The following is a 57,671-nucleotide window of genomic DNA, read 5'->3' as shown; positions in this document are numbered from 1 at the left end:
TGCAGACGATGACACGCTGCGCGTTGCACACGCCCGCCGTCGTCTCCAGCCGGCCGCCTTCCACATGGCGCACCAGCGTGCCGAAGTGGAAGCGCACGCCTTGCGTAGCCAGCCATGCGGCCAGCGCGGGAATTGCCTCGCGCGAATAGAGCTGCACGTCATCAAAACCCTGCAGCGCCGCACGGTGGCGCGTGAAGCGGCCGTCGTAAAGATCGGCCAGTTCAGCGCCGCGCAGCAGCTTGACGTTGTAGCCAAAGGCGGGTGCCCGCGCGGCCATGAACTCGTCCAGCACGGCTTCTTCCGCGCTGTTGCGGGCGAACAGCAACGCGCCCTTGGCACGCGCAAAGATGCCAGCCTTGTCAGCCCATTCCAGATACAGCGCGCGGCTCTCACGCGCGAGGTCGAGCATGATGCCGGGTGGCTGGCCGGTCACCAGCATCTGCCCAAAATTGCGGATGGAGGCACCGACGGCCGCCTCGCTGCGCTCGAACACCGTCACGCGCAGGCCGCGCTTGATGGCGGCCGCAGCGTGCGCCAAGCCCAAAATGCCAGCCCCGACGATAGCAACGTCGGTGCTGGCATCCAGGCCCCCTTGAGTTACGGGAGCTTCCATCGCTTACTTCTTCTCCGACTTGCCGTCGTAGCGCTTGGTCCACTCGGCAAGGATACGGTCGCGGTTGGCGCTGGCCCACGTGAAGTCATTCTTGATCAGGCGCTTCTCGTAGTCGGCCGGCAGCAGCGGATCTGGCTTGGAGAAACCCGGCGTGGCGACCACGGCGAAGTTCTTCTCGTACAGCGCCATCGCAGCGGGGCTTGCCGAGAAATCAGCCAGCTTCTTGGCGGCGTCCAGGTTCTTGGTGCCCTTCATGATGCCGGTGGCTTCCACATCCCAGCCCAGGCCTTCGGACGGCAGCACGATATCGATCGGGGCGCCTTCCTTCTTCGACTTCACAGCACGGTATTCGAACGCGATGCCGATCGGGAATTCACCCGAGGCAGCCATCTTGCAAGGCTTGGAGCCCGAGTGCGTGTACTGGCCGATGTTCTGGTGCAGGGCGTCCATGTAGGCCCAGCCCTTCTGCTCGCCCAGCATCTGCAGCCATGCGCTCACGTCCAGGTAACCCGTGCCCGACGAGGCCGGGTTCGGCATGACGATCTTGCCGGCGTAAACCGGCTTGGTCAGGTCGGCCCACGAAGTCGGTTTCGGCAGGTGCTGCTTTTCCGCTTCCACGGTGTTGAAGCAGATGGCGGCGCCCCATGCGTCCATGCCCACCCAGGCCGGCGGGTTGGCCTTGTCGCGGTATGTGGCACCGATCTTCGACAGGTCGGCAGGTGCGTACGGCGTCAGCATGCCTTCCTTGTCCAGGATGGCCAGGCTCGATGCAGCCAGCCCCCACACCACGTCGGCGCGCGGGTTGTTCTTCTCGGCCAGCAACTTGGCGGTGACGACGCCGGTGGAGTCGCGCACCCACTTGATCTCGATGTCCGGATTGGCCTTCTCAAAGGCGTCCTGGTACGCCTTCACTTGGTCAGCTTCCAGCGCCGTGTACACGGTCAGCGTGGTCTTGGCATAGGCTGACGTGGCCAGTGCCATCGCGGCGGCGGCAGCCAGGAGGGAAAGACGTGCGGTCATGATTTCCTCGGTATGGTGTGATGCAGGGGATGGGACAACAAGCGCAAACGCGTTCAAACACATTGCGGCCGTTCACCGCGCGCCAGGCGGCGGTTGATGTCGGCAACGACTTCGGGCAGATCGGCAATCGTGTCGATCTCGTAATGCGGGCGGCAGGCGGCAAAACCGGCCGAGATGGCCACGCGGTGGCGGGCGCGCTCATCCACGGATAGCGCGATGTATTGCTCATAAGGCAAGCCCAGCGCGTTGCCGGACATCAGCAGCGCCACCGTCCACATGCCAGCGCGACGGCCTTCTTCGATGCCGGGCACGGTGTCGTCCACCTTCACGCAGGCGGCCACATCGCCAATCGCCAGATCAACCACGCAGCGCAGAGCCTGTGCAGGCCAGGGGCGCGCGCGTGGCACTTCATCGCAAGCCACCACGCAGTCGGGCGTGTAGCCGGCCTTGGCGGCCAGGTCGACCACGCGGTCCATCACCACACGCGGATAGCCCGAGCACGTGCCGATCCTCAGACCCGCTTCGCGCAGCGCGGCGATGGTTTCCAGCGCGCCCGGAATCAGCGCGGAATGCGCACCCACCTTCTCGATCTGCAGCGGCATGAAGCGGTTGTAGATGGCGGTCACGTCGTCATCGCTGGGCATGCGGCCATGCGCGAGCGAGAAGCGCGCGGCAATCGCACCGTCGTTGCACAGCGTGCGGATGTGGTCCCACTTGCCCAGGCCCATCGGGCCGCGTGCTTCATCCAACGTGATGGCCACGCCAAACTCGGCAAACGCTTCCACGAAGATCTGCGTGGGTGCGAACGAACCGAAATCGACCACGGTGCCGGCCCAGTCCAGCACGGCGGCTTCCAGGCGCAGCGGCGTGGCGCGGGCAGCGCTGGGCTGGCGGGTCGAGATTGGGGAGGAATCACCCATTTCCATTTCCTTATCTGCTACGAATTCAATGAGCGGCTGTGCGCCACGCCTGTGTGCGGCGCACGATGCCGCGCGTGGCGAGTTCCAGCAGCAGCGACACCACGATCGATGTGACCAGGATCAGCGTGGACATGGCAGCGGCCGGGCCAATGTCGCCAGCGTCATCCATGTTCAGCACGGCCACGGAGGCCAGCACGGTGTCGGGGCTATACAGGAAGATCACGGCCGACACGGTGGTCATGGCCGAGACGAACAGGTAGCGCGCACAGGCCAGCACGGCGGGCAGGCACATCGGCAGCGTCACGCGCCAGTACGTGCGCAGCGCCGACACCTTGAGCGAGGCCGAAACCGCCTCGAACACCGGATCGAGCTGTCCAAGCGCCGCCACCGACGTGAGGTGCGCGGCCGTGGCGCAGTGCATGATCGTGCAGAGCACCATCAGCGCCATGCCGCCGTACAGGCCGTTCAGCGGATTGGCCGGGTGGTTGAAGAAGAACACGTAGCCGAGACCCAGCACGAGGCCGGGCACCGCCATCGGCAGCAGCACGGCAAAGCGGATGGCCGGATGCAGCCAGGCAGTGGCCCGCGTGGTGCGCGTCTTCTCGACCAGCCACGCGCCGGTGAAGATGAGCGCGGTGCCGAACACCGTCGTCAACGCGGCCAGCTTCAGGCTGTTGCGATAGGCCAGCCAGCCGCCGCCGTCCATGTTGTCGAAGTCGTAGTTGCGCAGCGACAGCTCAAGGTTGTACGGCCACAACTTGACCAGCGATGCGCCCACTGCGGTGGCCAGCATCAGCAGAATCCAGCCGACCACCAGCACGGTCAGCAGCAAGTAGAGACCGTCGCGCACGCGGTCCGGCTGCGGGTGATACGGCTGCGCACGGCTGGCGAGCGCGGCATGCTGGCGGCGCTGTACGAGGCGCTCTACCGCAAAGGTCAGCAGCGCAGGCAACAGAAGCATCAACCCGATGACGGCGCCGCGCGCAAACTGCTGCTGGCCCACGACGGCCTTATAGGCTTCCACCGCCAGCACCTGATAGCTGCCGCCCACCACCGTCGGCACGCCAAAGTCGGTGGCGACCAGCGTGAAGACCAGCGCGAAGGCGCCAAACAGACCATAACGTGCACCTGGCAGCGTGACCGTGCGGAACGTGCGCCACGGGCCCGCGCCCATCGCACGCGCGGCGTCATACAAGCGCCCATCTGCCAGCGTGAGCGTGGCCAGCAGCAGCATCAGCGCATACGGAAAGGTGTAGAACGCCTCGCCCAGCACGATGCCCCAGAAGCCGTAGATGTTGCTGCCGTTCAGCCAGGCCTTGAACAGTCCCTGGTTGCCGAACAGGTAGACCAGCGCAATGCCCGGCAGCAGCGACGGTGCAAACAGCGGCAGCATCGCCACCGTGCGCAGCGTGCCGCGCAACGGCATGCGCGTACGCTGCACAGCGTAGGCAAAGGCAAAGGCCAGCGGCACGACGATGGCGGCCACGGCGCTCGACACGGCCAGGGTGCGGCCCACCATATCGAGAAAGTTAGGCCCCTGCACGACGTGGGCGACCAGCGCCAAACCGTGCTCGTCAGTGCTGCGCGCGCTGGCGACCAGGCCCGTAGCCTGCAGCAACATCATCGCCGTGGGCAGCAGCAGGCCGAGCGTCAGCAGGAGCAGCCAGACGAGCTTCATGCCAGTCAGCACCGGTGCATCGGTGCGCCACACCGGCTTGCGCGCGCTGTCTGCTTGCGGGGTGGCCGTGACCACGTCGGCCTCGGGCGGGAGCATCGACATCGCCACCTCAGGCATAGACACGCAGGCCATCGCGCTCGAGCGCGATCCACAGTTTGCTTTCGCCCAAACCCGAGCGCAGCGCACTCGATGCCACCTCGGCAACGATGGGCGCATCAGTCAGGCCGTCGATGGACAGTGTCACGCGCGTGCGGCTGCCCAGATAAATTTGATCGACCACACTGGCGAGATGCCGATTCGGTGCGTCGTCGTCCGGATGGAGCGTCACGGCTTCCGGGCGGCAGAACAGGCGGCCAGTACCGGATGCGGTGTCCTCAAAGGCCGGATCCAGCAGCAGCGGCTGACCAGCCAGCGTGGGCGAGCCGTCCTCCGTGCGCTCCAGCGGCAGCCAGTTGGCCTGCCCCACAAACCCGGCGACGAAGCCGGTGGCCGGGTGCGTGTAGATCTCTGCCGGCGAGCCCGTCTGCTCGATGCGACCGTTGGACATGACAGCGATGCGGTCGGCCATCGTCATGGCCTCGTCCTGATCGTGCGTGACCATCAACGTGGTCACATTCAGCCTGCGCTGCAGGCGGCGCAGTTCGATGCGCAGGTGTTCGCGCACCTGCGCGTCCAGCGCTGACATCGGCTCGTCGAGCAGCAGCAGCGACGGTGCAGGCGCCAGCGCACGGGCCAGCGCCACACGCTGCTGCTGGCCACCCGAGAGTTGCGACGGGTACTTCGCCTCGCTGCTGGCCAGGCCCACCAACGAGAGCATTTCCGACACGCGCGTCTGCATGTGGGCGCGGTTGCCGTTGGTCGCCTCCAGGCCGTAGGCGACGTTCTGGGCGACCGTCAGGTTGGGGAACAGCGCGTAAGACTGGAAGACGATGCCGTAGTCGCGCTCGCGCGGCGGCAGGTTGGAGATATCTCGGCCACCGGAAACGATCCGGCCGGCATCCTGCGCCTCCAGCCCGGCAATGATGCGCAGCAGGGTCGTCTTGCCGCAGCCCGAGGGCCCAAGCAGGCAGACGAACTCGCCCTGCGCCACATCCAGCGATACGCCATCGAGCGCGGTGAACGCTCCAAAGCGGCGCGTGACCTGCCGCACAGAAAGAAACGGCGTGACGTTACCCTGGGTTGGGTCGGAAGCAGGCTGGGGCATCGGTGGTGGCAGTAGCAAAAACGCTCGCCACTGTAGCCAGCCGACATGTACCCCGTGTGGCAGTTACCCCAAAAACGCCAATGCGCGCATTTCCGGATTTTGTATGGGTGAATAACACGCTTACGGAGCCGGCGGCCGGACTTCGGCCAGGAATGCAGCGATCAGCCGGGCTTCCTTACGGTCCTGCAGGCAGTAGAGGTATTCGCTCAACTCCGGCGCCCCGCCCTCGAACGGCAGCACGCGCAAGTCGGGGTGGCTCGGCACCTCCTGGCGGGCGATCACGCTCACGCCCAGGTTGCGCATGATGGCCTCGCGAATGGACTCCCGGCTGCTGATCTCCACGGTGGAGGCCGCCGTCACACCAGCCTGCACCATCATCGTTTCGGTCACCGCCCGGGTGGTGGAGCCCACCTCACGCACCAGCAGCCGGCATTGCGACAACACCGTCACCGGCACGCATGTCTGCGCGGCCAGCGGGTGGCTGCGATGCACCACCAGCACCAGCGGATCACGCGCCAGCTCGATGCGCAGGAAGCGTGCGTCGTCCACGCGCTGCGATGATGCCGCCACGTCCACCCGGTACTCCTGCAGCGCGTCGAGCATCTGCACCGAGTTGCCGGCCTCGATGCTCACGTCGATGCCGGGGTGGCTGCGGCAGAAGCGATCAACGATGTCGAGGATGTAATACGGCGCCGTGGCACCGATGCGCAGGTGCCCGGTGCCCATATCACCGGAATTGCGCAGGAAGAAGTCGATCTCGGTTTCCTGGCGCACAAGCTGATCGACCAGCGGCATCAGCCGCACGCCCGCGTCCGACAGCGACAACCGCCGCCCGCCGCGGTAGAACAACTCCACGCTGTAAGCCTCTTCCAGCGCGCGGATCTGTGAAGTCACGGTCGGCTGCGACAGGCCAAGCTGCTTGGCGGCCAGCGTGATGCTGCCCAGGCGGGCCACCATGAAGAACGATTTGAGCTGCGCGACGAGCATCGGCGGGGGATGGATTCAGCGCGCCAGATGGCGAAATCGGCGCAATGGGTCGATAGGCGGCCCATTCTAGCGGACCGCCACGCCGCGCAAATGCCACCGGGCGCACTCCACCGTTTTCCACTTCTACAACCTGGGGCTACGACTTTCTCAACCTTTCCGACAAGGTACGCGTGGCGGCACCCCCACATCGGGGGGGAATTGGGGCCTGCTGACTTGCTATCGCCACGGATCGAATCCGCCACATCGACTTGAGAATCCATCCGCGCGCCGCAGTCACGAGCTGACAGCGCGCAGGCATTCAGATTTGGAGAGATGCGGATGGAAGGCAGCAGAAATGGCGGGGGTGGTACGAAGCAGTGGACCATCCAGACAAGGGTCGCGGCGGCAGGCACGCTAGCTGCCTGCGGCGGAGGTGGCAGCAGCAACAGCGGCAGTTCGGGGACCACACCGACCACCACGTAAAGCAACCCTGCCAGCATCAACTTGGCCGCCGCCTGCAGCGGCGCCAACTGCGGCGCGTTGGGCAACACCTACGCCGGCTCCGGCGTGGGCGTATGGCAAGTCACCAACACGGGCGGCACAGCCGATGCCCTCAGTCTCGCTCACCACCCAAGGCCTGCCGGGCATGAGCGGCACATCGGTGTCCAAGACCTCGGCCAACACCGCAGCCGCCAAAGATGTCAATGCTGTGTTCGACCGCAGCCTCTCCGATTTCAACGCCCACGCGCTGGACGGCTACGCTACCGGCGCGGGCCCGCTCAGGACGCAGGGGGCTTCCAACGACACGGTGCTACGTCCGCAGCCCGTCACCAGCGTCGGGGCCCAGCGCACCTGGAATCATCAGCAGCCGGACGGCACGGCCGTCGTCATCTCGGCCACACTGCGCCAGCAGGTCACCGCCCAGGATGGCCGGATCATCAACCTGTGGGGCGAAGATTCTGAATACGGCACCAGCAAGATTTCCGACAGCATCATCGGCACGCTGATCAACAAGTTCGCCTCGGGCGGCCAGTCGGTCTACACGCTGCTCTTGTGGGCTGACCAGGAATCGTCATGCCCCCCTCGTTGCGCAAAGCAATTACCTCCGCCAGCCGCCCCGTGATGCAGGAAAACGTGCGGGACGGGCGTCACCGCTGGCGGCCGTCCGGTATCAGCCCGGTGCTTTCTCGAGCACGATCTCCACACGCCGGTTCAACGCACGACCTGCCGCAGTGCGGTTGTCCCCTAAGGCGTCCTTGGCCCCGCGACCAAGGATCGACAACCGGCCCGGCGCGACACCCCGCTCCTGCAGATAGCGCCCAACCGCCATGGCGCGGGCCGTCGACAAGGCAGGATTCGACTCGATGCGATCCCGAGGTCCGGGCGCATTGTCCGTATGCCCAATGACTGTCACCTTGCCGATCACCTCGGTGAGTACCGTGGCGAGCTGGTCCAACTGGCGCGCCAGTCGCGGTGTGATGTCCGCCCGGCCGGAGGCAAACCCCTGATCGCTGCTGAAAACCAGGTAGACCCGGCCCTCTCTCGCGCTGATGCCAATCGACCCCGCCTCCGCGGCAAGCACACGCGAGAGGCGATCCTCCAACGATTCTTGTCGCCGCGTCACTTGCGCAGAAAGCGAATCTACTCGGCTCGCCAGTGCCTGATTGTCCTGATGCTGGCGATAGACCATCAACGCCAAACCAAGCGCAAGCGCCGTCACGAGCAGCGCCACAGTCGCAACAAGGGGCAGCCAGGACCGCCTCGGTCGCTCTTCACTAACAAGCAGCACTTGGGGTGTCGCCCTGTCAAACACAGTCGGCCACTCCGGCGCCCTACGCTCCTCTGTGAGGCGTAGATTGGTCGCGGGGCGGTGCCGAACCAGGAGTTGCGCATCCGGCAGCTGCATGCCCAGTTCGTCCCGCAAGCCGCGCTTGGTCAATTGGCCGATCACTTCCAACGCGTTGGCGCTCGCGTTGGGCGTTCGCAGAAGGATCTCGATCCAGGCGCGGCAGTGCTGACCGCAGCTGTTCTCGTTGTAAAACTCCGCAAGCAGTCCATGCTGAAGCCAGAGACCGCGCAAGCTGTCCGCTCGCCCGCGCACACGGCTCCCCGCCTGATCCAGGGCCGCACAGAAGCAGTAATGCACGGCTTCCACGCTGTCAGCCTTGAGCGCGGCCGCCTGGCAGGCCGCCTTGAAACCTACCAGCCTCGCGCGCACCTCCGATTTGAGTACATCCAGTCGGGCCGCCGATTCCAACGCGGGCGACAACTCGTCAAGCAACCACAACAGCGGCTGGGCGAGCCGGAGCAGGTGGTTCCTGGACTGAGCATTGCGATCCAGCATCACTCCGACCTCCCCGGGCACTGAAAGCCCTGCAGGAGCCCCGTAGTCCACGGATTGGGCAGGCTGCCCGTATTGATATCGAGCTTGGCCTTACGCCCATCGAAGTCGTACTCGGCTACAAAGTGGCTGGCAGAAGCCGAACTGGCGAGTTTGCCCTTGGCAATGACGCGCATCATCGCCCACGGGCCATTGGCAATGAGCGTAGAAGTCTCGGCCCGGACGCGCGGGTTGGCCGTGATCTCTGCCCCCTGCCCGCCGCGCGGCCCCGGCCACGTGACCTTGAGCGGAATGACGGGGCCGTGGACGTATCGCAGGCTCTGGCCGTCGAAATCCATATTCAGTTCGACGATCTCTGGGTCGAGCTCCACCACCTTCAGGTTCACGTTCCAGGCCATGTTCCTGGCGCCCGGATCACGGAAGAAGACTTCGCGAATTTGCTTGGCGCGTTGGAACGGAATGAGACTCGGCCCGGCCACCGGTGGCACATCGGGAGCACTCAGCTTGTACCGCCACGGGGCGATGGTCGTGTCGACGTGAGGCGCCAGGACTTTCTGAAAGAAATCATCCAGCACACCGCCCGCAGCGAAGACCCTCGCAAAATCCTGAATATCCACGTCCTGCATGGATGTTGGCGTGAAGGGATACCTGCCATCGATGGCGTTGCGGCAGCTCTCGCCGATGACGGCATTCATCTGAGCGATGAGGATGTCCCCAATGCCTTTGTTGACGTCTCGCGTGCCCTGCACCACCAGATCGACCAGCACATCCTTGAACGGCGCAGGCAGCTTGGCCGCTTCCATGCGCAGTTGGGCGCCAGCGTCTGCCGGCGGAGGAAGGTTGCGCGTCTCCAAGGCGTTGCTGGCGACCACGAGCGTGGTGTAGTAGGCGTTGACCATGCCGGCGATGGCATCCAGGCGCGGCTTGTGACTCCCTGCTTGCTCGTTGGTTTTGGGGGCAGCCACGTCGGCTTGCCCTGTGACGACTTCCCGCAGGGCTGCAAAGCGGTTATCGACCAACTCGCGCTCCTGCCGCACTTCAGCGCGGGCAGCGAATCCGCTGAACTTGTCGGATTTTTTGTCCAGGACGGCCAACGCCTTGTCCGCCAGCGATTTGTCTTCCTGCTCTATCGCGTGGCTAAGTGTCGTTTCCCGGACAACGACGCGCCCCAGGCGCGCGAGCGGCGAATCCGGAGCGGCAAAGTTGCGCAAGACTTCAAGGTCGAAGGCGAGGTTGTTGCCCGTCAGCGCCCGAATGTCTGCCAGGAATTCTGACCAGCGCTGCGCATACTCTGTCAGGTAGAGGCGTCGGATTTCCCGGGTTAGCGGGTCATCGCCTGTCAGCTTTCCAGCCGTGCTCTCAAGCGTTTTTTTTTGAGCGCTGGTGCCTGCACGGCCCATGACCCAGGCGTCGACCGCCTGCGCCTTGATGACAAACTCCGGCAGGCGGGCGTTGAACAGGTTGTGGTAGCCGGCATAGGTAAACAGACCCGGAATACCGCGCTCGATTGGCTCCCCGCTTGCGCGGGAAAAGACCGTACCGGCCTGCGGCCCGATAGCGCGCACGAGTGAGAAGTCCGCCGGCGCCTCATCCATCATTGCGGCCTTGGCCCGGTCGTACAGGCGTTCTGTCGAAGTATTTCCGTCCAGAAAATCCCGTGCCGACCGGATCAAAGCCTCGTTCTTGGCATAGGGCGACTGGATCGCTCGGCTGCCATCGAGCAGGTTGTTGAGATGCTCGATCACGGCCACTCGACCACCAAATGCATCCGCGCCGCCCCCAGTTGCCCAGTCGCTCTGGACCCAGCTTCGGACGTCGTACGCATCGAACTGATCCAGTTCGTACAGCATCAGGTAGACACGCAGGGTGTTGTAGGTGAGCTTGGCATCCTTGTTGGCGATGGCGGTGGATAACACCGCTTCCACACGGCGCACAAGATATGGCACCAACAGGTTGTCCTGAAGCTTGACATGCGTGGCGGTTGCCTCAGCCAGCACGGGCGGTGCGGCATACAGCCCATAGCGCCAGTTCAGCGGCGGGGCTATCAGGTTCAGGCCGGTGAATGCCGGCAAGTCATAAGCGGCTGCCAGTAGGTCAGGCACGCCATCGGGCTCCGGTCTCTTGTAGAAGCCCGTGACCTTCGTGGCCAGCGCATTGGCCTTTTCCACCACCACGCTCACATAGTTGGTGTTGTGTCCAAAGCTCGTGTATAGCCCGGCAACCAGCCACAGGAACAGTATCAGTACCAGCGCGTGGACGATCAGCCGGAACAGGCGGAATCGGAATTCCCAGCGCAGGTTCGGGCGAACCAGGTGTGACTCCGGGAAAATTCCCCGCTTGAAAAGGTCTGGCAGGAAATAGCTGTCCGCGCCTGCCGTGCTGCCTGTCGCTTCGTCCGCGCCTGTTGCGATGGCATCCAGCACATGAGACAGCGCCGAATGGTCGGCAGCAGCAACCAACTCGCCCGTCTGCGCAGCACTGGTGAAGTACACACCGCGCAGCATGGCCGTGTACTGCGTGTTGTCGTATCGAGAGTCCGCAAAGATCTGCTCGAGCAGATCCGCCAATGGGGTCGCCAGCCCATCGAACTCTTCAACCAGGCCAAACAGCGCCATACGCCGGCCCGTGTCGAACTCCTCGTTAAACCGGTCCGTATCCCCCGCGGTCAGGCGCTTCGCCAGCGCAGCCATCTCAGCGAGGCACAGCGCGCTGATGGCAGGAGCTGACTGGCTACGTCTTGCTTTCGAATCGACCGGCAGGCTGAAGCCCCACGATTGCGCACGCCCTTCGCTACCCAGATACTGGAAATACTGCGTGAAACCGCTGAGCAGATCGAGCTTGGTAACCACGACATAGATCGGGAACTGAACGCCAAGCTCCTGCCGCAACTCGGCGAGGCGAGTACGAATCTTCAGTGCATCATTGGCACGCTCCTGCGGAGTCTGCCGGACCAAATCGGCAACGCTCACTGAAACGACCGCCCCGTTGATGGGCGCCCGGCCCCGATACTTGCGCAGCAGGCCAAGGAATTTCTCCCACTCGGCATGCACGACCTCGGCCTTTTGTTCCTGGCTGGTGTAGTTGCCGGCGGTATCGATCAGCACCGCCTCATTGGTGAATTGCCACGCCGGTACTTTCCGCTCTCCGTTTTCGAGCGGAGTCGCTGCCGCTCCCTCGGCCAAGGGAAAGCGCAAACCGGCGTTGCTCAGTGCGCTGGTCTTGCCTGCACCGGCAACGCCCAGCGTGAGATACCACGGCAACTCATACAGATAGCGCCGCCCTTCAAAGAGCCGGGCGAGGCCACTACTGGTGCGAAGCGTCTTCAGTTGGCGCATCGCGGCATCCACACTCGCCGTCAACGTCTTGGTATCGGCTTCCACCACGGCTTCTTCTCGCTTGCTGCCAGCGTTCATCACCCAGTTTCGGAATCCGTCATCTGACCGAATTCGATGCCAAGTCAGGTACACCAGATAGCCGATCGACACAAGAACGATGCCGGCAATCAACAGAATGCGAGGGGTCGTCTCTTGCAGCGGATGATGGCCGCCAAATGCCAGCAGCGGCCCGGCATGCCAGATCAGCAGGCACAACGCGGTGGCAGCGACAAAGAACAGCGGCAGCCCACGCACCACGAAAAAATACAGCGCCAGCAGCAGCAAGATGACTGCGATGCGCGTGCCAACGCCCGCCAGCGGCACCATGCCATCAAAGCTCAGCAGGGGGCCAATCCACCAGATGGCGGCGCAAACCAGGAGAATCGCCAGCAAAGCCAGACCTTGCCGGGAAAAAATGGCCGCGCCTAGTCGTTTCAGAAGTTCCATACCCAAATTCTCAAGACTGCGAGACAACGATCTCGACCCGGCGATTCTTCGCCCTGCCGTCCGCCGTCGTGTTATCTGCCACCGGCGCCGTATCTCCCTTGCCTACCGCTTCCAACCGCCCCTTGGCGACACCTTGGGTGGTGAGGTATTCGGCAACGTGCACGGCGCGCTCTTCGGAGAGCACCTGGTTCGACGGGAATTTGGCCGTGCGGATGGGAACGTTGTCGCTGTGGCCCGTTACGGTCACCTTACCGGGCACCCTCGCGATCTCGGCTGCCACCTTGTCCAGCAACGGCAGCACCTTGGCGTTGACGCTGGCCTGCCCGCCGGCAAACATGTCGTCGCCGCGGAATATCACCGCGCTGTGGTTGGCGCCTTCCTGCACCTTCACTTCACCACGTGCGATTGCACCCTTGAGCAACTCCGCCAGTCGAAGCGCCTTGGGCGGAGGTGGTGGCGTAATCTGACCGATCGCGTGAATCTGCTGTTCCAACTCATGTGTGCGCAGCGATAGTTGGTACTTGTACCAAGCGAACAGACCAAACACGGCTAGGCCCAGCACAGTTGCGCTCATCCAGATGGGAACGGTGCGAATGACCGAGAACTTGCCCGCCGGCGCCACATACAGGTTCGGGGAAAGCTCCCTGGGCACCGGGCCACGCTGCTGGCGAATCAAGGTGTGAAGGCGCTGTCGGATCGCGAGATGCTGCCGGTCGCCATCCGTGATGTTGCCGTAACGGCCCAGGAAGCCTAGCGAGAGCAGGTAGTAGATCACCTCGATCACATCGATGTGCTCAGCCGGACTGTTCACCAACCGGCCCAGCACGTGGAAGACTTTTTCACCGCCCTTGTTCTCGCCGTGCAGTTGGATGAGCAGGCTGTTCGCAGCCCAGTCGTTCTTACCCCACGGCGTGCGCTGCGCGGCCTCGTCCAACGCCGTGCACAAACCATAGCGCGTGGCCAGGATGTGTTCGGAGCGAATGCCCGCACGCTCGCAGACCGCCTGGAAGTCGTGCAACTCCTGCACCAGTACCCTCTTCAGCAATGCCGCCTGGTCAACACGCAATTCGCGGGGCATGTCGGCCAGCACGCGCAGCAAGGGACGGGCAGCAGACAGCAGCGGATTGATCTGCTGCATCGCCTTCTCGACGCGTTGCTCAATTGGCTTGCGTTTCGCACGCAGTGGTTCGTTGGCGGCCTGCGTGGCGGTTTCATGTGCCTTGCCTGGGCTCTGTGCAACCTCCGGCTCTTGAGCAGCGGAACGGGTCACTTCTGTGGTCGCTGGATCGCTCATTGGCGCACTCCCCACAGCTCAAGTCGCAACTCAGGGAACTGCCCTGCCACATGCAGGGCAAGGCCGCCGTACCGGAGGACTTGTTCCCAGAGCGGATGGTCCTGCGACAACTCGAAATACACCTGGCCAGCACTGAACGGAATCTGGCGCGGCGGCACGGGCATCGCCTGCAGCGGTAGGCCGGGCAGGTGCGAGCGGATCAGTTCCGCCAATCGCTCGGCCGGACCAACCTTGGCTTGCGCCGGGAACTGCTGCTGCAGCACGTCGGCCGGCAAGTGCGCGCCCACCGCCAACACGAAGGTGCCAAAGCGCGCGAACTCCGACGGTTCCAGCACCGCCAGTCGCACGCCGTTGGGCTGGGCGCGCAACTCGATGCGCTGAGCGCTGCGCTCCAGCACCACGTTCAGCAGGAAACGCAGGTCGTCCACGACGGGCTTGATGCAGGTATGAGGCTCGTCGTGCCGGTACGCAGCGTATTCCGCCGGGCGGCGGGTTGCCGTGCGTACGAAGGTGGACAGCTCACCGGCGAAAGCTGTCAGTTCCACATAGAGCGCCTCGGGCGAGGCCGCCTTGGCTTGGAGCATGTGCGCGAACACGGGCTCGAAGCGATTGAACAGTTGCAGGATGAGGTATTCCGAGATTTCTGCGGCATCGCCTCCGCGCGTGCTGGACGCCGTCAGGCGCTCAGCCATGGCGCTGGCGCGCAAGCGCAGCAGCCCATGAACTTCACCCAACCAGGTCTGCAACAAGGCGCTGGCGGCGTAGACGTTGACCGGGGGGATCAGCGCCGGGTCCAGGCGTGCGCTGCCGTCCGCATTGATTTCCGTGACCTTGGCCAGCGGCATGCCGAGCCAGGACTCTGTAAGTTCCTTCTCGGGCAGCAGGCGCAAGCGCAGATCGCTCAGTTGAACCAGCTTGGGACCCTGCCCGATCGAATTGGCGTCAAGCAACTCTTGCTCGAAGCTGCGATAGCGAGCCAGCGAATCCTGGGCGTCTTCCTCGAAGGTGGTTTCTTCCGCATTCGGTGTACGAATGGGAGCGGCCAGATAGATGGTTTGATTCAGGTGCTCATGGCGCAGCGCAAGAGGCGCGGGCAACTTGGCGTGCGCCGGCGCCTCGAACGGCGTGCCGTCCTGGAAAATGCCGGCGGCGCCGGACACGACCAGCTTGCCCAACGCCAACGCCTCGGCATCAATCGAGAAATCATGAAAGCCCCAAAAAAATGGGCTCAATGCAGCGGCACGCTTGTGAGCGAAATGCTCCAGATAGCGCTCCTGCTGCTGGAAGAGCTGCGGGCGCAAAAACAGCCCTTCGCTCCAGACGACTTTGTTGTACCAGCTCATTGCATCAATCAGGTTTGGATACGGTAATGGCCTGCTGGTCCAGAACGACCTGCAGCTTGATCTTGCGTGCGGGAATCACGCTGCGATACCACGCCGCCTCGGGCGCGGGCGGCAGCTTGTAGACGCTGCGCCAGGTGGCCTTGCCGAGCTCGCGGTAGCCAACCAGGAAGCCAAGCGCCTGCGTGTCTGGGTTGAGCTTGCGTTCGATGTCTTGAAACTCCCCCGGGCGCAAGATGAACTCGTCACGCGCCAGCAAGTCCTGCATCAGCAGCGTGCGGTCCGACGATTCGAGCGAGTAGTAATCGGCTTGCTCGAATGCGTTGGAAGTCTTGAGTTCGTAGAGGCGGACCAGGACCGGAGATGCCCTGCCCTTGACGTCAGGGTTGAGGGTGTCTCCTGCCTGGATGGACAGGTTGAGTTTCATTTGCTCGGGCTGAGCGGGGGCAGTGGAGCACGCGGCCAGCGCAAACGACAGCACCCATGGCATCAGAAAGCGGACGATCATGCTTTGCCTGGCTGGCTGCCGATCAAGACGCAGCCACATTCGGTGATGTCGCCTGCGCGAGCCATGGGGATGCCACCTACCTTCGCTGGACCGGACACCTGCACGATGCGGTTGATGCCGTGCTTCGGGCAGTTGACGAAGTCGCCCAGGCGGGCGATGGGTCGGCCTCGGATTTTGCTTGTGGGCGAGCCGGTGGTGACCACTGCGCCGTGCGTGCCGATGTCGCCTACGGTGATGATGTTCGCGGACATAGTTGCGCTTACTCCTCGCCACATCGCTTAATCATCTTCATGCCGGGCAGTGCGGCCGGCGCATCAAAGAATGCAGAGAGACTCTCTTCGCTTACCGGCACATTGATTTGTCCGATCAAGCTTCGGCAGCCGTCTTCATCTGGTGCGCTGCGCTTATCGATACACGAGCCCAATGCCAAAGAGAGTTCATTGCGCTTTGCGGCGTCAATCTTGAGCGAGTCGTACATGGCATTGACATCAGAGCGCAGGGCGGGATAAGTCTGAGCACAGCCCTCGGCGATAGCACCCATGTAGGCTGCCCCGATCACCATAGACATTTGAGCTTGCACGGCAGACATTTCCCCCAACTGCCTTGCCTGCATAGCCGTAATGTCGGCTGTGGCTTGTGTGGCGAAGAGACACGTTGCGGCAACAATGGGGATTGTTGCGAATCGAGTTGGTGCTTTCATTGTTGATTTCTCACTGTCTTCAATTTCTTACTTTCCGCTGGTTGGCTGGCCAAACCACGGCCAATACGCCCGCCCCTCGCCTCGCGCACGCATCCAGTAGCTGACCGGTGGTTTCGGTTGCCAACCCGGCGGCGGGCCGATCAGCACGGCCCAGGAGTCGGTCGCGTCGGCCACGCTGGTGACGACGGCGCTCTTGCCGCTTTGATTGGCATAGGCCGCTGCGAATGCGGTATTGACCGCAAAGCTAGCCGCACGCGCCGGGCCGTCCATGTGTTCAGAGACGCTATAGACGTTGCCGATCTGGTCCAGATCGGGCCATTGCTGGTGAATAGCTGAACGCAGTGGCCCCAACAGACGGTTGATGTTGTCGGTGTGCTTGTGCACATCGTGGTAAATCCGCTCAACCGGGTGGTCTTGCGGGGCTTGGGCTTGCACGGCTTCCATGAGGCCGCTCCAAGCGCCGCCTGGGTTGGCGGACTTGGCGTCTATAGCGCCCTTGTGCTGATGCGGGGTGTAGATGGAGGCCAGCGGCGTGTAGCCCCAGTCAGCACTTGGGTGGCCGAGGATGAGGAGCGCGGTGTTCTCGTTGGTTTGTCCGCCCAGAGGGTAATGCGGCGCATCCGCGTTCCACACCCACACCAGTTTGGTGGGATTCTCGGCCAGAAATTTGAGGGCCTCTTGCAAATCGTAGAAACCCACGGTTTCATCGCCAGCCTTGACTACGACCGTCGGCAGCTTGCCGGTGGGATTGAACATCATGTCTTTGGCTTGCGCCTCTTCGGCAACCACGTCGAACACCAACCGCCGCGTGGCAAGCAAGGACAGCGTGGGCTCGCCGATGATCATTTCCTGCGTGGCGCGAGTGCCGCGCACGGTCTTGCCCTCCCTGTCCTTGTGCAGCCGGTACCAATAGTCACGCATGCGCTCTTCGGCGTGCGCGGCGTCGTAGGCGAGGATGCTGGGGGCTGGCACGCCCATGGCCGCCTGCTCACTTAGCATGGACTTATCGCCGCTACTTTGGTTGTCATTGGTGATATCCGTCGGCGTGCCGATCCACTCGCGCGGCATCCCAAAGAACACCACCGAATCCATGTAGTCCGGCCGGTCGGTGCCCATGCGGATGGAGTAGAAGTAATTCGGATCAATGGGGTAGCTGTTGAAGGTATGCAGTGGGCCCTCGAGCAGATCGCGCAAGCCCGGCCAGTAATCTTGGTACTTGCTCCTCGGGATAGCAGGCAACGGCTTGTTGCGAGGCCATGGCGCAACACTGGTCACTACCTCTCCCACCGAGTCCCCCACCTTGAAGCGCGCCGCCTCGTTGTCATCGGTATTGGGCTCCGCCAGCCCTTGTGCCCACAGCAGGCTCCATTGGGTGGGATAACTGCGCCGCATCAGCGGGTTGAGCCATTGCACGCCGAGGAGCACGGCGGCGGGAGCTTGGGCTGGATTGGCCGCATCGGCCTGAGCGGCCTGGGCAGGCTGGACTTGCATGCGCGGCCAGGCTACGGGCTTGCGGGAATAGCGGTACTCGTCGGAAGACATGGACACTCCAGATTGGCAGGCGGTGAGCAGCAAGCAGGCAGCGCCCATGCATACGCGTGTGCGCGCGCTCAAAGAATGCGGGTTGGGCATGGCGGCTCCTCACGCGTAGTGTGGGCCTGCGCCCTTGGGCGCATGGTGGGCATCGAACAGCCCGGTGTTGCGCTCGTCAGGGATATGGATCGCGGTGACGGCGCCTTTGCTGGCATCAAACTTATCGTTGTTTGCCAACGGGCTCTTCTCATACTTGGCGCTGACGTAGTACTCAAACTCCTGATCCTTGTCAGCCTTTCTGCCCTGCGGGTAGTAGTCCGCCCCCACCATTTCACCCTGGTTGTTCTTTTCGCCCTTCTCCGGCTTGCACCATCGCCAATCCGCCATCCTGCGGAACTGGTTCATCAAGTTTTCGTTGAACCAGCACACGCCCACGTCCACGTCGTAGGCCAGCACGTGCTCGGCGTGCGCCGGGTTGGTGAGGATGGTGGAGTGGTTGGTAGCTTGCTGGTCGTCACCCGCCTTAATCAGCTTCTGCCGGCTCTGTTGCTCATACGCGCTAAACGTGACGCTGCGCGCTTGCGACTGCCCTTGCTCGCTTAACAGGCCAATGTCGGCTTCGCCAAAAGGAACATTGGTATTGAGGGTGCCCTGCTTGTCATACAGCTTGCGTCGTGCGAGTTGGCGCAGGCCGGCGTTCTGGTCGTAGCGCATGGAGGCTTCGCTGCTGGCGTTGCCCCGGCCGGTTTCGCGCTGGGTGGCGTATGGGTCGTGCTGTCCTTCGGGCACGCCGCGCTTTGGGTTGAGGGCGTCTCTAGCGGACTCGGTGCGCCGGTTGAAGGGGCCGTTGACGCGGGTGCCGTCGGTGTGGCGAGTCTCTTCCGGACGCAATTCGGTGCTGCCGCTGGGCAGGTAGAGCGCGCGCGGTTCGATCCCGCCGCTGGGCACGGCGGGGGCGTTGACGAGCACACGCCAACCGGTGTCAGGGTTGGCGTTGACCTTGAGGGCGTCGGTAAAGGGGCTGGCAAGCCATATTCCGCCTTGCACTACACCACCAACGACGGTAAAACCGGTTTTGCCGAGTAGGCTGGCGCGGTCGTCGCTCAAGGTTTTGCCAAACATGACGCTCATGTTTTCCGAAGGTGGATCCCAGAACGGGGGCTTGGAATTCTCGGGCGCGTAGCGGCCGGTTGTATCGTCCCAGCCGCTGTTGGTGTGGGCGGGGGTGGCGCCGATGGTGTGTTCCCAGTAGTCGTAGAACTCGCCCGGTTGGGCACCGACTTTGAAGGGCACGCCCGGTTTAGTCTGAGCCCAGACGCGCTGGTACAGGATGCTCTGGGCGTGGGTGCTCTCGATGTCGCTCTTGTCCAGGCCCAGCCAGCCCATGCCTTGAACGGTGGAGACAGAAACCACGCGGTCGTGCGGGCAGCAGTAGAGGAAGACGCGCCCGCGGGTGTCCCGCGCTTGGCAGTCTTGCTTGGCGGTGCAAGCGGTATCACCGTTCCTCGGGCGGCTGTTGTGGCTGTGCTGTGTCACGTAGTCGTTGTTGTAATGCCAGGCCTGGGGCTGGAAGTGGCGCACGATGTCAAAGAAGTTCTTCAGGCCGGCGATGCGGGCCTCAAGGGTGACGCGGCCCAAGCCGGTCGTGCTGTTGCGCTGGGTGAAGTTGTCCACCCGGCTGCCGCGCAGGCTGTAGGGGGCGTTGGCGAGGATGTAGGTGTCGGCCACGCCCAGACCTAAGGTGCCACTTTTCGGGTTACCGCCAAACTCTGTGTGATGCGCGCCGAAGTAGGCGGAGGTCAGGCCCACCATGTTGCCCTGGCTATGGCAGACGACGGTGATGGGACAGTCTTTTCCGTAGCACTCGCGATGAACCTCGCGGATGCGGGCAACGAGTTTGGCCAGGCGCCATGCGGCAAAGGCTTGGTAATGGCGGGCGGGGGCGTTGTAGATTTGCCGGTCGCTTGTTTGGAGATCGTTGAGCTTGAGGAAGCCCCCCAGGAATTCTGCATGGGTGCCTTTGTCGAACAGGTCGGGCAAGGCAGAGCAACCGTTGACGAACGGGCCACCTCCCCAGGCGTTGTGTTCGTCCAGCAGGATGTCACCGCCCACGGCGCCAAGTTCAGCGGCGCTGGCCTTGTAGCCCCAGCGGAAGCGGATGATGGGGCTGCATCCGCTGCCTGCGATGACGAAGTTGTGGGCTTTGATGTCATCCTTAATGTAGCCGTCGTCAGTCAGCTCGTTCTGGTAGCGCATGGGCTTGAGTTGGCCGCTGCCCTTGATGCAATGAAGCTGATCGTCGTTGCGTTGCAGACGGGTGTTGAGGCCTTTGCACAGGCCTTCTTCAGCGTCGTCGAACCATTCGCCGGTGGAGTTGACGCCGTGCACGAAGATGATGACGCCGGGCAGTGGCAAGGGAGCTCCTACGTCGAGGCGCGGCTTGCCGGGCAGGCACAGGGCTTCGGCGTGTGGGCTGTCCAGGCGACGGGCGGTGACGCGGGTCTCGGAGAGGGTGTGTTCGGCGGTGGTCATGTCGTCCTGTTTCATCTCTTGGCTGGCGTTGACACTTCGTAGGCTGGTTCTGGGCAACCACCACTCAGGGGAGGATGGTGTGTAGATACCCTTCCCGTGTGAAGTCCTTCAACACGGTTTCAGCCAAACCCTGCTCCTCGGGCGATTTCGGTGCTTCCAAGTATTGGGCCCGATAGCGCGGCGCCTTCAGCGACGAGGCCATCGAAGCAGCAACGACGCAGTTCAGATTGCTTTCGCAAAGAGCGCCATTGACCTCATATGCCCGCACGACGTTGGCATAACAGTCCAACTGTGGTTGTTTGCTCTCGCGCTCGCTCAACATGCAGTGCATTAGCGATAGTTCTGGCACGTTGCCTCGAATCTCAATCGCCGCGTCGAGGTCGATCAGCGCGCCTGCGTAGTCCCCGCGACCTGCGCGCTCACTCGCTTGTTGCGCTAGCAAGAAGGCCCGCTTCGGCTCCCTGGCCGACGATTGCTTAACCTTGGCGACAGGTTCATTCGGCTGCGCCGAGACTTGTTCGACGTGCTGTGGAACCGGCTGTGTATCTACCCCGCTAGCTCGACAGCCGAGAAGCCCCCAACCGACCAGAGTCAGAGAAAGCAACCGAGCTCGATTTCTAGACATTGATGACTCCGCTTTTGCCAGTGCCACGAACAACTTGAATCGGTATGACGATTGACCCACGAGATGGGGCAGGTACGGCATGACCTTCGTCGCCTTTATAGAGGTACCCCCCGCTGATAAGCAGTTCGATTTCCACGGAGGGATCGGCCCGTGGCAACTTCAGAACGGCCGTGCCAATGGGGACAAAGGTGTCTTTAGGCCAAAAGCCCGATTCGTTACTCATGCTCAACGGCGTACCCGGCCCCTCGTTGCCATTGATGCGAAGCGACGCCAAGGCAAAGAATTGCGCCTTGCCAATCCTTCCGGCGCTGGTGTAGCCCATAGCGTTCAGCCAGATCGACTCTCCCGAAGCGTCCCCCTTCACTACGAGATTTCCCTTGATATTGAACGCGCCATTCACGCCAACACCCTCTACAAACAAGTAGGCTGCTTGGTTGATTTGATAGGTGGGCTGTGCAAACTGATACTGGTACTCGCCGCCACTCTGATCCCCGCCGCTCCCGGTCATCAAAGCCGTCCGGGTCATCACCGGTCCCTGGCTGGACGGCTGTGACTGACCGAATGTGACAGACAGAGCGTCCGTCACCTGTGATTCGTACAGGTCGATTTCGCCCAGCGCATTGGTGACGCCCTTGAGCACGCTGCCGTCTGACTTGACGATTTCATAGGGTCTGCTGGCAACGGGTTGCTTGTCCGCCGGACGAATCAACCGGAACCTGCGCCCTACATCCCCCGAATCAAACTGCGGCAACGCCCCATCAATCCCCTGCGCCCCTGGCACATCAAAGTTGTCGGTATGCAGATGCACCCGCGTCGGCCCAAAGATCTCGACCGCCCCATCGGCAATACGGATACCCGCATTGCCACTCATCAGCGTGATGCCCGTCTTGGCGTTTTGCAGGATGGTGCCGTCCGTAGCGGTGATGACCACGTCTTGCTTGGCATTAGCTGTGATGCTCTTCTGCTGGGCTTGCAAGACGAGTTGCCCCTGGTGGGCGATGCCCTTCCACGCGCCGCTGTGGGCGAACAGGCTGATGCCGGTGCCGGCGTTGACGAGGTATTGCTGCCCCGCTGTGACTTGCTGGTTCAGTTTCGAGATAGTGTCGATGTGCTGCCCGGCATAGCTAGTCTGGCTTTTGAGGGTGGCGAAGGCCATGCCAGCCGGTGCGTACGCGCCGATGATGGGCTGCCCGCCCTGCCCGGAAGCATCCTTGTGGTTGTTGGCACCGGCATCCCACTCCCGAATAGCCTTGGCTAGATCGGCTTGCGGGTCGGTATCGGCCTTGAGCGCTTCATGCTGGCTGCTGTAGTCGCCGAGCGACTTGGCGGCTTCCAGCGCGGTTTTCATGCAGCCGGTGAACTCTTGGCGGTCGAGGTGGCCGCCAACTGCCGCAATTTGTCCCTCGGTGGTAAAGAACAGGCCTTTGGCACCGCGCAAGGTGCCCTGCCCGTCAGTGCGCAGGTCGAAGCCTTCTCCTCGGGCGTCCTTGCGGCCGGGGTTGCCGGGCACGCCCGTAAGGTAGCCAAGGTTGAGCTGGCTCGTCTGGTGGTCGGACGACAACTGAGCCTGAATCTGCCCCTGCGTGTCGTCCATCAGCAGATGGTTGCGCCGTCGGCCGAAGAGCTCCTTGCTGGCGACGCCAGATAGGGCGTGCTGGCTGGGCAGCGCCCAGGGTGGCAGGTTGAGCTGGTTGGGCACCCGCCCGATGATGATGGGGCAGTTTGGATCGCCATTGAGGTAGTCGACCAGCACTTCCTGCCCGATGCGCGGGATGTGCATGCCCCCAAACTGGTTGCCCGACCAGTTGCTGGCAACGCGCACCCAGGGCGATGAATTCTCGTCGTACCGGCCGTAGCGGTCCCACTCGAACTGGACCTTGACGCAGCCGAAATCATTGCACCAGACCTCTTGATTCTTGGGTCCGGTCACAACGGCGCGTTGGATGCCGCGCACGCGCGGCTTATGAGCGGTGCGTGCAGGGCGAAAGACTTCGTCGATGGGCTGGGCTTCGAAGGTGGCGCGGCAGGCGTAGCGTTGGGTACTGCCGGTCTGCACGTCAACGTCTTCGAGCTGAAGCTCGGCACTGATGACGAGAAACTCGCGGTTCAGCGCATCGTTGTCGTGGTTGGCAATCTGGTAGGTGCTGCCAGCGGCGATACCGCGCAGCGCGCCGGCACCACGCACGCGGCAGCCTTTGGCGCGCCACTCTTCCATGCGAATTCGCGCGCGTTGGTTTCCAACGTCGCGGCTAACGTAGGTGCCCGGGTTGTATTCAAAGTAGTCGAACTCGGCGTGGCGCGTGTTACGCGGCAAGCTGTCGTCGACGGTGAGATCGGCTTTTGGCTGGCGTGGATCGTAGTCTTTGAGCGTCACGCGACCGGTGCGCAGGCGTTTGATGAGTTCGAAACGCGTGAGGTGTTCCTGGTCGACCTTGAAGCCGTGCGGGTAAATCGGCAGGGTGTGATACGCCTCGCTGGGAAACTTGCGCCAGGCACCGGATTCGCTCACCAGCACGAGCCGGTGGTGCCCGCCGTCATGCTCGAAGAAGTAGGTGATGCCCCATTCTTCGGTCAGGCGCTGGATGAAATGAGCATCGGTCTCACCATGCTGCACTTCCCATTCGAGCTTGGGATAAGCGCTGACATCCAGGCGCATGTCGACGCTGAAGATGTAGTCCGAGAGCACTTCATCGAGGATCTCGATGACGGTCCTGTTCTGGAAGGGACGGTGGTCAGCGGTTCGGGTGGCGAGCCATAGCCATGGGCGCAGGGTGTAACGGTACAGGCGGTTGTCTGAGATGCCGCCGATCTGCTCAACGCTGGAGATGATGCCCGTGATCTGGCGCTCGCCAGCGCCAATACCGCCGAGCAGGTCGGTGCCCATGCCGTCGAGCTCAATGGTGAGCGTCATCTCCTGGCCGATAGCAGCATCCAGATCGGCTTCGAGCATGGCTTGCTCGGCCGCTGGAGAGACTGCCCGCAGGTCCACTGTGTAGGTGAACAGTTCGCTCAGGGCTTCGCGGCCGGAGACGCGCACGAATTCCAACTGCGGCTGCCCCAGCAACGCGGGGATCGCCTCGCTAGTGGCTTTGACCGTGCGGGAACTACCACCCAGATTGGAAACTCGCTCTACCGCGCCCATCTCTCTGCTCCTTGTGAATGACGTGCCGCCACCGCGTTAGCGTGGGCCATTTGCTCCTGCGGCTCAGATCACTTGATATGTGGCTCAGAGGGGCTCTACTCCATCACCAACACGAAGCACTGCCCCTCCAACATCTCGTTACCTGATAGCCGCCGCAGTCGCAGCGCCCGCAATACCTAGCGGCACGAGCGGAATCGCAAGGAGGGTCAGGACCCCGTCGGCGGCAACTGTCAGAGGGGTGAGCAGCACCAGCGCAGCCTTGCCTCCGGTAGGCAACTCCTCGCGGATGTTCACGCTGTATGACTGGTTGAACTTCTTGGCGAGGGCTGAAGGCATCACGAAGCCCTTGGCGCTATATCTCTTTCCGCTCAACTTGAACGACTGCGTCATACGTCCACTAGACTCTTTCGCGAAACCAAACGACTGCGCTAGTCGTTGATCTTCATCGTTGGCGCTCGCGGGCAGAAGCAACGTGAAATTGCCGGTCATATCCGACTCAGGCGTGACATTGAACTGCCCCATCTTGGCCTGCACTTTCGGATGCAGGGGCGAGTCCAGGACCTCGACCAAACGAGGCGGGGTATCGATGATGTAGTGGTACTCCGATCCCAATACGACAATCTTCGAACCATTGCTCGCCACGAGAATCTGGCTCACGTTTTCGGTGTAGCTCTTGTATTCCTTCTGCGATATCTCGGAATACAAGGACTTGGTGACAGGTGCGCACGCATTCAGCGCCAACAGCGGCAACACGGTTGCCGCCAGAAATACCCTGCGTTTCATCTCTATGAATCTCCTCATGCATTGGTGAAAGCGCTACCCATCCGGCTGTTGATGCTGCCGGATGGGTACTGCTCATCAAGCTTCCTTATTGCCCTTGATGTCGTAGCCGGCAGTCACAGCGCCGCCGCTGCCGCCATGAGCGTTCTGCACCACGTACTCCTGCTTGATCTTGGCGAACGACAGCGCCACCTTTTCGCGCATGCGCACTTCGTCACTGACGGACCCGCGCGGAGACACCTTGGTCACAATCACGTCGCTCATGGTCAGCTTCAGGTATTCGAGCGGGTTGCCACCGGCCTTGCGCACCACCAGCACGGCCTGGTCGATGTGCTTGCCGGTCAGGCAATACTTCATGAGGTTGGGCGAGGCGCGATCGATGTAATGCTCGAAGCTCAGATCGGTCACGGTCGCCTTGCCAGCGCCACCGCCGCTGCCAGCGTGCATGGTCGATTGCTGCTCGATGCTCCAGTCCCACGCCAGGACTTCCACTTCGTTCTTGTGCGACGAGTCTTGCGATTCGCCATCGATGCCGTTGATCTTCAGGAAGATGTCCTGTGCCATTGCAAAGCTCCTTCTTTAGACAGGTACTGCTTTGGTCTAGATTGGGTTGGTTTTGCCTTAAGCGGCTTCCTTGATGGACGGAAGACGTGCCACCAGGCGAAGCGACACCGTCAGGCCCTCAAGCTGGAAGTGCGGGCGCAGAAAGAACTTGGCGCTGTAGTAGCCGGGGTTACCTTCCACTTCCTCGACGACGACTTCGGCAGCCGCCAGCGGACGGCGTGCCTTGGTCTCTTGCGAGGAGTTGGCCGGATCGGCATCCACGTAGTTCATGATCCATTCGTTCAGCCAGCGCTGCATGTCTTCGCGCTCCTTGAACGCGCCGATCTTGTCGCGCACGATGCATTTCAGGTAGTGCGCGAAGCGCGAGCAGGCGAACAGGTATGGCAGGCGTGCCGACAGGTTGGCGTTCGCCGTGGCATCCGCGTCGTAGTACTCGGCAGGCTTTTGCAGCGATTGCGCGCCGATGAACGCGGCGTAATTGGTGTTCTTGCGATGCACCAACGATATGAAGCCGTTCTTCGACAGCTCGGCCTCACGGCGGTCCGAGATGGCGATCTCGGTCGGGCACTTCATGTCGATACCGCCGTCGTCGGTCGGGAAAGTGTGGCACGGCAGGTCCTCGACCACGCCGCCGCTCTCCACGCCGCGGATCAACGTGCACCAGCCATACAGCTTGAACGAGCGATTGATGTTGACGGCCATCGCGTAGGCCGCGTTGCTCCACACGTACTTGCGGTGGTCCGCGCCGTCTGTGTCCTCTTCAAAGTCGAAGGCATCGACTGGGTTGGTCTTGATGCCGTATGGCAAGCGAGACAGGAAGCGCGGCATAGCCAGGCCCACGTAGCGTGCATCTTCGGAGTTGCGCAACGCGTTCCACGGTGCGTACTCCAGGTTCTGGAAAATCTTGGAAAGATCGCGCGGGTTAGCCAGTTCTTGCCACGAATCCATCTGCATCACAGACGGCGATGCCCCAGCAATGAATGGTGCGTGCGCGGCGGCGGAAATCTTCGCCAGCGAACTCAGCAACTCGACATCGGGCGGGGTGTGATCGAAGTAGTAGTCCGCCACCAGGCAGCCATAGGGTTCGCCGCCCAATTGGCCGTACTCCTCTTCATAGATGCGCTTGAAAAACGGGCTTTGATCCCAGCCGATACCCTTGTAGCGGCGGAGTGTTCGGCGCAAGTCCTCCTTGGACACATCCATCACGCGAATGCGCAACTTTTCGTCCGTCTCAGTGTTCGAGACCAGGTGATGCAGGCCACGCCATGCGGATTCCAGTTTCTGGAAATCCTCGTGGTGCAGGATCAGGTTGATCTGCTCGGAGAGCTTCTTGTCGATGGCGCCGATGATGGCCTCGATACTCTTGTAGGCATCGTCACTCATCGTGAACGCGCTGACGAGCGCCTGCTCCGCTAGCGTGCGAACGGCCAGGTCAACGGCTTCGCGAGCCTGGTCGGTTTTGGGGGAGAACTCGCGGTTGATCAGCGCGGCAAAGTCAGAGTGGTCAGCCGTTGCAGCGGTCTGGTGTTTCTGTTGTTGTGCGGAAGCCATGGATTGCTCGCTCGATAGTGGAATTCAGGAAGGCAGGAAGCCGCGCGATTCAGGAGTCAGCCGACTCGGCATCAGCCGGAACGGCCGGAGCGCCTTCTGGCTTCGGCGCCTTGGCCAGCGCCTGCAGAAGTGCCGGGTCTTGCAGCAGTTGGTTGATCAACGATTCGGCACCCGATTTACCGTCCATATAGGTTTGCAGGTTGGCCAGTTGCGTGCGGGCTTCGAGCAGTTGCTTGAGCGCGTCAACCTTGCCGGCAACGGCAGCGGGCGAAAAGTCTTCGATGCTCTCGAACGTCATGTCGACCATCAGTTGGCCTTCGCCGGTCAGGGTGTTGGACACGGCAAACGCCACACGAGGCTTCATGGCCTTCATGCGTTCATCGAAGTTGTCTAGATCAATTTCGAGGAACTTGCGGTCGGCCACCGCCGGCAGAGGCTCGGCCGGCTTGCCCGACAGATCGGCCAGCACGCCCATCACGAAGGGCAACTCGACGCGCTTCTCCGAGCCATAGACCTCGACGTCGTACTCGATCTGCACACGCGGTGCGCGATTGCGAGCGATAAATTTTTGCGAACTGTTCACAATGGACATGGATCTCCCCAGTGGGTTTTGCGTGAAAGAGCCGCTCGGCGTCAGGCCGATTCGGCTTCGAGAATCGCCGGCCCAACGGTGCGGCCGGGAAGGTATTCAGCGTGGTAGGCCAGCGCGGATGCACCTTCGCCATCTGCCGTGAGGTCGATCGCAAGCAGTTGGCGCTTTTCGGCCAGTGCCGCCAGCCAGAGCTTTGCGAGTTGAGGCTGGATGACCTGCTCGATAAAGCTGATGAGTTGACGGGCGCCGGTTTCTCCAACAGGGCACCGCTTGACGATGTGAGACACCACGGCCTCGCTGTAAGTGAGTGTGATGTCGTGCTGTTCGCGCATGCGTGCAACCACACGGTCCAGATGCAGGCGCACGATGCGCCCCAGGTTGTCCGATGCGAGCGGGAAGTACGGCACCACCACAAGCCGGCCCAGGAACGCAGCCGGGAAAACCTTTCGCAGCTCAGGCATCAACGCGTCGCGCAATGCCGCCGGTTCGGGCAGTAGCTCCGGGTCTTCGCACAGGCCTGACAGCAAATCGGAGCCGGCGTTGCTGGTCAGCAGCAGGATGGTGTTCTTGAAGTCGATGTGGCGACCTTCCCCATCTTCCATGTAGCCCTTGTCGAAGACTTGGTAGAAGACTTCGTGCACGTCCGGGTGGGCTTTTTCCACCTCGTCGAGCAACACGACGCTGTAGGGGCGACGGCGTACGGCTTCCGTCAGCACGCCGCCTTCGCCGTATCCAACGTAGCCGGGTGGCGCGCCTTTGAGGGTGGAGACGGTATGCGCCTCCTGGAATTCGGAAAGGTTCACGGTGATGAGGTTCTGCTCGCCGCCGTAAAGCGCGTCGGCCAATGCCAACGCCGTTTCGGTCTTGCCAACGCCGGAGGGGCCCACCAGCAGAAACACACCTACCGGCTTGTTAGGGTCGGTTAGGTGCGCACGGGCTGTCTGGATGCGTTCGCCCAATTGCGCGAGAGCGTGATCCTGGCCAATCACGCGGGCGCCTAGCGCTTGCGGAAGCGCCATCACCGTCGCCACCTCGTCGGCAATCATGCGGGTCACAGGGATGCCCGTCCAATCCGCAACAATGGCGGCGACGACAGCCTCGTCCACTTCGATATAGACCAGTGGCGCCCCCCCTTGAGCCGCGTACAACGCCGCTTCCAGATCGGCCAATGCTGCCCTGATCTGGTCAGACTCGCCCCCAGCCGAGCGTTCTGCCATAGCCTGCCGATGATCAAGAATGCCCGCGGCGAGTGCCCGCTCCTGCTGCCAGCGCGCCTCGGCTTGAGCGAGTTCGGCCTCGATCTCCCGAATCACACTGCCTAAGTTCGCAATGCGCGAGCGATTCTCCTTTCCGAAAGTCGCCTCCTTCGCCAGCAGCGCCGCCTCGGCCTCGGCAGCCGCCAAGCGTTGCCGCAGAAGCTCGACGGCGGCAGGTGCCGCATGCAGCGACAGTGCGACGCGCGCGCAAGCCGTATCGAGCAGGCTGATGGCCTTGTCTGGCAGTTGCCGCGAGGGAAAGTAACGATGCGAGAGCTTGACCGCAGCGCGCACAGCCTCGTCCCGGATCAGCACCTTGTGATGGGCTTCGAAAGTCCCGACGAGACCACGCACCATGGCGACTGCGTTGGCTTCCAGAGGCTCCATGACCTGCAAGACCTGGAAGCGCCGTGTGAGCGCCGGGTCTTTTTCGATATGGCGCTTGTATTCGCTCCAAGTGGTGGCGCCGATCATGCGCAGCGCGCCACGAGCCAGCGCTGGCTTGAGCAGATTGGCGACATCGCCCGTCCCTGCCTGCCCACCCGCGCCAACAAGGGTATGCACCTCGTCCACGAATAGGATCACCGGCTTGGGAGATTTGGTGGCTTCTTCCAACACACTCTTGAGGCGCGCTTCGAGCTCGCCTTTCATGCTGGCACCCGCCAGCAACGCTCCAACATCCAGGCTCAGCAGGCGAATCTGGCTCAGACTGGGCGGCACCTCACCGGAGGCGATAGCCTGTGCCAAGCCTTCGACCAACGCGGTCTTGCCGACACCAGCCTCGCCGGTGATCAGAGGATTGTTCTGACGGCGGCGCAGCAGGATGTCCGCCATCGTGCGGATTTCATGCTCGCGTCCGATGACCGGGTCTAGGCGGCCTGCCCGCGCCTCCTCGGTCAAGTCACGGCAGTACTGCCCCAACACGCTCTTGCTGGAACCGACCGGCGGCATCGCTAGGCTTGCCTCGCCCGGAACCGCAGGCGCAAGCCCGCTACCGTCGTACGTAGCTTCCGCGCTTTCGGGGGACTGAGCGACCAGCGCCGGAATGCTCTCGATCAGATCATCCGTACGAATCTTTGCAAACTGAGCGGAGATACCAAGCAGCGTGTGGCGAAGCCCATGCGTCTTGAGCAGCGCGGTCAGCAGGTAGGCGCCACGTACACGGTTATCTGCAAACGCGAGCGTGGCATAGACCCAGCCACGTTCGACCGCCGATTCGATCTGGAAGGAGAAGTCGCTGATCGAGCTGGCGCCCGCTGGCAACGCCGACAGCGCACGCGTGAGATCGGCCTCCAGCGCCTGGAAATCCGCGCCGACGTGCCGCAACACACGCTGCAGATCGCCGTCTGGAGCTTGGAGCAACTGATGCAACCAGTGCACCAGTTCCACATATGGATTACCTCGCAGCTTGCAGAAAGCGGTGGCGCTTTCGATTGCTTTGAAAAGGGTCGGGTTAAGTCGGCCAAACAGGGCCTGACGGGAAATATCCATTCAACAATTTTTATTAAAATAGGCTATCGCCTGATTTGAATTCTGGAATTCAGCGCTCCCCACTTTTTAGGGTATTCGCAAACTCACAATCATAGCAACCAAATATTTCCAACAGAATCCTCAACAATATTTATCAATTTGAATAGGAGAAAAGAAATTTCACAAATTTCCGCTGTTCCTCCGCCTAAAACCTATCGAGTTGCCCATCAACACTATTTTTTACAACAAACCCAACATAAAATTACACCCAGTAGAAAAAAGCAATTTTCAAACCCTTGCCTTTTCAGAAATTAACATTAATCAAACATAAAGATATTAATTATGCTTAATTCAGATTTTCAAATAAATCAATAACAGCAGATAGGCGATTTTCCATCGACACCGATTACGACTATCATCGCCGCCGGTTTGTCAAATGGGCATAGGCTGTGGAAATCATTGGCGACCGGCAGCCACAACTGCCGAAGGGCGGCATCCTGGACGATCTGGTACCGACCGGCGACACCCGGAATGGAACGCAAGACGCGGGCGATCTATTCTCAGCGCTGCGGCACGGCCGCAGTGGCGCGTCGTTCATTTCTGTACTCGGTGCGCCAGTCGAGCCCGTGGATGCGTTGGTGCAGCTCAGCTACGAGGCGGCGGCCGTGCTGCGCAACCCCGCGCTGGCGAACGCCTGTGCACACTTGGGACCGCCAAGAGGCGATACGGCAGCAGATATCGCTGCAGGGAACACGCAGGATCGTGGGCTGGCGGGCACGCCACCGGAGAACGAGAGCCTGCTCGACATGTTGGCCAGCCCGGCGCACATCGACCGCCTGATTGGCTCGCTTGAACCTCCTGACACTCAGCAGCTCTTCGCTCCGCCATCGACACCAGACGTTCTGCGGCTTTTTGCTGGCGATATCGTAGTTCCCGAGCGGCGCGGCATTACGGCTGCGTTGACTCGCCGGGAGCATCACCTTGTCTCGATGGACAGCGCATATCAACCGGCTCAGGCTCAATCTGAAGAATCGGATGCACATGACGACTGACACCCTGCCCTTGAATCAACGATCGGCGCCCAGACTCTCGGCCGCGCTACAGCACAGCGGGTCGATGGCTCAGGCGCTGCAAACTGCGAAAGTCCGCGTACGCCAGCAACCAGCTGCGTTCGGTGAGCGTTGGCAGTTGTTCCAATGGCTGTGCGTGACAGGCGACTGGCTGCGGGCACTCAAGCAATTGCAGGTGGCGACCCAATTGGCAGCAAATTTTGTGCAGACAGCACACGTCTACCGTGACTTGATCCGGTCGGAACTGTTTCGTGTCGAGGTTCTCAACGGGAAGCGCAAACCGGGCTCACTTCTTCCTTCACCCGGTTGGATCACCGCACTTGGCGATGCGCTCGCGCTGGCCGATGTGGGTGACATTGCTGGAGCAGACCATCGACGACAGGAAGCTCTGTCCGAAATGCCAGACTCTCATGGCACCATCGATGGCACGTCGTTTCATTGGATCACGGACAGCGACACCCGCTACGGCCCCACCTGCGAGATCGTGTCAGGTGGTCGTTATGCCTGGCTGCCGTTTTCTCAGATGCGTACACTGGAGATGGGCCCGGTAGCTGGCTTGCTCGATCTGGTCTGGCGCTCAGCGACAGTCACTCTGAAGGACGGCACGATATGCCGTGGCTTCCTGCCGGTGCGGTACCCGGGCTCCGAGCATGGCAGCGATGCAACCCGGTTGGCGCGCAAAACCCATTGGACCGAGATCGGTCAGACCAGCGTCATTGCTCTTGGTCAGAAGACATGGATGACGAATGCCGGCGACACCGGGCTACTGGATGTGTCGACTCTGACCATGGGCAACGCACATGAGTGAGCGTCGCACGCCCCGGCGCCCTAATACACAGTTGCTGCCGACACTCTTTGACCGGCTGCGCGATGATGCGCCACTGCGCCAGACGGAAAGTCCGTCAGAGTATGTCGTCACGCGAGCACAGATGCGCGAGATCCTCCAGCGCGATCTGACTTACCTTCTCAACACCACCAATCGCGAAGATGAGATCGACCGGAGCCGATACCCGGCTGCCGCCGGGTCCTCCATCAACTACGGAGTGCCACCAGTGGCCGGCACCTATCTGTCCGCACACAAGTGGAACGATATTGTCAAGATCGTGCGGCGAGCCATCTTGGATTTCGAGCCACGACTCATTCCTGGCTCGCTGAAAGTCGACCCATTGCGCAAGGAAGACGCTCCCATACGCTACAACACGCTGGTCTTCGAGATTAGTGGGCTGATCCATATGGATCCGTATCCGATGGCATTCACCGCTCAGAGTTCGCTTGACCTGGAAACCGGTCGGATGAACATCCGCTCCATCCACGCCAACTGACTGACACCATGGACCCGCAACTGCTGGACTACTACAACCGCGAGCTCGTCTACATGCGAGAGCTTGCGGGGGAATTCGCCACGCAGCATCCCAAGGTGGCGAGGCGCTTGGGAATGCACGGCATCGAGGTCGCTGACCCCTACGTTGAACGTCTGATTGAGGCTTTCTGCTTTCTATCCGCACGTACGCAGATCAAGCTGGACGCCGAATTTCCGCGCTTCACCCAGCGCTTGCTGGAAGTCGTCTACCCGAACTACGTTGCCCCAACCCCCGCCATTGCGGTGGCGCAGTTTCACCCAAGCCATCAGGAAGGGGACCTCATGCGGGGGGTGGAGGTGCCACGCGGCACGATGCTGCTCGCGCGAACACCTGCCGGTGAGTCCACCGAGTGCGAATTCCGCACAACCCAAGCGCTTTCCCTTTGGCCGCTGGAGATTGCTGAAGCCCGCCTCACGGGTATTCCTCCCGATATCCGGGGGCTGGAGCGTTACGTACCGGCGCATGTGAACATCCAGGGCGCACTGCGGCTCCGTCTGCGACTCAACGGTGAGGCTACTTTTTCCCAATTGAGCGGCCTGGACGCCCTCCCGATTCATCTGAGCGGCGGCGACCAGATTGCGTCTCACCTGTTCGAGCTGCTGCACAGCGCCGGCTGTGCGTTGCTGATCGGCAGGCCTGGCGAGATGTACGAACGCCCGCATGCTGTTACGAACAATGCGATCAGCCATGTCGGCATGGCCCCCGATGAAAGCGCGCTACCGCTCGCCTGGAACAAGTTCCATGGACACAATCTGGTGCATGAGTACTTTGCGTGCCCGCAGCGCTTCTACTTCTTTGGGCTCAACGGACTGGCGCCAGGGTTGGGCAAGATCGATGGCCGCGAAGCGGAGATCGTCATCCTTCTGTCAAAGCCACCCAAGACACTCGGCAGCCAAGTTGATGCCGGCCAGTTCGCGCTGTTCTGCTCACCGGTCATCAACCTCTTTCCAATGCGCACGGATCGGATGGAAATCCATCCGGGGCGCACGGAATTTCACTTGGTCGCCGATCGCCGCCGCCCACTCGACTACGAGGTCTTCTCGGCCCAGAAGCTGTCCGGACAAGCGCACGAGCACAGCGCACCGATCGACTTCCGCCCTCTCTTTTCCACGCTCAATAGCGACGAGGGCAATCATGGCCGGTACTTCTCGATGCGGCGGGAACGCCGACTCATTTCCGACCAGGCACGCAGATACGGAACGCGAACGGCGTACATCGGAACAGAAGTTTTCGTCTCGTTGGTAGACCAGAACGAAGCACCGTACCCGAACGACCTGCGGTATCTCTCGGTTGACGCGCTGGTTACCAATCGGGACTTGCCCAATCTGGTGCCGCGCAATGGATTCAGTGACCTACGTTCACCAGATTCCATTCCGGTTGCTGGCATCGGGTTGATTCGGCCGCCGTCGGCGCCGCGGGCGCCGTTTGCCGAGGGCGAAACCGCCTGGCGACTGGTCCGTCAGCTCGGCTTCAATTACCTGTCGCTGACAGACCTCGACCACCGCGAGGGCGGCCAGGGGCTGCGCGACATGTTACGTCTCTTTGTCGCCAGCGACGACATCGCCCAGCAGCGTCAGATTGCAAGCCTGATCGGCTCCAAAACTCATCCAGTCACACGCCGATTACCAGGCAGCGGCCCAATCATTTACGGCCGCGGCATTCAGTGTCAGTTGACGGTGGACGAGGCGGGATTCTCCGGGATCAGCCCCTATCTCTTCGGCGTCGTGTTAGAGCATTTCCTGGCCCGGCATGTATCGGTAAACGCCTTTACGGAAACTGAGTTGGATTCGATTCAGCGTGGGCACATTCACCGTTGGCCTGTTCGCGTGGGTACTCGGAGCGCGGTGTAATCATGTACCGAGGCATCGACGACAACGCACCTCCATCGGCTGACCCGATCGCCCCCGAAACGAGTCAGTACGCAGACCAAGCGCCATGGAAGCTGAGTTTCCTGGGATTGCTTCGGCAGCTTGCCGCGCATCGCCCGGATCTGCCGTCAATCGGGAAAGCAAGCAAGCCACATGATGAGCATTTTCGGATTGGCCAGCTTGCTTCGCTCGCTTTTGCTCCGCGAGAGATCGCGCGACTTCAGCAAGCGCAGGGCAAGCTCAAGATCCAGTTGTTCGGACTCGGCATGTTGGGGCCGAACGGAGCATTGCCAATTCACTTCACGGAGATCATTCGCGAACGCACCGAGGCACACCGCGACAGCACGACGGCAGATTTCCTTGATCTGTTTCACCATCGTGCACTCACGCAGTTTTATCAAGCCTGGGCGCATGCACAATCGGCCGCGGGGCTGGATCGGCCTGATGCAGAGGTGTTCTCCCGGTACATCGGGTGGTTGGCCGCATCCGAAGCCGGCGAGATTGGGAATTGCGCCTTGCCCTCGCATGCCCGGCTCGCCGCCAGCGCGCACCACGTGCGTGAATCGCGCAACCCAGATGGGATCGCAACAACACTCGCACACTTCTTCGGGGTGCCTGTACGTCTTGAAGAATTCGTTCTGCATTGGATTGCGATTGACCCCGCCGAGCACTCTCATCTCGGGCATCCGCGGGCACCCAGCGTGATGGGGCACGGCGCCATGCTGGGTGAGATGGTGCCGGACCGGCAGCACAAGTTCCGTCTCGTCATCGGGCCGCTCGAACTGCAGCAGTATTTGAACTTCACACCCAATGGGCGAGACTTACCGGTCCTCGTCGAGTGGGTTCGCTCGTTCGTTGGTTTCGAGTTTGAGTGGGAAGTCGAACTACAAGTCATTCCGGACTCCGCACCGCCGGCTGTGCTCGGCTCGACCGAACGCTTGGGCTGGTCAACGTGGCTTGGCGAACCCAACCGCAACCGTGCCATCACCGGCATGGTGTTCACGCCAGAGCAGTGCGCGAAGCACTCAGCCTCTCAGCGCTAGGCGCGGTCATTCTTGCGGAGCGAGGACATCGGTGTCCGGCCAGCGACTGCTACCTACCATCAAGCTCCTATGAAAACAAAATCCAAGGGCGTGCAAACAAATCACCCTGCCCTCATCTTCCCTGAGTTGCTGGAGCCGGTCTCCAAAGAGCGCCCCTGCGGGGACGACCTCGAGTATGACCCCGAATTCGTCGTGCTACAGGCGAAGGCAGCCCCCAAACTGGGCGCGCAGTATGGCGATTTCATCAGTGCACCGGAAGCGATCAACTGGAGCGACCTGGAACGCGATTGCCGCCGGCTGCTGCTCCGTACGCGCGACATCCGCATCCTGGTGCTGCTGTTGCGGTGCAGGGTCCGGCTGGACCATGCCGTTGGCATGCGTGATGGTCTGATGCTACTCGCGCAACTGCTGGCGAAATGGCCGGAGGCCATTCATCCACAACTCATGGTGGACGGCGAGCCGGACCCCGTTTTACGCGCCAATGCACTGGCCGCCCTGGTGGACACACAGGGGCTGATGCAAGACGTGCGAGATTTGGCGATTGCCACCAGCAGTACTTTGCGCCTGCAAGTGCGTGACGTGGAGCGATCTCTGGGGACGCCACGGCCCGCAGACGCCTTGACGCCAGAATCCGTAAGGCAGCAGTTGGAGGATCTACGCCGGCAGCAAAGCCCAACATTGGTGGCGCTTGACGAGGCCTTGAGCTTTGCATCGTCGATCGACATATGGGCCCGGCGGCGGCTTCCGAACGATCACCCGGATTTGGCGCCGTTACTCAAGCTGCTGAGCCTTGTAACCGGGACGTCCCCCGCAACAACGGTTCAGGAGACTGCGGTACCTGACGCGCCACCGTTGTCCCCCGTGCATATGAAGAGTGAGGTTAGTGCAAACAGGCTTGAAATGGATGGTCACGCGCTACAGGCACCTTCTGCCAACACTCGACCTACCGCCCCGACGAATCGGGATGCCGTCCTCGCCACCATCCGCACCGCGCGGACATGGTTTGAGACACACGAACCGAGCAGCCCCGTGGCGCTCCTACTCAAACAAGCTGAGCGGCTGACCGGTAGGCGCTTTGATGAAATCTTCCAGGCGATTCCTTCTGATCTTGTAGAACGCTGGGCTCGAGAAGATTGATACTGCGGTGCCAAGACATCGGCTACCTCATGACAGATCCTGTGACACCCGTTACCCCGTGCTTCATTCATCAGGATCGGCTGCTGCAACCACGGGCATAGCAAGAAGTTACGGAACGCCGCAATTCAGGCCCACGAAATTCTTCGACGAACAAAAAAAAAGCGCCGCGGGCATTCAACCTGCGGCGCCATGCCAAGCCACTACGGCGAAAACAACCCGCCGCAGCTCGACAGCACGTTTACATCTTTACGGTGTCGGCCACTTCCTTGAAGTCCTGGATCTGATCGAAGTTCATGTACTTGTAGATCTTGTCGCCATTGGCGTTGATCACGCCGATGTCAGCCATGTACTCGTCCTTGCTCGGGATCTTGCCCAGACGCGAGCAGATCGCCGCCAGTTCCGCCGAGCCGAGGTACACGTTCGTGTTCTTGCCGAGACGGTTCGGGAAGTTACGCGTGGAGGTCGACATGACCGTCGCGCCCTCGCGCACCTGTGCCTGGTTGCCCATGCACAGCGAGCAGCCCGGCATTTCGGTGCGGGCACCGGCCGTGCCGAACACGCCGTAGTGGCCTTCTTCGGTCAGTTGTTTCTGATCCATCTTGGTCGGCGGGGCCACCCACAGCTTGACCGGAATGTCGCGCTTGCCTTCCAGCAGCTTCGACGCGGCACGGAAGTGGCCGATGTTGGTCATGCACGAGCCGATGAACACTTCATCAATCTTGGCACCGGCCACGTCGGACAGCGTCTTCACGTCGTCCGGGTCGTTCGGGCAGGCAACAATTGGCTCGTGGATGTCGGCCAAGTCGATCTCGATGACGGCCGCGTACTCGGCGTCGGCATCCGGCGACAGCAGTTGCGGGTCGGCCAGCCACTGCTCCATGGCCTTGATGCGGCGCTGCAGGCTGCGCGCATCCTGGTAGCCCTCGGCAATCATCCACTTCAGCAGCGTGATGTTGCTGTTGAGGTATTCGATGATCGGTTCCTTGTTCAGGTGCACCGTGCAACCGGCAGCCGAACGCTCAGCCGACGCATCCGACAGCTCGAACGCTTGCTCGACCTTCAGGTCAGGCAGGCCTTCGATTTCGAGGATGCGGCCCGAGAAGATGTTCTTCTTGCCTTGCTTGGCGACCGTCAGCATGCCTTGCTTGATTGCATACAGCGGAATCGCGTTGACCAGGTCACGCAACGTCACGCCCGGCTGCATCTTGCCCTTGAAGCGGACGAGCACCGATTCCGGCATGTCCAGCGGCATCGTGCCGGTGGCGGCCGCGAAGGCCACCAGACCCGAGCCTGCGGGGAAGCTGATACCGATCGGGAAACGCGTGTGCGAGTCGCCGCCGGTGCCAACGGTGTCGGGCAGCAGCATGCGGTTCAGCCACGAGTGGATCACGCCATCGCCCGGGCGCAGCGCGATGCCGCCTCGCGTGCTGATGAAGTTCGGCAGCGTCTGGTGCGTCTTCACGTCCACCGGCTTCGGATACGCAGCGGTGTGGCAGAACGACTGCATCACCAGGTCGGCCGAGAAGCCGAGGCACGCCAGATCCTTCAGTTCGTCGCGGGTCATCGGGCCCGTGGTGTCCTGCGAGCCCACCGACGTCATCTTCGGTTCGCAGTACGTGCCCGGGCGGATGCCCTGGCCTTCCGGCAGGCCGCACGCGCGGCCGACCATCTTCTGCGCGAGCGAGAAGCCCTTGCCGCTGTCGGCCGGCTGATGCGGCAGGCGGAACAGCGTCGACGGTGCGAGGCCCAGCGCTTCACGCGCCTTGGCGGTCAGGCCGCGGCCGATGATCAGCGGAATGCGGCCGCCGGCGCGCACTTCGTCGAACAGCACGTCGGACTTGACCTGGAATTCGGCGATCACGGCGCCGTTCTTCAGCGCCTTGCCTTCGTACGGGCGCAGTTCGACCACGTCGCCCATTTCCATCTGCGACACGTCGAGTTCGATCGGCAGCGCGCCGGCATCTTCCATCGTGTTGTAGAAGATCGGGGCGATCTTGCCGCCGAGGCACACGCCGCCGAAGCGCTTGTTCGGAACGTACGGAATGTCTTCGCCGGTGAACCACAGCACCGAGTTGGTGGCCGACTTGCGCGAGGAGCCGGTGCCGACCACGTCGCCCACGTAGGCGACCAGGTGACCCTTTTCCTTCAGCGATTCAATGAACTTGACCGGGCCACGCTTGCCGTCTTCTTCCGGCGTGATGCCGGGGCGTGCGTTCTTCAGCATCGCCAGCGCGTGCATCGGGATGTCCGGGCGCGTGGTGGCGTCCGGTGCCGGCGACAGGTCGTCGGTGTTGGTTTCGCCCGTCACCTTGAAGACGGTGATGGTCAGGCTTTGCGGCACTTCCGGACGGCTCGTGAACCATTCGGCGTCGGCCCAGCTCTGCAGCACGGCCTTCGCATGCGCGTTGCCCTTGTCGGCGAGTTCCTTCACGTCATGGAACTGGTCGAACATCAGCAGGGTTTTCTTCAGCGCGTCGGCAGCCACGGCAGCCACGGCGTCATCGGACAGCAGCTCGATCAGCGGCTGGATGTTGTAGCCGCCCAGCATCGTGCCGAGCAGTTCGGTGGCGCGCTCGCGCGAGATCAGCGGGCAGGCGGTCTGGCCCTTGGCCACGGCGGCCAGGAAGCCGGCCTTCACGCGGGCGGCCTCGTCCACACCGGCGGGCACGCGGTGGGTGATCAGGTCGAGCAACGTCTGCTCTTCGCCGGCGGGCGGGTTCGTCAGCAGTTCGACCAGTTCGGCGGTCTGTTGAGCCGTCAGCGGCAGCGGGGGAATACCGAGCGCGGCGCGGGCGGCCACGTGAGCACGAAAGTTTTCAAGCATGGGAGACCTGCTGAGATTACGTTACAGGGGAAGGCTTTTTTGGCACCCCGAGGCTGTTCCGGGCGCTGCTGGGTCGCGATTCTAATCGCAATACCCCACAAGGTCAAATGTCTTATATCTTATATAAGAGTCAAAGATAAGCAACCCGTCCAGGCCGGACCAGCGTTACCCCAACGATGGCCCTGCAGTGGTGCAGCTTGCCTCTCCGCCAAACGAATTCCTTGCTGAACCACCACCCCTCGGACGAGATGGCCTTCTTGTTGTATGCAAACTCACGCGGCCTGCTCCCCTCCTGCCAGGGTTCAGGACGATGCTGCATAATTTCGAACGAATTTCGACCAGGTTCTGAACACCCCGCGCCTCTATGCCGTATGTCGTCACCGAATCCTGCATCCAATGCAAATACACCGACTGTGTGGCCGTCTGCCCCATGGACTGCTTCCATGCAGGCCCCAACTTTCTGGTGATTGATCCTGATGAATGCATCGACTGCTCGATCTGCGTGCCGGAGTGCCCGGTCGGCGCGATCTATCCCATAGCGGAGGTGCCGGCGGATCAGCAGGAATTCATCGCCTTGAACGCGCAGCTCTCGCACCGCACAGACTGGCCACGCCTCACGAAAGTGCAGGCGCCGTTGGCCGATCACGCCCATTGGGCGGAGGTGAAGCACAAGCGCGATGCGCTGATCATTGCGACCGAATAAGGCCGCAATACACTATTGTTCGACCGCCACCGTCTACCCACGCCAACCATGGCGATAGGCTGCTGCGGACTCAACCTTCGACTCTCTACCCATGACTGAACGCATCCTGCTCAACATCGAAGCCGGCGTAGCTGAAGTCCGGCTCAACCGGCCGGACAAGATGAACGCCATCGACCCGGCCATGTTCGAGGCTCTGGTCTCAACCGGTGAACGCCTGATGAATCAGGCGGACCTACGTGCGGTAGTGCTGTCCGGCGAGGGACGCGCATTCTGTGCCGGGCTGGACATGGGCAGCATGGCGAGCCTGGGCATGAGCACCCCTGACGCAGACACGAGTGGCGGCCGGTTGGCCAAGCGCACGCATGGATCGGCCAATCTGCCGCAGTACGCCTGCACGGTATGGCGCGACCTGCCGGTGCCGGTGCTGGCCGCAGTGCATGGCGTCGCCTATGGTGGCGGGTTGCAGATTGCACTGGGCGCGGACGTGCGTTACGTGACCGCCGACACGCGCCTGTCCGTCATGGAAATCAAATGGGGCCTGGTGCCGGACATGGGCGGCATGCTGCTCACGCGTGGTCTAGTGCGCCCTGACCAACTGCGCGAACTGATCTACAGCGGGCGCGTTATCAACGGCGAGGAAGCCTGCGCGCTGGGACTGGCAACCCACGTGGTTGAAGATCCGCGCGTGGCGGCGCTGGCTGCCGCACGTGAGATCGCTCAAAAGAGCCCGGACGCGATCCGCGCCGCCAAGCGGCTGATGCGCGCGACGGAAGACGGCGATGCAGCCGCCATTCTGCTGGCCGAATCCATCGAGCAAGACCGCCTGATCGGTGGCGCCAACCAGCGCGAGGCGGTGCGTGCTGCGATGGAGAATCGCGCGCCGGTGTTCAAGCCTGCCGCGGAGCGCGCGGACACGTAAGCCGAAGCGGTGACCTCAAGCGGCCGCGTGCTTGCCACCGAGTGCCGCTCGCATGGCGCGCGAGCGGCTGACCACCTCGTCGCGCAGCGAAGCACGCAGGCCCATGGCAAACGCCGTCTCAGCCACCAGGAACAGCGGGCCGATCACCAAGCCCACCAGGTCATCGACGAAGGCCGGCTTGCGCCCCTCGTAATAGTGGCCGACAAACTGGATGATCCAGCCGATCACAAACAGGCCGATGCCCGCCGACAGCCACGCCACCATCGAATGCGCGGCCACATGGTTGCCCGCCCACACGCACAAGCCAATCAGCATAAACATCACCACACCAAACGCCACGTCCAGGCGCAGGTAGAACACCGTCACGGCTGCCAGCAGAAGCAGCGCGGGCGTCACGGCCACGCCTGCCAGATCTGCCAGCACTGGCCGAGAAAGCAGGATCGCCACCGCCAGCACGATCGCCGGAATGCCGACAAAATGCGTGGCGATATTGCGGCCATCCTGGTGATAGGCCGCGTAATTGGCAAGATGGTCTGACAGGGTGCGCATGATGGTCTCCGGTTTTTGTGCGTTTGCAGCATAGACGCTGCAATTGCCCCCTCGTTATGATCATTTCATCTTAGTCAGCGGATTGAACGGCACTCTGTCACGTAGCCGACAAATTCGCCCCTTCCGAAGCACCTTTCAATGGCCGGCTCCCTCATGGACCGCTCAGCTTTCCCTCGCACGCAACCGGATGCCTCGTCGTACCGCGAGCGCCTGCATGCCAGCAGTTGGTTCGGCGCGCTGGAACCGACCATGCAGGATGCGCTGATCGGTATCGCCGCCGTGCACCGCCTGGGTGCCGGAGATATGCTGTTCCGACGTGGCGACGCGCCCGACGGCCTGTATTGCGTGCTGGAAGGAACGATCTGTATCGGCGCCACCAGCGCAGATGGGCGCGAGGCCTTGCTGGCGGTGCTGGAGCCGGTCAACTGGTTTGGCGAGATCGGCGTATTCGACCGCCAGCCGCGCACCCACGACGCCCGTGCCGACGGCAACACCACGCTGCTCCACATGCCGCAGGCCGCGCTGATCGCCCTGCTGCACACCACGCCGGCGCTGCTGCATGCCTTCGCGCTGCTCCTGACGCACAAGCTGCGCCTGACCTTTACCGTGCTGGAGGAAATCGCCCTGCTGCCCGCCCCCGTGCGCGTGGCCCGGCGCCTGCTCTTGATGGCCGACGGCTACGGCGATCTGCGCCTGGGCAGCCGCCGCGTGCTGCGTGTGCCGCAGGAGCAACTTGCCCAACTGCTCGCGCTATCTCGCCAGACCGTCAACCAGGTCCTGAAAGATCTCCAGGCGCGCGGCATCCTGAAGGTGGCCTATGGGGAAATCGAACTGTTGGACTTTCCCGGCCTGCATGCACTGGCGCATGCGCTTGCTCGGGGGTGAACCTTCAGCCAATACCCCTACATGCGGTGAGATAGGAGGAATCCTATAATGTGTTCCCACTCGCACATTCGCCCTTCGCATGGTGCGGAGTCGGCGATGCGAGTGTCCTTCAACGGAAGAGAAACATCATGCCCCGCCAGACCCCCATCGAGCGCTATCGCAACATCGGCATCTCGGCACACATCGACGCCGGCAAAACCACCACGACCGAGCGCATCCTGTTCTACACCGGGGTCAATCACAAAATTGGCGAGGTGCATGACGGCGCTGCCACCATGGATTGGATGGCGCAGGAGCAGGAGCGCGGCATCACGATCACGTCGGCGGCCACGCACTGCATGTGGCGCGGCATGGCCGGCAACTACCCCGAGCACCGCATCAACATCATCGACACCCCGGGCCACGTCGATTTCACCATCGAGGTGGAGCGCTCCATGCGCGTGCTGGATGGTGCCTGCATGGTGTACGACTCTGTGGGCGGCGTGCAGCCGCAATCGGAAACCGTCTGGCGCCAAGCCAACAAGTACAAGGTGCCGCGCATTGCGTTCGTCAACAAGATGGACCGCATCGGTGCGGATTTCTTCCGTGTCGAGCGCCAGATGCGCGAGCGCCTGAAGGGCAACCCGGTGCCGATCCAGATTCCCGTCGGCGCGGAAGACGGTTTCCGCGGCGTGGTCGACCTCGTCAAGATGAAAGAGATCTTGTGGGACGATGCCTCGCAGGGCGTGAAGTTCGAATACACCGACATTGACCCGGCGCTGCTGCCCATTGCGCAGGAATGGCGTGACAAGATGGTGGAAGCTGCGGCGGAAGCGGATGAAGAACTGCTCAACAAATACCTCGGCGGCGAAGAGCTGACAGAGGAAGAGATCAAGCGCGCCCTGCGCAAACGCACCATTGCGGGCGAAATCCAGCCGATGCTGTGCGGCTCTGCCTTCAAGAACAAGGGCGTGCAGGCCATGCTCGACGCGGTGGTCGATTACCTGCCCTCGCCGGTGGACATTCCCTCCATTCAGGGCCATGGCGAGAAAGACGAACCGCTGGAGCGCCACGCGAACGACAGCGAGCCGTTCTCCGCGCTCGCCTTCAAGATCATGACCGACCCGTTTGTCGGCCAACTTGCGTTCTTCCGTGTGTATTCCGGCAAGATCAACTCAGGCGACACGGTCTACAACTCGGTCAAGCAGAAGAAGGAGCGCCTGGGCCGTATCCTGCAGATGCACGCCAACCAGCGCGAAGAGATCAAGGAAGTGCTGGCCGGCGACATCGCCGCCGCCGTGGGCCTGAAGGACGTGACGACCGGTGAGACGCTGTGCGACCCCGAGCACGTCATCGTGCTCGAGCGCATGGAATTCCCCGAGCCCGTGATCAGCCAGGCCGTAGAGCCCAAGACCAAGGGCGACCAGGAAAAGATGGGCATTGCGCTGAACCGCCTGGCGCAGGAGGACCCGTCGTTCCGCGTGAAGACCGATGAGGAATCCGGTCAGACCATCATCTCGGGCATGGGCGAGCTTCACCTGGAAATCCTGGTCGACCGCATGAAGCGCGAGTTTGGCGTGGAAGCCACGGTCGGCAAGCCGCAGGTGGCTTACCGCGAGACCATCACCAAGACCGCTGAAGATGTGGAAGGCAAGTTCGTCAAGCAGTCGGGCGGACGCGGCCAGTATGGCCATGCGGTCATCACGCTGGAACATAACCCGGGCAAGGGCTATGAGTTCGTCGACGAAATCAAGGGCGGCGTGATCCCGCGCGAATTCATCCCGGCGGTGGACAAGGGTATCCGCGATACGCTCAACACCGGCGTGCTGGCCGGCTATCCGGTGGTGGACGTAAAGGTGCGCCTGACGTTCGGCTCGTACCACGACGTGGATTCGAACGAGAACGCGTTCCGCATGGCTGGCTCGATGGCCTTCAAGGATGCCATGCGCAAGGCCGGCCCCGTGTTGCTGGAGCCGATGATGGCCGTGGAAGTGGAAACGCCCGAAGACTACATGGGCAACGTGATCGGCGATCTGTCTTCACGGCGCGGCATGGTACAGGGCACGGAGGACATTCCGGGCGGCGGCGGCAAGGTTGTGCACGCCGAAGTGCCGCTGGCGGAGATGTTCGGCTACTCCACCAACCTGCGTTCGCTCAGCCAAGGCCGCGCCACGTACACGATGGAGTTCAAGCACTACGCCGAAGCGCCGCGCAACGTGTCGGAAGCGGTGATGGCGGCCAAGAAGACCTGATGCACCGCTGACCGGCATCACTGACCTGCCCTGCTGCGGCCGCCTTTGCGCGGCCGCAGTGTTTTGTGCTTATGCAGAAGGCAGGTTCTCGACGCAGAAATCGATGAACGCATGCACCTTGGCCGGCAGGTAGCGCCGCGACGGGTATAGGGCGTAAAGCGCAAAGCGCTCGTCCGGCCAGTCGGGAAACAGGTCAACCAGTTGGCCGCTGCGCCGCAGCTCCTCCGTGCCGAGCGCCATGACCTGGGCGATGCCCGCCCCCGCCACGCATGCCGCATGCATCGTGCGCACATCCGACACCATCAGCCGCCCGGCAGGCCGGATCTCCACGCGCTCGGCCTCACGCCAGAACTCCCACTCGTACGGCCGCCCCGTCACTGGGTTGTAGAACAGGATGCGCTGATGCTCCGCCACCTCACGCGGGTGCGCGGGCCGTCCATGGCGTGCGATGTAGCCCGGCGATGCCACCGTCACGATGCGTGTCTCGATCAGCTTGCGCGCTACGAATGAACCCACCGGCGGCGGCCCGAAACGGACGGCAAGATCGAACCCATCGGCCACCAGATCGCCCACGTCGTCGCGCATGATGAGTTCGAGCGACAGATCGGGATGGCGGTCGAGAAAGCCCACCACGGGTGTCGCCAGTGCGATGCGCGAGAAAAACGGATCGACGTTCACCCGCAGGCGCCCCTGCACTGCACCGGCCGCGCCCGAGGCCATGGCTGCCGCCTCGGCGATGCCGTTCAGGTGTGGGCCAACCTGCTCGTACAGGCGCCGGCCCTCATCGGTGAGCGTGAGTGAACGCGTGGTCCGCTCGATCAGGCGCACGCCGATGCGCGCTTCCAGTCGACTGACAGCCCGGCTCACCCCTGACGGCGACAAACCCAGCGCATCCGCCGCACGCACAAAGCTGCCGCTTTCCGCCACCGCAGCCAGGAGAGTGATCCCTGAAAACAACTGCCCATCGAACGTCATACCGTCTTCCTCTATCCAGCATCGATTGCGAGACTTATTTCACGAATGATTTGCATGTTACGCACTTTATTCAAAGCCGGAAGATCGCCACCATGGCAACCCGGTCACCCGGCCACTCAAGGAGCCTCCCCATGAAAGCATTGAAGACGCAAGGCATTTCCATCCCCCGTCTGGGGCTCGGTACGTTTCGCATACCGGTCGAGGAATGCCAGCCGGTGGTCGAGAGCGCACTCGCCCTCGGTTACCGACACATCGATACCGCCGCGATGTACGCCAATGAAACGGCTGTCGGTGCCGCCATTGCCGCCTCCGGCCTGCCGCGTGACGAGGTCTTCGTCACGACCAAGGTCTGGCATGACCAGCTCGCGCCGCAAGCCGTACCGCGAGCGCTCGAACAAAGCCTCACCAAGCTGAAGTTGGATTACGTCGACCTGTACCTCGTCCATTGGCCCGCCCCAGGCATGGATATGGCCGCGACGATGGAGGCGATGATGGCGCTGCGCGAAAGCGGCCGGGTGCGCGCCATCGGCGTCTGCAATTTCAACCTGTCGATGTTGCAGACGGCCATCGACGTCGTCGGAGCCCTGCTCGCCTGCGTGCAGGTGGAATACCATCCGTTCCTGGATCAAACGGCGTTGCTGACCTATCTGGGTAACAAGGGGATTCCACTCACGGCCTATGCCCCGCTGGCGCAAGGCCGGGTGGCGGAAGACGCGACACTGCAGGCGATCGGCCGAAAGCACGGCGCAACGGCAGCGCAGGTGGCCATCGCCTGGGTACTTGAACAGCCCGACGTGATCGCGATTCCCAAGGCCCAGCGACGCGAGAGCCAGCAAGCGAACCTCGACGCGCTGCGCATTCGCCTGGACGATGACGACCGCAAGGCAATCGCCGCGCTGCCCAAGCATTTGCGCTATGTGCAGCCCGCCTTTGCGCCGGATTGGGATGCCGTGCCTGCGTAATGCCTTAATGCATCAGCGCAGCCACGCCAACCATGCGTACACCGCCCCCGCCGCCAAGACCAGGAACGGGATCGAGTACGCATGGAACACCTGCCACGCACGCCGGTCATCGGCCATGCGCAACGCGATCAGGTTGGCCAGCGAGCCGATCAGCGTGCCAAAGCCACCGACGCTCACCGCAAAGGCAATGACCGGCCAGTCATGCGAATACTCAGCCAACAGGATCGCGGCCGGCACGTTGCTGATGAGCTGCGAGACGCCGATGCCGGCCCAGTACAGATGCATCGGATTGGCCAGCACCAGCGCATCCAGCGCCTGGCGCACGATGCCGAGCTGCGCCACCAGCCGCAAGTCGATGAACATCAGCACGAACACCAGCAGCAGGCCCCAGTCCACGCGCGCCAGCACATAGCGCGCGCCGACGAGGTAGAGCACGACCAGTCCGGCCAGGGCGGCCAATGGATATCCCAGATCCGTCAGCACCAGAAACGGCACGTACAGCGCCAGTGCGGGCAACAACAGGCGCTTGTGCAACTCGATGTCGCCAGTCTCTGCATGCAGATGAATCTCGTGTGCCGGGAACGCCAGCCACGTGGCCACCAGCAACAGCGCCATGAACAGCGCGACCATCGGCGCCATCTGCCAGACGAACGCGCCGAACGACAGCCCCGACTGGTGCCATAGAAACAGGTTCTGCGGATTGCCGATCGGCGTGAGCGCCGAGCCCGCGTTGACCGCCAGCGCCTCAAAGATGACCAGCCGCGTCACCGGCAGCTTGGCGACCTGCCGCAGCCCAACGGTGAGCGGCACGATCACGAACAGCGCCACGTCGTTGGTCAGCAGCGTCGACAATGCCGCAGACACCCCCACTAGGCTGAGCGCGAGCGCGCGTTCACTGCTGACCACGTCGACCAGGCGCTGCCCAAGTAACTGGAGCATGCCGCTGGCCTCCACCGCCTTGGTCAGGATGAGCAACCCGGCCAGTGCAGCGACCGTGTGCCAGTCGACCAACGCGGGATACTCAACGATGCGCCTCGGCGCCGCGAGCGTCAGCGCACCGCAAATGAGCAGCAGCCACCAGAAGAAGACGTCTTGCTTGAGGTTGTGCCAGAACGGCGGATGTTGATGCGTGCCAGATGCCGGATGGGATGGCGGTGCGGCTGACACCGCGCGCGAGGGAGGCAAATTGCCATTCATACAGACAAACAGGAGAAAACGTTAGCGCAGACGCGCACAAACCAGCCGGGCGTGGATTGCCCGGCCAATTGTATGTGCGCTGGCCTTAAGCGCTCAACCGCAAACCGGGCACGCGCGGGACGTGCCCGATCGAGGCTGGGCAGCAGCGCTTACGATTCGCGCGAACCGGAACCGGAGCCCGGACGATCAGACCCGCCCGACGAACCCGTGCCGCCCGCGCTTGGGCGATCCCCAGTGGCAGTTCCGCTGGCGCTGCCCGGATGGTAAGTCGACTGCGGCGTGCGCTCCGGACCACGATACTGGCCCGCCAGGCCATGGCCACCGGTTGAACCACCCATCGAGCCAGGCTGGCTGGCCTCGGGGCTCGACGCGCCGGACAACGGCTGGGTCGGATGGCTGGCGATCACGCGTTCGATCTCGGCAACCGCCTCACGCGGGGCCAGCACGACTTCCAGCCCCAGCGCGCCGGCCACCGCCATCAGCGTCGACAGGCGGGGATCGGCACGACCGGATTCCGCGCGCAGATACGCCTCGCGTGAGATGCCGGCCATCTTGGCGACGTCTTCCTGTTTGAGCTTGCGCGACTTGCGCAGACTGTGTAACTGCTTGAAGGGCTGTTCCATCTGTTCGCTCCTGCACCTGAGATGGGAAACACCGCCGGGCCGGGGGCCCCGCACGATGGGCTGAAATATGCGGATGTCGGGTGAACGGCACCTTGGTCCGCGGTCGTACATGTGTGTCTGCGGCATGACTGCTACGTGTTGCATACCGTTGCACACGGTTCGGGTGGCGGCCTCCGTGATGTGTTTTCTACAGAGTAGACGTAATTTCGACTGCACCCAATGTTGACGCGTGATGAAAGCGCATCCCGTCATTCCTGTTTACCGTGACAAGCCCAACCGGAGGTCGGTTCCATCGTAGATGCAGTTTTCTTCGCTTGGCGCGTTCTGTTGTGTGACGTTTCAAGCGCAAATGCTGTCACCCGCACCTGGTTTCGTCGATCCGCGCTTGCCCTATCCACCGATTGGAGGGGATCGGCGAGAGAAAAACCGCCAAGTCTTCCAACGTCACGACCGAAGCGTTGCGCGCGCCCTACGTCACGCAAATGCCGTGCCGTGACGTGATGCGACGGCCAGTTGAGACGAAATGGCAAAACGGCGGAACGCCAGTTCAGTGGCCTTCCATCGTTTAGTGAAAGTCTCGGCTGGAGGTGGCCAGTCGGCCCATCAGCGGGGTCAGATCCACCAGATGCTGGGCGACGAGATGCCGCGTCTCGCGCTCGCACTGCCATTTGCCATAGACGCCCAGCAACTGGGCGTGCAGCACCTCGCGGCGTTGGCGCTCGATCAGGCCCGGCCAGAGGATGACGTTGATGGTGCCGGTCTCGTCTTCGATGGAAACGAAGATCGTGCCCTTGGCCGTGCCCGGCCGCTGCCGTACCGTGACGATGCCGCAGGCGCGCGCCAGTTGCCCGTTGCGGTAGCCGGCCAGCGTGGCAGCGGTGACAAAGCGCATGCGTTCCAGGCGCCCCCGCAGCAGGCTCACCGGATGACGTTGCAGTGACAAACCCAGGCTGCCGTAATCGGCCATCACCTCCTCGCCAATGGGCGGGGCGGGTAGCACGAGTGGCGCCTCCACTGGGCGGGCCTGGCGTAACAGCGCGTGATCGTGGCCGGGCTCCTGCAGCGCCAGCGTTTGCCACAGCGCCTGGCGACGGTGGCCGGCCAGCGGCTTGAGCGCGTTGGCGGCGGCCAGCACGTTCAGGTCGTGGCGGTCGAGTTCGGCCCGGCGGGCCAAGTCGTCCACGCTGGTGAACGGCGCTTGGGCGCGTGCGGCCTCGATGCGCTCTGCGGCCGGCTGGCGCATGCCGCGGATGCGGTTGAAGCCGAGGCGGATGTCAGGCTGTCCTGCCCCATCATCATCGACGCGCAGGTGCAGCGTGCTGTCCCACACACTGGCCGTCACGTCCACGGGCAACACGCGCACGCGGCTGCGTCGCGCCTCCTGCACCAGTTGCGACGGCGAATAGAACCCCATCGGCTGACTGTTGAGCAAGGCCGCAAAGAAGGCCGCCGGCTCGTGGCACTTCAGGTAGCTGCTGACATAAGCCAGCTTGGCGAAGCCCGCCGCGTGGCTTTCAGGGAACCCGTATTCGGCAAAGCCCTCCATCTGCCGGCACAGCGCTTCGACAAAGCCCCGGTCATAGCCTTTCTCGTTGACCATCGTGTTCAACAAGCGCTCCTGATGCTCCGTGAGGTTGCCCTTGCGATTCCAGTTGGCCATGTCGCGGCGCAGGCGGTCGGCCTCATCAGCGGTAAAGTCGCCGGCATCCATGGCAATCTGCATGACCTGTTCCTGGAAGATCGGCACACCCAGCGTGCGTTCGAGCACGGCGCGCACCTCCTTGCCGGGATACGTCACGCAATCGGCATCGCCGTTGCGCTCCGCCTCGCGACGCTGCAGGTACGGATGCACCATGCCGCCCTGGATCGGCCCCGGGCGCACGATGGCCACCTGGATCACCAAGTCGTAGTACTTGCGCGGGCGCAGGCGCGGCAGCATCGATTGCTGCGCGCGTGATTCGATCTGGAATACGCCGATGGTCTCGGCGCGGCAGATCATGTCGTAGGTTTGCTCGTCCGCATTGGGCAGGTCCTGCATGGCGAGCTTGCCGGTCGCGCCATAGCGCGCACGACGACCGGGCAACACATCCACCATGTCGAGCGTGCGGCGAATGGCCGTCAGCATGCCCAGCGCCAGCACGTCCACCTTCAACAGGCGCAGCGATTCGAGATCGTTCTTGTCCCACTGGATGACGCGGCGGTTTTCCATGGCCGCGTTCTCGATCGGTACCAGGCGCGAGAGTTTGTCCTGTGCGATCACGAATCCGCCCACATGCTGCGACAGGTGACGCGGAAAACCACGTAATTCGCCGATCAGCTCCGCCCAGCGCTGCACGAGCGGCGACACCGGATCCAGCCCCTGCTGGCCAGCGCGCTCGGCAAACTCCTTGCGACTGTCCCACCACGCCTGCCCTTTGGCGACTTGCTCGATGATGCCCAGATCGATACCGAGCGCGCGGCCAACGTCGCGCAGCGCGCTGCGCGTGCGGTAGGTGATGAGCGCGGCGGCCAGCGCGGTGCGTGTCACGCCGTACTTCTTGTAGATGTACTGGATGACCTCTTCGCGGCGCTGGTGCTCGAAATCGACGTCGATGTCGGGCGGCTCGTTGCGTGCGCGCGAGAGAAAGCGCGCAAAAAGCGCGTTGCCGCTGCCCGGATCCACCTCGGTAATCTCCAGGCAGTAGCACACCGCCGAGTTGGCCGCCGAGCCACGCCCCTGGCACAGGATCTTTTGACTGCGAGCAAACTTCACCACGTCATACACGGTCAGGAAGAATGGCTCGTAACGCAGCTCGGCGATCAGCGAAAGTTCCTCTTCGATCTGCTTGCGTACCTTGTCCGGCATGCCCTTTGGGTACCGCCGGCTGGCACCCGCCTCAACCTCGGCGCGCAGGTATTCAGCAGGCGTCATGCCCTCTGGCACAACCTCGCGCGGGTATTCGTATTCAATTTCGTCGAGCGAGAACGTGCATAGCCCCGCCAGCTCGATGGTGCGCTGCAAGGCACGGGCGCCGCGTTTGCCCTGGTATAAAAACGCAAGCTGCATGCGCGTGCGCATCGCCTGCTCGGCACTGGGGGCAAGCTCCAGCCCACATTCGGCAATCGGCTTGGACAGACGGATGGCGGTCAGCACGTCGTGCAGCGGCTTGCGCTGGCGCGAGTGCATCTGCACGCCGCCGGTGGCAACCATGGGCACGTCGATCTGTTCGGAGATGGCCGCCACCGTGCCGCGATGGCGATCATCCGCATGACGCAGTGGCAACTCCAGCGCGATCGACAGCCGATCGCCGAACACATGCTGACACCACAACGCCTGAGCCAGCAGGTGCTGTGGGTCGGGGTCGTAATCCGGCATCAGGATCGCCAGGCAGTCTGGCACGCTGCGCAGGTGCGCGAGCTCTCCTGCGGGAGCCGCCAGATCGTCGGCCAGCAGGCGGTATTCGCCCTTGGGCGCGGCCAGCCGTGCGTGCGTGATGACCTCGCTCAGGTTGCCGTAACCCTCGATGTTCTGCGCCAGCAGCACCAGCCGCAGCCATGGCTCGCCTTGTGCATCGCGCACGGTAAAGCGGCTGCCGATGATCAGCTTCAAGTCATGCTCCTTGGCCGCCACGAGGGCACGCGCGGTGCCGGCCACGGAGCATTCGTCGGTAAGCGCCAGCGCCTGATAGCCGTATTGCTTGGCGCGCTCCACCAGTTCGTGCGGATGCGACGCACCGGTCAGGAACGTGAAATTACTGATGCAATGCAGCTCGGCATACTCGGGCAGGCCGATGGGAGTGGACGTGGAAGCCGCGTCAGCCATGACACACCTAGCCGAACAGGCCGTGCAGATACCAGCGGGCGTCTTCCTCTGCCGCACTGGCCGAGACGCGTTCTCGGTAGACCCAGTAGCGGACGGATTCCTCGCCCTCGGCAATAAAGTAGTCGCGCTTGATGAGGGCGTCATCCCACCAGCCCGATTCGATGCGCTCGGGCAAGGACACCAGCCGCAGCGGCCCGCGATAGTACGGATAGTGCTGGCGCGTCAACAGCGGCATCGGCTTCTCCAACAGCCACAGTGGCCGCTCAGGTTGTTGCGCATGCCATTGGGCCAGCGCCTGGCGGGCACTCGCCCGGCCATGCGCGGTGGTGGCGGCGTTCACCTCGACCCAGTGGTTGGCGCGCTCGGGACGATGGTCGGCATACGGCTGCGGGTGGCGCACGTTGCCAGCACCCAGCCGGGCAACGAGCGTGTCGATCAGGCGGGCGGCATCTTCCGCCCGGCCGCCGGGCTCGGGAAAGAGCGATTCCGTGGGGGGGCTCAGCGGCGTCGCGTCGGCCACGGTCAGACGCAGCTCGACCACCGGGGCCATCAGCGTCAGCCGGTGCACGCGCTCATGCAGCACGCGCGACAGGTGCGTCAGCGTGCGGACCGGCTGCGCCAGTGCGATCTCCACCGGCGTGGACGAGGCGGCATCCTCACTGCTCCGGCCACGCCGGCGTTCGTGCTCGAGCGTGAGCCGATAGGTCTTGGCCCCCAGTTGATGTGCCGACAGCCAGCCGACCAGTTGCAGCAGCAGTTGCTCGGACGCCGCCAGCACGCCTTCTGCGCTATCGATGCGACCTGGCAATTCCAGAGGCACATCAAAGCGCAATGGCGCGACAAACCACGTAAAACGCTCGTGCCCGTCGCCATAGGCGGCATCGAGCGTATCGACCAGCAGCGGCCCGCAGCGGCGGCGCAGGCCCGCGCGCGGCAGGCTACGCAAGTCTGCTAGCGTGCGGCAACCGAGGCCTTCCAGCCACTCCGGGCGCGTCAGACGTGCCACGGCATCCACCGACAAGGCATCAAGCAGCGTCGACATGCGCGCAAGCCGGACCGCACGCCGCACACAACCTTGCACACGGCCCTGGCGCGCCACGCTACGGCGCCCCCCGCTCCTTGCTCCGGGTGTCGGCCGCATGCTGGCGAGCCATGCCGCGCCGCGCGCCGTCGGTCCGGTACCGAGCTGCGGCACGGCGCCCAGCCTGACCGCGCAATATTTCACCGCTCGGCAAAGCGCGCGATACCCGCCAAACAGGCGCAGGCTGGCCTCTACCTCCAGCAGCACGGTAGCCTCGTCGGCCACGTCCAGCGTGACATGCGGCGTAAACGCCAGCAGCGCCAGCGCCAGCGATTGCATCAGCCGTGCCTCGGCCGCTGGGTCGCGCTCAAGTTGTACGGCGTGCGGTACCAGCGCCTGCGCGCCCGCCCGGCGCAGGCCCGGGCTTACGCCCTCCCGCGCCGCCAGACGGTTGGCCGACACCACTCGTTCCTGCTCCAGCACCACTACCGGCAACGGCAGTGCAGCCGGATCAGACCATCGGGGTCGAAGCGCGTCGAGGGGGAGACGGGGCAGATGCACCGCGATCCAGAACGGCATGATCGGAGGCGTCCTGATAAGCAGCGTCCGACAGAGCATCGAACGCGGAAGACGACGACAGCGCGGCCAACAACGCCGCGGTGGCTGGGTCCATGGTGAACGGCTCGGCGGGCAACACGGGCACCGGGCGAACGGACGCGCGCCCAGCCTGCAGAGGGTCCGCCAGCGGCAGCAGCAAGGGCGTGTCGCGTAACGGCCCACGCCGCTTGTGAAAGTGAATGGACAGCGCATCGCCGCTCGCAGGCATCAACCCTAGCCGCAGCACGGCCGGCGACGACTCGCGCAGCGCCTGTGATGGCCGGAACACCCAGATGGCGCTCTCGCCTGCCTGCGCCAGCACCTGCAGCCGGCGCAACACGCCGGGCCGCGCCTGGTTCAGCCAGATCAGCACACCGCCAAACGCCTGACTGCGCACGATCTGCTCGGCGGCCCATAACAGGTCCGCCGGCTTATCGGCACGCACCCAGACGATTTGTTCAGGAGAGAAATCCCAGCCAACCAGCCGCACCGCATTCGGCAGATACGGCGGGCCGACCAAGGCAATGCGTCCCGCGCCCGCGCACAGCGCGGACAAGGCCGGCCGTAGCAAGCGGCACTCACCGATGCCGGGTTGTGGGCACAGCAGCTCGGTCAGGCCCCCGAGGGGCCAACCACCGCCGGGCAGTTCGGCATTCAGCGTGTCATAGCCGGTGGCCAGGACACGCGCCCCGCCCCGCGCCAGGCTGCCCGCACGCCACAACGCCGGATGCAGCGTCTCGGGCGCCGGGACTGCTCGGGCTTTCCGCGCATTCCGCATAAGCGGACGCGGCCCGCCCACCACCGACCCGGCGGTGACGGGGCATTCCGCCACACCTTCGGCGAAAGCAAGAGACGGGGACGGCGCAAACATGGGGAAACCGCAAGGCGGGTCGCCTAAATACTGTATGGATATACAGTATCACAACTTTCTGCCTGCGCTTTCCTTTTTTGAGGGAGGCGTATGTCAGGGCTTGGCCGGTGCTTTGCACAGCCCTTGATTGACTTGGTCCACCAGGCTTTTGAAGTAGCGCAAATCAATAACCTGACGCCTTCGGCAAGCGACTATTCATCCTTGGGCCCGCATCACGCCGCCCTCGTCTCCACTATGGTCTGTCGTGTCCGCTTGGTTTAGAGACTGCAGCTCCGCAAAGAGTGCCTCAGCATCCGTCGCAACTCCGCCATCCGGCGCCGAAAACCGGCGCTCCAGTTCGGCAGCCAAATCGCGCGTGCGCATTTGCCCAACGACTGCAGCGGCACCAGCGATCCGATGCGCCGCGTGACGAGCCTGACCGATGTCGCGATTCCTCAAGGCGTGCCCGAGCATCTCCAGGTCTGCCTTCATGCTCTCTCGGTAGATAGCGTCGATATCTGCTGCTGCCACGCCCTCCTGCGCCGGCGCAACCCTCGGAGCCTCTTTGTCATATGCGCACCAGAGCTCGATCATCTGCCGCAGTGCGGCCAGACGCAACGGCTTGCCGAGAACCCCGTCCATGCCGCTGTCAAAGCATCGCGTGCGATGCGCGTCATCCGTCGATGCAGAGATTGCGATGATCGGCGTCCGCTCGCCTTGTCGCTGCTGCTCTATGTCTCGCATCCGTTGCGCAACCGTGTATCCGTCGATACCTGGCAGGTCGCAGTCGAGCAGCACAATGTCAAACGCGATCGACGCGAACTGTTCAAGCGCCGCCTCGCCGGTACCTGCGATCGCCGACCGGCAGGCCAGTGCATCGAGTTGATGTTGGATGGCGTGCTGCACCGCTTCGTGATCATCGACAACCAGGATCCGCGGGCCTTCTGTCGATTCCTGCAAGGGCGGCTTCGTAACCCGTTCGCGCACCTGCATCGACAGTGCGGTTGGCACGGTGGACGCGTTTGATTCCACTGCAGCGAGCCCCGATGATGTGTCCGCTTGCGGTTCGCGCACCGGCAGCATGACGGTGAAGACGGTGCCAATTTCGGGGCTGCTGCTGACTGTGATCACTCCTTTCATCAGGTCGACCAATTCGCGGCAAATCGACAGGCCCAACCCGCTTCCGCTCGCCCCGCGGCTGCCCGAGCTTTCCACTCGCTCGTACGGTTCAAAGATCTTCCGCTGGCGCTCTGGAGGAATGCCGATACCCGTGTCCCGCACTTCGAGCACGAGCGTGCCGGCACCACGATGCTTCCGATTCAGATAGTCGACCCGGAAAGTGATCGTGCCGGACGAGGTGAACTTGATCGCATTGACCAGCAGGTTCAACACGATCTGCCGCACTCGCAAGGGGTCGATGTTGACGTTGAAGTCTGACGGGCATGCAAGATCGAGCGACAGCGCCAGTTTCTTCGCGTCCGAGCGCCAGCGCACCATGTCGACGCTCTGCTGCGCCCATGGCCCAATCGCCGTTGGCTGAGGGGCGAGTTTCACGCTGCGGGATTCAAGGCGCGAGTATTCAAGAACATCGTCAAGCAACGCCAACAGTGATTCGGAGGCGGAGATCGCCGCGTCCGCTCGGCTTGCCTGCTGCCCGGTCAGTTGCGAGCGCTGTAGCAGCTCGAGCGACGAGAGGATCGTATGCATGGGCGTGCGGATCTCGTGGCTGATGAACGCAAGGAACATCGCCTTGTCACGCTCACTGCGAACCGCTGCAACGCGTGCACGCCATAGCACGTACGCCAGCACCGCGAAGGCGAGCAGAACGCCGCCCACGAAGATGACTTGCCGCCAGCGGTAATGCAGGATCGACGCCAACGACGGCGCGCCGAAGTCCGTTGTTTCCAGCCACCGGTATCGGATGGCATCGGCGTCGGAGGCCGGAATGGCGGTTAGCGATTTGTCGATAATCGATGCAAGCACGGGGCTGTCTTGACGCGTCGTCATCGTTAGCGCGTAGGGACGGTCCCAGATGCTCCCTGAGAGGAAGAGCCGGCCCTTGAACTGCCGGCGCAACTGCGGGAGGATCGACGCGTCGGTACCGAGCACGACGTCAGCCTCGTTGTCGGCAACGGCCTCCAGCGCATCGGATTCATCCTGGAAGGTCAGCAACGTCACCGGCACGCCGCTACGCCGAATTGCGAATTCAAGACCACCGCCGCCCTTGATCGCAACGCGCTTGCCGGCCAGTTGCCGAGAATCGGCAATCAAATTCTCGCGCTCGGCGGTGACGATCGTGATCGTGCCGACATAGTAGGGCGTGCTGGCAATGAATCCTTCGCTGTATTGCTCGAGGTCGTCCTTTCTGCCCCAGTCGGGCGCCATGTCGATCTTGCCGGATCTCAACGCTTCGATCGACCCTTTCCAGCACGCTCCGTCAACGAATTCGAAGCGCAAGCCGCTGATGCTTGAGACTGCATCGAGAAACGACGGCACGATGCCGACGATCTTTCCGCCGTCGATAAACTCGAACGGGCGCCAGTGGGAATTGACGCAGGTACGCACCACCGGATGCGCAGCGATCCATGCGTGCTCCTCCGGCGT

44 protein-coding genes (1 of these 44 running past the window's edge) are annotated in these 57,671 nt (G+C 62.7%); 13 read left to right on the top strand and 31 right to left on the bottom strand.

The genetic code is table 11. The features are described from left to right. The 6 genes from B4F51_RS11480 to B4F51_RS11455 form a co-directional block, all read right to left on the bottom strand. Window positions 1-613: the 5' portion of a TIGR03364 family FAD-dependent oxidoreductase gene (locus tag B4F51_RS11480; protein ID WP_296225583.1), read on the bottom strand. The gene continues 608 nt to the left of window position 1, outside the view; only the first 613 of its 1,221 coding nucleotides appear in the window; it begins with the start codon at window positions 611-613; its stop codon lies beyond the left edge, outside the window. Between the two features lie 3 nt (window positions 614-616). Then, the gene (locus B4F51_RS11475; RefSeq protein ID WP_296225581.1) at window positions 617-1,633 is read right to left on the bottom strand and encodes a putative 2-aminoethylphosphonate ABC transporter substrate-binding protein; all 1,017 of its coding nucleotides are present in this window, start codon (window positions 1,631-1,633) and stop codon (window positions 617-619) included. A gap of 53 nt (window positions 1,634-1,686) precedes the next feature. After that, window positions 1,687-2,553, bottom strand: coding sequence for a phosphonoacetaldehyde hydrolase (phnX, locus tag B4F51_RS11470; protein WP_296225580.1), 867 nt, complete (start codon window positions 2,551-2,553; stop codon window positions 1,687-1,689). A gap of 25 nt (window positions 2,554-2,578) precedes the next feature. Further along, entirely contained in the window at window positions 2,579-4,333 is a 1,755-nt protein-coding gene (locus B4F51_RS11465) for a putative 2-aminoethylphosphonate ABC transporter permease subunit (protein ID WP_296225578.1), read from the bottom strand. A gap of 7 nt (window positions 4,334-4,340) precedes the next feature. Then, window positions 4,341-5,435, bottom strand: a complete 1,095-nt coding sequence (locus tag B4F51_RS11460; RefSeq protein ID WP_296225576.1) for a putative 2-aminoethylphosphonate ABC transporter ATP-binding protein — start codon at window positions 5,433-5,435, stop codon at window positions 4,341-4,343. 120 nt (window positions 5,436-5,555) lie between these two features. Next, the gene (locus tag B4F51_RS11455) at window positions 5,556-6,422 is read right to left on the bottom strand and encodes a LysR family transcriptional regulator (RefSeq protein WP_296225575.1); all 867 of its coding nucleotides are present in this window, start codon (window positions 6,420-6,422) and stop codon (window positions 5,556-5,558) included. 586 nt (window positions 6,423-7,008) lie between these two features. Here B4F51_RS11455 and B4F51_RS11450 point away from each other — a divergent pair. After that, complete coding sequence (locus B4F51_RS11450; protein ID WP_296225573.1) at window positions 7,009-7,524, top strand: M30 family zinc metallopeptidase; 516 nt, start codon at window positions 7,009-7,011, stop codon at window positions 7,522-7,524. A gap of 48 nt (window positions 7,525-7,572) precedes the next feature. Here B4F51_RS11450 and B4F51_RS11445 read toward each other — a convergent pair whose 3' ends face one another. From B4F51_RS11445 to tssH, 16 genes are all read right to left on the bottom strand, one after another. Then, entirely contained in the window at window positions 7,573-8,745 is a 1,173-nt protein-coding gene (locus tag B4F51_RS11445) for a DotU family type IV/VI secretion system protein (RefSeq protein WP_296225571.1), read from the bottom strand. Beyond that, window positions 8,745-12,563, bottom strand: coding sequence for a type VI secretion system membrane subunit TssM (gene tssM, locus B4F51_RS11440; RefSeq protein ID WP_296225569.1), 3,819 nt, complete (start codon window positions 12,561-12,563; stop codon window positions 8,745-8,747). Before tssM ends, B4F51_RS11445 begins: the two co-directional genes overlap by 1 nt. Window positions 12,564-12,573: 10 nt before the next feature. Beyond that, window positions 12,574-13,857, bottom strand: a complete 1,284-nt coding sequence (gene tssL / locus B4F51_RS11435) for a type VI secretion system protein TssL, long form (protein ID WP_296225568.1) — start codon at window positions 13,855-13,857, stop codon at window positions 12,574-12,576. After that, on the bottom strand, window positions 13,854-15,200 hold the full coding sequence (gene tssK, locus B4F51_RS11430; protein ID WP_296225565.1) for a type VI secretion system baseplate subunit TssK: 1,347 nt from the start codon (window positions 15,198-15,200) through the stop codon (window positions 13,854-13,856). Before tssK ends, tssL begins: the two co-directional genes overlap by 4 nt. Before the next feature lie 4 nt (window positions 15,201-15,204). Beyond that, the gene (gene tssJ / locus B4F51_RS11425) at window positions 15,205-15,705 is read right to left on the bottom strand and encodes a type VI secretion system lipoprotein TssJ (protein ID WP_296225563.1); all 501 of its coding nucleotides are present in this window, start codon (window positions 15,703-15,705) and stop codon (window positions 15,205-15,207) included. Further along, the gene (locus B4F51_RS11420) at window positions 15,702-15,956 is read right to left on the bottom strand and encodes a PAAR domain-containing protein (RefSeq protein ID WP_296225561.1); all 255 of its coding nucleotides are present in this window, start codon (window positions 15,954-15,956) and stop codon (window positions 15,702-15,704) included. Before B4F51_RS11420 ends, tssJ begins: the two co-directional genes overlap by 4 nt. A gap of 8 nt (window positions 15,957-15,964) precedes the next feature. After that, entirely contained in the window at window positions 15,965-16,405 is a 441-nt protein-coding gene (locus B4F51_RS11415) for a hypothetical protein (RefSeq protein WP_296225559.1), read from the bottom strand. Between the two features lie 27 nt (window positions 16,406-16,432). Further along, a complete protein-coding gene (locus tag B4F51_RS11410) occupies window positions 16,433-18,037 on the bottom strand; it encodes a hypothetical protein (RefSeq protein WP_414706745.1) in 1,605 nt (534 codons plus the stop codon). 9 nt (window positions 18,038-18,046) lie between these two features. Next, entirely contained in the window at window positions 18,047-20,470 is a 2,424-nt protein-coding gene (locus B4F51_RS11405; protein WP_296225556.1) for a T6SS effector phospholipase Tle3 domain-containing protein, read from the bottom strand. Window positions 20,471-20,534: 64 nt separating this feature from the next. After that, window positions 20,535-21,074, bottom strand: coding sequence for a hypothetical protein (locus tag B4F51_RS11400; protein ID WP_296225554.1), 540 nt, complete (start codon window positions 21,072-21,074; stop codon window positions 20,535-20,537). Between the two features lie 13 nt (window positions 21,075-21,087). Further along, the gene (locus B4F51_RS11395) at window positions 21,088-24,237 is read right to left on the bottom strand and encodes a type VI secretion system Vgr family protein (protein WP_296225552.1); all 3,150 of its coding nucleotides are present in this window, start codon (window positions 24,235-24,237) and stop codon (window positions 21,088-21,090) included. A 138-nt stretch (window positions 24,238-24,375) separates the two neighbouring features. After that, the gene (locus B4F51_RS11390; protein WP_296225550.1) at window positions 24,376-25,020 is read right to left on the bottom strand and encodes a hypothetical protein; all 645 of its coding nucleotides are present in this window, start codon (window positions 25,018-25,020) and stop codon (window positions 24,376-24,378) included. 75 nt (window positions 25,021-25,095) lie between these two features. Then, the gene (locus tag B4F51_RS11385; protein WP_296225549.1) at window positions 25,096-25,581 is read right to left on the bottom strand and encodes an Hcp family type VI secretion system effector; all 486 of its coding nucleotides are present in this window, start codon (window positions 25,579-25,581) and stop codon (window positions 25,096-25,098) included. Between the two features lie 57 nt (window positions 25,582-25,638). Further along, on the bottom strand, window positions 25,639-27,132 hold the full coding sequence (gene tssC, locus B4F51_RS11380; protein ID WP_296225548.1) for a type VI secretion system contractile sheath large subunit: 1,494 nt from the start codon (window positions 27,130-27,132) through the stop codon (window positions 25,639-25,641). Between the two features lie 49 nt (window positions 27,133-27,181). Next, window positions 27,182-27,724 carry a type VI secretion system contractile sheath small subunit gene (tssB, locus tag B4F51_RS11375; RefSeq protein WP_296225546.1) on the bottom strand — a complete coding sequence of 181 codons (543 nt, stop codon included), beginning with the start codon at window positions 27,722-27,724 and terminating at the stop codon, window positions 27,182-27,184. A gap of 41 nt (window positions 27,725-27,765) precedes the next feature. Beyond that, window positions 27,766-30,414 (bottom strand): type VI secretion system ATPase TssH, encoded by a 2,649-nt coding sequence (gene tssH, locus B4F51_RS11370; protein ID WP_296225828.1) that lies wholly within the window; start codon window positions 30,412-30,414, stop codon window positions 27,766-27,768. Between tssH and B4F51_RS11365 the strand changes: the two genes are divergently transcribed. From B4F51_RS11365 to B4F51_RS11335, 7 genes are all read left to right on the top strand, one after another. Continuing rightward, window positions 30,346-30,510 carry a hypothetical protein gene (locus B4F51_RS11365; protein WP_296225848.1) on the top strand — a complete coding sequence of 55 codons (165 nt, stop codon included), beginning with the start codon at window positions 30,346-30,348 and terminating at the stop codon, window positions 30,508-30,510. The two genes, tssH and B4F51_RS11365, sit on opposite strands and share 69 nt — an antisense overlap. 389 nt (window positions 30,511-30,899) lie before the next feature. Continuing rightward, window positions 30,900-31,502, top strand: coding sequence for a TagK domain-containing protein (locus tag B4F51_RS11360; protein WP_296225544.1), 603 nt, complete (start codon window positions 30,900-30,902; stop codon window positions 31,500-31,502). Then, a complete protein-coding gene (locus tag B4F51_RS11355) occupies window positions 31,492-32,328 on the top strand; it encodes a type VI secretion system accessory protein TagJ (RefSeq protein ID WP_296225542.1) in 837 nt (278 codons plus the stop codon). Before B4F51_RS11360 ends, B4F51_RS11355 begins: the two co-directional genes overlap by 11 nt. After that, complete coding sequence (gene tssE / locus B4F51_RS11350; RefSeq protein WP_296225540.1) at window positions 32,321-32,842, top strand: type VI secretion system baseplate subunit TssE; 522 nt, start codon at window positions 32,321-32,323, stop codon at window positions 32,840-32,842. Before B4F51_RS11355 ends, tssE begins: the two co-directional genes overlap by 8 nt. A gap of 8 nt (window positions 32,843-32,850) precedes the next feature. Next, the gene (gene tssF / locus B4F51_RS11345) at window positions 32,851-34,731 is read left to right on the top strand and encodes a type VI secretion system baseplate subunit TssF (RefSeq protein WP_296225538.1); all 1,881 of its coding nucleotides are present in this window, start codon (window positions 32,851-32,853) and stop codon (window positions 34,729-34,731) included. A gap of 2 nt (window positions 34,732-34,733) precedes the next feature. Then, the gene (gene tssG, locus B4F51_RS11340; protein WP_296225536.1) at window positions 34,734-35,792 is read left to right on the top strand and encodes a type VI secretion system baseplate subunit TssG; all 1,059 of its coding nucleotides are present in this window, start codon (window positions 34,734-34,736) and stop codon (window positions 35,790-35,792) included. A gap of 69 nt (window positions 35,793-35,861) precedes the next feature. Further along, a complete protein-coding gene (locus B4F51_RS11335) occupies window positions 35,862-36,929 on the top strand; it encodes an ImpA family type VI secretion system protein (RefSeq protein WP_296225534.1) in 1,068 nt (355 codons plus the stop codon). Window positions 36,930-37,167: 238 nt separating this feature from the next. On the opposite strand, the gene acnB is transcribed toward B4F51_RS11335, so the two are convergent. Beyond that, on the bottom strand, window positions 37,168-39,753 hold the full coding sequence (gene acnB / locus B4F51_RS11330; protein WP_296225532.1) for a bifunctional aconitate hydratase 2/2-methylisocitrate dehydratase: 2,586 nt from the start codon (window positions 39,751-39,753) through the stop codon (window positions 37,168-37,170). Between the two features lie 364 nt (window positions 39,754-40,117). Here acnB and fdxA point away from each other — a divergent pair, with 364 nt between their 5' ends. Together fdxA and B4F51_RS11320 are read left to right on the top strand one after the other, a co-directional pair. After that, window positions 40,118-40,456: a ferredoxin FdxA gene (gene fdxA / locus B4F51_RS11325; protein WP_296225531.1), complete on the top strand. Its 339-nt coding sequence runs from the start codon at window positions 40,118-40,120 to the stop codon at window positions 40,454-40,456. Between the two features lie 91 nt (window positions 40,457-40,547). After that, window positions 40,548-41,375, top strand: a complete 828-nt coding sequence (locus tag B4F51_RS11320) for a crotonase/enoyl-CoA hydratase family protein (protein ID WP_296225530.1) — start codon at window positions 40,548-40,550, stop codon at window positions 41,373-41,375. Window positions 41,376-41,390: 15 nt separating this feature from the next. Here the strand turns inward: B4F51_RS11320 and B4F51_RS11315 are convergent, their stop codons facing one another. Beyond that, window positions 41,391-41,924, bottom strand: coding sequence for a DUF962 domain-containing protein (locus tag B4F51_RS11315; protein ID WP_296225529.1), 534 nt, complete (start codon window positions 41,922-41,924; stop codon window positions 41,391-41,393). A 153-nt stretch (window positions 41,925-42,077) separates the two neighbouring features. Here B4F51_RS11315 and B4F51_RS11310 point away from each other — a divergent pair, with 153 nt between their 5' ends. Then, window positions 42,078-42,809 (top strand): Crp/Fnr family transcriptional regulator, encoded by a 732-nt coding sequence (locus tag B4F51_RS11310; RefSeq protein ID WP_414706755.1) that lies wholly within the window; start codon window positions 42,078-42,080, stop codon window positions 42,807-42,809. Between the two features lie 128 nt (window positions 42,810-42,937). Further along, a complete protein-coding gene (gene fusA, locus B4F51_RS11305) occupies window positions 42,938-45,040 on the top strand; it encodes an elongation factor G (protein WP_296225527.1) in 2,103 nt (700 codons plus the stop codon). Between the two features lie 69 nt (window positions 45,041-45,109). On the opposite strand, the gene B4F51_RS11300 is transcribed toward fusA, so the two are convergent. After that, window positions 45,110-46,015 (bottom strand): LysR family transcriptional regulator, encoded by a 906-nt coding sequence (locus B4F51_RS11300; RefSeq protein WP_296225524.1) that lies wholly within the window; start codon window positions 46,013-46,015, stop codon window positions 45,110-45,112. A gap of 131 nt (window positions 46,016-46,146) precedes the next feature. Here B4F51_RS11300 and B4F51_RS11295 point away from each other — a divergent pair, with 131 nt between their 5' ends. Beyond that, window positions 46,147-46,977 (top strand): aldo/keto reductase, encoded by an 831-nt coding sequence (locus tag B4F51_RS11295; protein WP_296225523.1) that lies wholly within the window; start codon window positions 46,147-46,149, stop codon window positions 46,975-46,977. 12 nt (window positions 46,978-46,989) lie between these two features. Here the strand turns inward: B4F51_RS11295 and B4F51_RS11290 are convergent, their stop codons facing one another. The 6 genes from B4F51_RS11290 to B4F51_RS11265 form a co-directional block, all read right to left on the bottom strand. Next, window positions 46,990-48,174: an anion transporter gene (locus B4F51_RS11290; protein ID WP_296225522.1), complete on the bottom strand. Its 1,185-nt coding sequence runs from the start codon at window positions 48,172-48,174 to the stop codon at window positions 46,990-46,992. 149 nt (window positions 48,175-48,323) lie between these two features. After that, window positions 48,324-48,797 carry a helix-turn-helix domain-containing protein gene (locus B4F51_RS11285; RefSeq protein WP_296225520.1) on the bottom strand — a complete coding sequence of 158 codons (474 nt, stop codon included), beginning with the start codon at window positions 48,795-48,797 and terminating at the stop codon, window positions 48,324-48,326. 565 nt (window positions 48,798-49,362) lie between these two features. Continuing rightward, the gene (locus B4F51_RS11280; protein WP_296225518.1) at window positions 49,363-52,599 is read right to left on the bottom strand and encodes an error-prone DNA polymerase; all 3,237 of its coding nucleotides are present in this window, start codon (window positions 52,597-52,599) and stop codon (window positions 49,363-49,365) included. 7 nt (window positions 52,600-52,606) lie between these two features. Continuing rightward, window positions 52,607-54,199, bottom strand: a complete 1,593-nt coding sequence (locus tag B4F51_RS11275) for a Y-family DNA polymerase (RefSeq protein ID WP_296225517.1) — start codon at window positions 54,197-54,199, stop codon at window positions 52,607-52,609. Further along, window positions 54,132-55,088 carry a translesion DNA synthesis-associated protein ImuA gene (gene imuA / locus B4F51_RS11270; RefSeq protein WP_296225515.1) on the bottom strand — a complete coding sequence of 319 codons (957 nt, stop codon included), beginning with the start codon at window positions 55,086-55,088 and terminating at the stop codon, window positions 54,132-54,134. Before imuA ends, B4F51_RS11275 begins: the two co-directional genes overlap by 68 nt. A gap of 195 nt (window positions 55,089-55,283) precedes the next feature. Beyond that, window positions 55,284-57,671, bottom strand: a 2,388-nt coding sequence (locus B4F51_RS11265) for an ATP-binding protein (protein WP_296225513.1), incomplete at its 5' end; no start/stop codon positions are given.

The organism is Ralstonia sp. UBA689, assembly GCF_002298975.1.
Taxonomy (GTDB): domain Bacteria; phylum Pseudomonadota; class Gammaproteobacteria; order Burkholderiales; family Burkholderiaceae; genus Ralstonia.
This window is presented reverse-complemented; position numbering and strand designations above follow the sequence as displayed.

Coding starts and splice junctions, on each gene's coding strand:
- imuA (WP_296225515.1), bottom strand. CDS start 55,088: ATGTTTGCGCCGTCCCCGTCTCTTGCTTTCGCCGAAGGTGTGGCGGAA.
- B4F51_RS11410 (WP_414706745.1), bottom strand. CDS start 18,037: ATGCCCAACCCGCATTCTTTGAGCGCGCGCACACGCGTATGCATGGGC.
- tssL (WP_296225568.1), bottom strand. CDS start 13,857: ATGAGCGATCCAGCGACCACAGAAGTGACCCGTTCCGCTGCTCAAGAG.
- tssG (WP_296225536.1), top strand. CDS start 34,734: ATGTACCGAGGCATCGACGACAACGCACCTCCATCGGCTGACCCGATC.
- B4F51_RS11280 (WP_296225518.1), bottom strand. CDS start 52,599: ATGGCTGACGCGGCTTCCACGTCCACTCCCATCGGCCTGCCCGAGTAT.
- B4F51_RS11310 (WP_414706755.1), top strand. CDS start 42,078: ATGGACCGCTCAGCTTTCCCTCGCACGCAACCGGATGCCTCGTCGTAC.
- B4F51_RS11415 (WP_296225559.1), bottom strand. CDS start 16,405: ATGAAAGCACCAACTCGATTCGCAACAATCCCCATTGTTGCCGCAACG.
- phnX (WP_296225580.1), bottom strand. CDS start 2,553: ATGGGTGATTCCTCCCCAATCTCGACCCGCCAGCCCAGCGCTGCCCGC.
- B4F51_RS11285 (WP_296225520.1), bottom strand. CDS start 48,797: ATGGAACAGCCCTTCAAGCAGTTACACAGTCTGCGCAAGTCGCGCAAG.
- B4F51_RS11475 (WP_296225581.1), bottom strand. CDS start 1,633: ATGACCGCACGTCTTTCCCTCCTGGCTGCCGCCGCCGCGATGGCACTG.
- B4F51_RS11275 (WP_296225517.1), bottom strand. CDS start 54,199: ATGCCGTTCTGGATCGCGGTGCATCTGCCCCGTCTCCCCCTCGACGCG.
- B4F51_RS11445 (WP_296225571.1), bottom strand. CDS start 8,745: ATGCTGGATCGCAATGCTCAGTCCAGGAACCACCTGCTCCGGCTCGCC.
- tssE (WP_296225540.1), top strand. CDS start 32,321: ATGAGTGAGCGTCGCACGCCCCGGCGCCCTAATACACAGTTGCTGCCG.
- B4F51_RS11290 (WP_296225522.1), bottom strand. CDS start 48,174: ATGAATGGCAATTTGCCTCCCTCGCGCGCGGTGTCAGCCGCACCGCCA.
- tssC (WP_296225548.1), bottom strand. CDS start 27,132: ATGGCTTCCGCACAACAACAGAAACACCAGACCGCTGCAACGGCTGAC.
- B4F51_RS11455 (WP_296225575.1), bottom strand. CDS start 6,422: ATGCTCGTCGCGCAGCTCAAATCGTTCTTCATGGTGGCCCGCCTGGGC.
- B4F51_RS11355 (WP_296225542.1), top strand. CDS start 31,492: ATGACGACTGACACCCTGCCCTTGAATCAACGATCGGCGCCCAGACTC.
- B4F51_RS11420 (WP_296225561.1), bottom strand. CDS start 15,956: ATGTCCGCGAACATCATCACCGTAGGCGACATCGGCACGCACGGCGCA.
- fusA (WP_296225527.1), top strand. CDS start 42,938: ATGCCCCGCCAGACCCCCATCGAGCGCTATCGCAACATCGGCATCTCG.
- tssF (WP_296225538.1), top strand. CDS start 32,851: ATGGACCCGCAACTGCTGGACTACTACAACCGCGAGCTCGTCTACATG.
- B4F51_RS11315 (WP_296225529.1), bottom strand. CDS start 41,924: ATGCGCACCCTGTCAGACCATCTTGCCAATTACGCGGCCTATCACCAG.
- acnB (WP_296225532.1), bottom strand. CDS start 39,753: ATGCTTGAAAACTTTCGTGCTCACGTGGCCGCCCGCGCCGCGCTCGGT.
- B4F51_RS11365 (WP_296225848.1), top strand. CDS start 30,346: ATGCAACCAGTGCACCAGTTCCACATATGGATTACCTCGCAGCTTGCA.
- B4F51_RS11460 (WP_296225576.1), bottom strand. CDS start 5,435: ATGCCCCAGCCTGCTTCCGACCCAACCCAGGGTAACGTCACGCCGTTT.
- B4F51_RS11320 (WP_296225530.1), top strand. CDS start 40,548: ATGACTGAACGCATCCTGCTCAACATCGAAGCCGGCGTAGCTGAAGTC.
- B4F51_RS11390 (WP_296225550.1), bottom strand. CDS start 25,020: ATGAAACGCAGGGTATTTCTGGCGGCAACCGTGTTGCCGCTGTTGGCG.
- B4F51_RS11295 (WP_296225523.1), top strand. CDS start 46,147: ATGAAAGCATTGAAGACGCAAGGCATTTCCATCCCCCGTCTGGGGCTC.
- B4F51_RS11335 (WP_296225534.1), top strand. CDS start 35,862: ATGAAAACAAAATCCAAGGGCGTGCAAACAAATCACCCTGCCCTCATC.
- fdxA (WP_296225531.1), top strand. CDS start 40,118: ATGCCGTATGTCGTCACCGAATCCTGCATCCAATGCAAATACACCGAC.
- B4F51_RS11395 (WP_296225552.1), bottom strand. CDS start 24,237: ATGGGCGCGGTAGAGCGAGTTTCCAATCTGGGTGGTAGTTCCCGCACG.
- tssM (WP_296225569.1), bottom strand. CDS start 12,563: ATGGAACTTCTGAAACGACTAGGCGCGGCCATTTTTTCCCGGCAAGGT.
- tssJ (WP_296225563.1), bottom strand. CDS start 15,705: ATGATCGTCCGCTTTCTGATGCCATGGGTGCTGTCGTTTGCGCTGGCC.
- tssB (WP_296225546.1), bottom strand. CDS start 27,724: ATGTCCATTGTGAACAGTTCGCAAAAATTTATCGCTCGCAATCGCGCA.
- B4F51_RS11465 (WP_296225578.1), bottom strand. CDS start 4,333: ATGTCGATGCTCCCGCCCGAGGCCGACGTGGTCACGGCCACCCCGCAA.
- tssK (WP_296225565.1), bottom strand. CDS start 15,200: ATGAGCTGGTACAACAAAGTCGTCTGGAGCGAAGGGCTGTTTTTGCGC.
- B4F51_RS11385 (WP_296225549.1), bottom strand. CDS start 25,581: ATGGCACAGGACATCTTCCTGAAGATCAACGGCATCGATGGCGAATCG.
- B4F51_RS11450 (WP_296225573.1), top strand. CDS start 7,009: ATGCCCTCAGTCTCGCTCACCACCCAAGGCCTGCCGGGCATGAGCGGC.
- B4F51_RS11300 (WP_296225524.1), bottom strand. CDS start 46,015: ATGACGTTCGATGGGCAGTTGTTTTCAGGGATCACTCTCCTGGCTGCG.
- B4F51_RS11405 (WP_296225556.1), bottom strand. CDS start 20,470: ATGACCACCGCCGAACACACCCTCTCCGAGACCCGCGTCACCGCCCGT.